We start from the raw sequence: 56477 nt of genomic DNA on the forward strand, positions 1-56477 counted from the left end.
AACCCCGAGGACACCGGCGGCCCGGGCGTGCTGCCCGACGACTTCGACATGGCGGTGCAGGCTGCCGTCGCCGGCTACATCATGGCGCAGATCGTGGTGGCGGTCCTGGGTGTGATGGTGATCAGCGGCGAGTACGCCACCGGGCAGATCCGTTCGACGCTCGCGGCCGTCCCGACCAGGCTCCCCGTGCTGGCGGCCAAGGGCGTCGTGGTGAGCGTGACCGCGTTCCTCACCGGCCTCGTCGGTGTCGGGCTCGGCGCCCTGGTCAGCATCCCGTTGCTGTCCGAGCACGACGTCACGATCGACCTCGCGCGCGAGGGCACGCTGCTGGCGCTGCTCGGCGCGCCGCTGTACCTGGTGGCGGTCGCGTTGTTCGCCCTGGGTGTCGGCACGATCCTGCGGCACACCGCGGGCGGTATCGCCGTCGCGGTCGTGATCTTCTTCGTGATCCCGCTGATCTGGCCGAACCTGTCGCCGGACTTCTTCCAGGAGACCAGCCCGTACCTGCCCTCGCTGGCCGGCGCACGGCTGCTCGAGGGCGAGAGCGCGACGGCGGCTCTCTCACCTTGGCAGGGGTACGGCGTGATGCTCGGCTGGTCAGCGCTGGCGCTGCTGGGCGGGGCCGTGCTCCTGCGTCGGAGGGACGCCTGAGCACACCCAAGCGGCCGGTGCCGGCGGGAGATCTCCCGCCTGCGCCGGCCGTCGGCGTGCCCGCCGTCAGGACCGCACCGTTCACCGCGCTGCAGGCGCGGCGGCTCGGGCCGGTCCGCCGCTGGTTCGCCGAGCACCCCCGTGGCACCGACGTCGTCGTGGTGGCGTGGTTCCTGCTGCCCAGCCTCATCAGCCTCTTCTTCCCGATCCGGTATCCGGGTCTGCACGTGGCGCTCATCGCGCTCACGAGCGCAGCGCTGTGGTTCCGGCGCAGGTACCCGCTGCACGTGCTGGCCTGGACGCTGGTGGCCGCCGCGATCAGCTCCGCCTTCGTCCACAACTCCGGCGGCCACGAGTTCGCCGCAGCCCTGGCGATCTACGCCGTGGCGTCGTTGCGCCCACCCCGCGTGGCCTGGATCGCCGCGATCCTCACCGTTCTCGCGCTGTCCGCGACCGTCTGGTTCACGCTGGACTTCTACGTGGCCGCCGAAGCCGTCGAGGTCGACGTGGGCATGAGCGGCCCACCCGCCACGCGCACGCAGACGCTCGTCGGGGTGCTGTCGTGGATGGTCGTGGTCATCCTCGTGGCCCTGGCCATCGGCACCAGCGTGCGCTCGCGGCGTCTCCACACCCAGGACCTCGTGGACCGGGCCAACCGGCTCGCGCTCGAGCGCGACCAGCGCGAGCAGCTCGCCACCGTCTCGGAACGGGCCAGGATCGCCCGGGAGATGCACGACGTCGTCGCGCACTCGGTCTCGGTGATGGTGGCGCTCGCCGACGGAGCCGGCGCCAGCATGGACAAGCAGCCGGAGCGCACCCGCGCCGCGTTGGCGGAGCTGTCCCGGACCGGGCGGGACGCGCTGAGCGAGATCCGCTCCATCCTCGGCGTCCTCCGGACCGAGGAGAGCGAGGACGTCCCCTTCGACGGCGCCGCCCCGCTCGCGCCGACCGCGGGCGACCTCGACGAGCTCCTCGGTCGGTTCCGCGCGGCCGGGCTCCCGGTCGAACGGGTCGACTCCGGTCCCCCGCTCCCCCAGCAGCCACGCTTCACGCTGACCGTCTACCGCGTGGTCCAGGAGTCGCTCACCAACGTGCTGCGCTACGCCTCGGGCGCGAGCAGCGTGCGGGTCGAGATCAGCCGGGACGACGACGCCGCTACCGTGGTGGTCTCCAACGACGCCGGCACCGGCGCGGTGCAGCCCGGCAGCGGCAGCGGGCTGCTCGGCCTGCGCGAGCGCGTGGGCGCCTTCGGCGGCACGGTCATCGCCGGACCGCACGCCAACGGCTGGCGTGTGCACGCGACCATCCCGATCCCCCCGGAGGCGACATGACGATCTCGCTGCTGCTGGTCGACGACCAGTCGCTGCTGCGGATGGGGTTCCGCATGGTGCTCGAGGCCGAGGACGACCTCGAGGTCGTCGGCGAGGCGGCCGACGGCGCGACCGGCGCGTCGATGGCCACGGCGCTGCGACCCGACGTCGTGCTCATGGACGTGCGGATGCCCGGCAGCAACGGCATCGACGCGACCGCCCAGATCACGGCCACCCTCCCCGAGTGCCGCGTGATCATCCTCACGACGTTCGACCTCGACGAGTACGCCTTCGCCGGTCTCCGCGCGGGCGCCAGCGGGTTCCTGCTCAAGGACACCAAGCCGGCCGAGCTGGTCGAGGCGGTCCGCACCGTGCACCGGGGCGACGCCGTGATCGCCCCGCGCGTGACGAGGCGGATGCTGGAGCTGTTCGGCACCCGGCTGCCCGAGGCGGGCGCGAGCGCGATCACGCCGACCGACGCCCTCGAGGAGGACCTCGCCGAGCTCACACCGCGCGAGCGCGAGGTGCTGCTGGCGCTGGCCGCGGGGCTGTCGAACGCCGAGATCGCTGCCCGTCTGGTGGTGTCCGAGGCGACGATCAAGACACATGTCGGTAAGGTGCTGGGAAAACTGGGGCTGCGGGACCGCGTCCAAGCGGTGATCTTCGCGTACGAGTCCGGGCTCGTCCGTCCCTGATGTTCTGCAGATGGGAGGGCGTGCCATGACCGACGACGTCAAGCAGAGCCCTGTCGGCGTCCGTGATGCCGGGCCGGAGGACGCGGAGTTTCTCCTCGACATGCTGCTCGAGGCGGTGAACTGGACCGGTGAGGAGCGCGTCAGCCGCAAACAGCTGCTGCGCGACCGGCGGCTGGCGCACTACGTCGCGGGCTGGCAGCGCGAGGGTGACCTCGGCGTCATCGCCGTCGACCTGGGCGGACCTGCGGGCTTGCAGATCCCGGTCGGCGCCGCGTGGCTGCGCCGGTTCAACGCCGGCGCCCAGGGATACGGCTACGTGGCCGACGACATCCCCGAGCTGAGCATGGGTGTCGCGCCCGCGCATCGGGGCCGTGGCATCGGCCGCGGGCTGCTGCGCACGATCGCCAGCCGCGCCCAGGATGCCGGGAACCGCGCGATCAGCCTCAGCGTGGAGAAGGACAACCCCGCGGTCGCGCTGTACACGGCGGCGGGCTTCCGCACGGTCGCCGTCGGCGACGAGGACCGGGACGCGCAGACCATGCTGCTCGATCTGCTCACCTGGACGCAGCCCGAGCCACGCCAGTAGCGCCTCAGGACGTCGGGGAGTACACCACGCGCGTCTGGGCGCCGAGCAGCACCTCGAACCGCCCCAGCACCCGCCCGTCGGGGTCGAGCGCGTAGACCACGTGCGCGGAGCCGAGCCGGGCCTGGGGCACCTCGGTGAGCGTGGTGTCACCGGTGGTCGCGGCCGCCAGCACCTCGAGCTGGGTGTCGGTGTTGACGCCGTCGGAGAAGTACCGTGCGGCGTCGAGATCGCCCTCGTGCACGAGGTCCAGGAACCGCTGCGCAGCGCCGGTCGGTGAGGACAGCCCCAGCCCGGAGTCCAACCCCGGTGCCCAGGACGCGACGTCGGCCAGCCGGTCGCCGTCGAGCACCAGCGCGAACGTGACGCTCTCCTCGGCGGTGGGTCCCGCCGTCCGGGAGATGCGGAGCACGACCGCCACGGTCGCGACCGCCCTCCCGTCCTGGCTGCCCACCACCGACGGCTCGGAGGTGACGGCCTCGACCTCGGCGACCTCGCCGCCCTCGCCGCTGGTCACGCCGATCTCGAACGCCGTGGCGGCCGCGAAGTCGCGCGCCCCCTCGCCCAGGTCCAGCGCCTGCGTCAGCTCGGCGACCGCGACGTCCACGGTGGCGCCGTCGGAGACGATCGTCGTGTCCGTTCCCGTGGCGTCCAGCCCGTGCGCGTACACCTCGGTCAGCAGCGTCTGCAGGTCGGCGACCTGCGCGGCGGGGTCGGCGCCACCGGCCGGGGCGTCGTCGAGGGAGCCGACCGGGTCGGCGCTGGCGCAACCGGCGAGCAGCAGGAGCGCCACCGCCGCACCTGCTCGGGCAAGTCGTGTGCTCATCGCTCCCCTACAATCGCCTGGACTCACATCAGCCTAGGTGGCCGCCCCACGCACGCGAGTCACGTCCGGGTCGGCCCCGCCGCCACAGTCGAGCCCGTACCGGAGGTGCCGTGCCAGAGGTGCACCAGGAGCCGGTGAACGCACCGGAGATTCCGGGTTACACCTATGTCCGCCCGATCGGGCACGGCGGGTTCTCCGACGTGTACCTGTACGAGCAGGAGATGCCACGTCGCGAGGTGGCGATCAAGGTGCTGCGCACCGACGACCTCAGCGCGTCCGTCCGGGAGCAGTTCGCCGCCGAGGCCAACCTGATGGCACGGGTGTCCAACCACTCCAACATCGCCGCGATCTACGCGGCCGACGTCGACGACGACGGCCAGCCGTACCTGGTCATGGAGTTCTGCTCGGGCGGCAGCCTCGGCGCGTTCTACCGGCACTACCCGATGTCGGTGAAGGACGTGCTCACCCTCGGCATCAGGCTCTCGGGCGCGCTCGAGGCGGCGCACCGTGCCGGCATCGTGCACCGCGACATCAAGCCCGCCAACATCCTGCTGACCGAGTACGGCGTGCCGGTGCTGTCCGACTTCGGGATCTCGACGATCGACGAGGGGTTCCACGAACCCGCGCGGCCTGCCGGCGACCGCCCCGGGACCGGTGAGAGCTCGGTCGGCATGAGCCTGCCGTGGGCGGCGCCGGAGACGCTCTGGGACCCGCCGGTCTCCGACGCCCGGTCGGACCGGTACTCGCTGACGGCCACGCTCTACTCGCTGCTCGAGGGGCGCTCGCCACACGAGGTCCCCGGCGGTCCGAACACCGCGGCGCACCTGACCGGCCGCATCGCCAGCGGCTTCATCGGCGCCATGAAGCGCCCGGACCTGCCTGCGTCGTTGCGGGACATGCTGCGGCGCGGGCTCTCGCACGACCGGGCCGCCCGGTACGACTCCGCCGCAGACATGGGGCGGGCGCTCCAGGACATCCAGCGCGAGCTCGGCTTCGAGGTCACCCCGCTGGAGGTGCCGCGCGGCAGCGCCCCCGCACGGCCGCCCGAGCCGACCACGCGCGTGCTGCAGAGCCAGCCGATCCAGCTCCCCGAAGGCCACGCGACGCTCGCCCCCGTCGGCGACGGCGGTGCGCAGGTGGCTGCGCCCGTCCAGGAGGGTGGGGCTCACCCGGGCATGTCCGGCACGCACCCCGGCACGGGGGCGCCACCCGCGCACGTCGCCGCAGGCCAGGTGGGGAACGCGGGCTGGTCGGCGAGCCGACCCCACGTCGCGTCGGGTGCGCAGCCGGCGGTGGCGGCTCCCGCCGCACCGAGCACGGCGCCGCGGACCCGACCGAGCTGGAAGCTCGCCTACGTGGGCTTCGTCGTGGTGCTGGTCCTTGCCTGCGTCGTGGTCGCGTCGCTGCTGATCGCCCAGGCGAACGCAGGTCCGAGCTACGACGGGCGGGCGGTCGAGCACCTCGACTGGCGGCTCACGAGCACCGGCGTCTACGAGGTCGAGATCCCCGAGGGGCTCGCGGTCCCGGGCGAGGTCGAGGCACTGACCGTGGCCACGGGCGACGGCGCCACGCTGGAGGGCACCGTCTTCGCCGAGATCTCCACCGACAGCTCCGAGTGGCTCGACGGCGAGACCGTGCTGCTCAACCCGAGGGAGTCGGCGAACCTCGACGGCGCCACGACCCTCGACGCCGAGGAGCTGGCCGCCACGCTCGGGCTCGAGGTCGGCGCCATGCACAGCGGAGACGTCATCCTGGTGGCCGCACCGTACGGGTACTTCTCCAACACCCACCCCGACGTGGGCATCAAGGTCAGCGAGGCCACCCTCGTGATCATCACGATCACCGACGCCTACTGAGTCGGCGGGAGAGACGCCGTGCGCCCGTACCCACCGGTGCTGTACCTGAGCGGTCTCGGACTGGCGCTCGTGGGGCACCTGATCCATCCGCTGTCGCTACCGGACGCGGTCGGGGTGCGGGTGCTCGGTGCGGTGCCGGTCGCCGTCGCGGTGCTGCTCGGCGTGGCCGCCGAGCGCGAGCTCGTCCGGGCGAAGACCCCGGTCCTTCCCTTCCGTGACGCCTCGGCGCTGGTCACCACCGGCCCGTTCCGGCTCACCCGGAACCCGATCTACCTGGCGTTCACGCTGCTCGTGCTGGGCGTCGCGCTGGGCACCGCCAGCTGGTGGCCGGTGATCACGCTGCCGCTCGTGCTGGTGGCGATGACCTGGGTGATCCGCGGCGAGGAGCGCAGTCTCGAGCGTCTCTTCGGGGAGGAGTACCGGCGCTACCGCCACCGCGTGCGACGCTGGCTCTGAGGCCGCCGGCGCCGGTGGCTCAGCCGCTGCGCAGCCGGACGGCCCGCACGGCCCGGTCGTAGAGGTCGGCAAGGTCGGCAGCGCCGTCGGTTCGCGTCCAGGTCTGCCCGGCGATGTCCAGGCATGCGATCGCGCTCGCGACGATCGCATCGGCCGCCGGGTCCTCCTGGTCGTCCGCGTCGATGCCGAGCCGGCGCCGAATGTTCGGGACGAGCATCTCCTGCCACTGCAGGTGCTTCTCGATGCTCCGGGCGCGAAGCGAGGGGGTCTCGTACATCATCCTGGCGATCTTGAGCATCAGCTCGGGTGGTTGCCCGAGCGCGTCGGCCTCCCAGAACACCGTCCGGAGGGCGTCCCACGGAGCGACGGACAGCGGGATCGTCTCGAGGCGTTCGCGCACACGGAGGCCCTGCGCGGCGAGGTCTCCCAGGACGACGTCCTCCTTCGTCCCGAAGTAGCGGAAGAACGAGCGACGCGAGATCCCCGCGGCCGCCGCGATCTGGTCGATGGTGGTCTGCTCGAAGCCCTGCTCGAGGAACAGCGCCATGGCGACCTCGGTGATCTCCGCATAGGCCGCCCGCCGCGACCGGGTCCAGAGGCCGTCAGGAGTGCTCACGGGGGAACGCTACACGCCGTGCCTCGTTGGCACTCGATGCCAGTCTGACATACAGTGCAGCGACCACCCGATCGAAGGAGCCGACATGCCACGCCCGGACTACCCCAGCCAGACCGTCATCATCACGGGCGCCAGCTCCGGCATCGGCGCCTCGTTCGCGCGTGCCCTCGCCGCTCGGGGGGCGAACCTGATCCTGGTCGCGCGCCGCCGCGACCGTCTGGAGGCGCTCGCCTCGGAGCTGGAGCGGGCGCACGGCGTCACGGTGACACCGATCGCCCTCGACCTCACCTCACCCACGGCCGGCGCCGAGCTGAAGGCCGCTGTTCTCGCGGCAGGGTGCACCCCGACGAGCCTGATCAACAACGCGGGCTTCGGCACGTTCGGGGAGTTCCAGGACGAGGATCCAGCCCGGCTCGCGGACGAGATCGCCGTCGATGTCTCCGCCCTGGTCCAGCTCAGCTCGGCCTTTCTGCCCACCCTCGTGGCGGGCGGTGGCTTCCTGATCAACGTCGCCAGCATGGCCGCGTACACGCCGACCCCACGGATGGCCGTCTACGGTGCGGCGAAGGCGTTCGTGCTCAGCTTCACCGAGTCGCTCTGGGCCGAGCTCCGCGGCTCCGGTGTCACCGCGTTCGCGCTCTCGCCCGGTGCGACGAGCACCGAGTTCAACGCCGTCGTCGGCACCGATGACGCCACCGCAGGAGCGCGGATGCGCACACCGGAGCAGGTCGTCGCGACGGCGCTGGCCCACCTCGAGCGCCGCAGCCCGGGACCGAGCGTCATCGACGGCCGCAGCAACCGGGTCGCTGCCCTCGTGGGACGTCTGGCCAGCCGGCGTTCGATCGTCACCCTGATGCACCGACTGACCGGCCCCACCCGCAGGCGCACGGCCACATCGGCACCCGCGTGACCCCTGGTCCGGAGGCGTCTGGCTGAGGAGCCCGGACCCCTGCGTGCCCCCACCGGGGCTCGAACCCGGACTGTGCCGATTTTAAGTCGGCTGCCTCTGCCGATTGGGCTATGGGGGCGCCTGCGAGGGTATCCCCCGACCCGCGGGGCGACACGGTGCCGGGCTCGCGCGGCTGCCGGCGGGACGCGCCCCGGGGTGTGTCGTCGATGTTGCAGTTCGGTCAACATCGACGCAAAGCTCCCAACGTCGCGAGGTGCGCGTCTAGTGTGACGGGGCCGAGTGAGACCCATTCGGAGGCAAAGGAGCATCATGCGACGAACCGCACAATGGGCGGCGTTGGCCGCGGCAGGCGCCCTCATCCTGACCAGCTGCGCCTCGCAACGCGAGAACGACGACCCGACCGGAGACGGCACGGGCACAGGCGACGGGACCGGTGGTGGTGAGGAGGTCACCTTCACGTTCGCAGCATCCGCGGACCCGGTGGCGCTCGACCCCGCGCTCGCCAACGACGGCGAGACCTTCCGCGTCGCCCGGCAGATGTTCGAGGGCCTCGTGGGCACGGTCCCGGGCACCCCCGACCCGGCGCCGCTGCTCGCCGAGAGCTGGGAGGTCAGCGACGACGGCCTGGAGTACACCTTCCAGCTCGTCGAGGGCGTCACCTTCCACGACGGCACCGAGTTCAACGCCGAGGCCGTGTGCTTCAACTTCGAGCGCTGGAACAACTTCACCGGTCTCGCGGCCACCGAGAGCTTGTCCTACTACTGGCTCAAGGTGAACGGTGGCTACGCCGAGGACGGCAACGGGAAGTACGAGTCGTGCGAGGCCCCCGACGCCGCCACCGCCGTGATCCACCTCGCGTCCCCGCTGCCCGAGCTGGTCGCCGCGCTCTCGCTGCCGGCGTTCTCGATGCAGTCCCCCACGGCGCTGCAGGAGTACGACGCCGACAACGTGCAGGGCAACGCCGAGGCACCGGTGCTACCCGAGTACGCCTTGGGGCACCCCACCGGCACCGGGCCGTTCGTGTTCGACTCCTGGTCACCGGGTGAGCAGGTCGTGCTGACGGCGAACCCGGACTACTGGGGCGAGCAGGGTCAGGTCACCCGCGTCGTGTTCCCGATCATCAGCGACTCCACGGCCCGGCGCCAGGCGCTCGAGGCCGGCGACATCGACGGCTACGACCTCGTCGGGCCCGCCGACGTGGTGGCGCTGGAGGAGGCGGGTTACGAGATCGTCAACCGTGACGCCTTCAACATCCTCTACCTGGGCATGAACCAGGCGGTGCCCGAGCTGGCCGACATCCGGGTGCGGCAGGCGATCGCCCACGCGGTGGACCGCGAGGCGCTGGTGGCGGCAACGCTGCCGGAGGGGACCGAGGTCGCGACGAACTTCGTGCCGTCCTCGGTGGTGGGCTACAACGAGGACGTCCAGACCTACGAGTACGACCCGGCCGAGGCCCAGTCGCTGCTGGCGGAGGCGGGCTTCACCGAGGACAACCCGCTCACGCTGGACTTCAGCTATCCGACCAACGTCTCGCGCCCGTACATGCCGACGCCGGAGCAGGTGTTCGAGCGTGTCGCCGCCGACCTCGAGGAGGTCGGGATCATGGTCGAGGCCACCCCGCTCCCCTGGTCGCCGGACTACCTGGACCGGATCCAGGGCACGACCGACCACGGGCTGCACCTGCTGGGGTGGACCGGCGACTACAACGACACCTACAACTTCATCGGTGTCTTCTTCGCACAGCCGGGCATGGAGTGGGGTTTCGACAACCCCGAGATCTTCCAGCTGATCAACGACGCCCGCGTGCTGCCGGACCTCGAGGAGCAGACCACGGCCTACGAGGAGGCCAACGCGGCGCTGCTGGAGTTCCTGCCCGGTCTGCCGATCGCGCACCCGGTCCCGTCGCTGGCGTTCCGCGAGGGCATCGTCTACCCGGCCTCGCCGGTGCAGGACGAGGTCTACAACATGGTGGAGATGCCGGAGGAGTGACCTGACGGTCGGTCCTGAGAAGTCCACTCACGTCCTCGGCCGACGTCGCCCCGATCGGGTGACGTCGGCCGGTGACGGCCGATCCGGGGGTAGCCGTGCTCCGACTCATCGCGCGCCGTCTGGCGCTCCTGATCCCGACTCTGTTCGGGCTCAGCATCCTGCTGTTCCTCTGGGTGCGGGCGCTGCCCGGCGGGCCGGCGCGGGCGCTCCTCGGTGAGCGTGCGACCGACGCCGCCATCGCCGAGATCAACGAGCTCTACGGCTTCAACCGACCCCTGCACGAGCAGTACGCCCGCTACCTGGGGCAGCTGCTGCAGGGCAACTTCGGGACCTCGCTCACCACCCGCCGACCGGTGCTGGAGGAGTTCAGCAACCGGTTCCCGGCCACGCTCGAGCTGACGATCTGGGCGATCCTCATCGCCATCGTGCTCGGGATCGGGCTGGGATACCTGGCCGCCCGCAAGCACGGATCGGTCCTCGACAGCCTGGCCGTGGTGGTCTCGCTGCTCGGCGTGACGGTGCCGGTGTTCTTCCTCGCGTTCATCCTCAAGTACGTGTTCGCCGTGAGGTTGGGGTGGTTCGCGAGTACCGGGAGGCAGTCGAGCGACATCGACGCCACGCACTACACGAACCTCTACGTGCTCGACGGCGTCCTCACCGGCGAGCTCGACGCCGCCTGGGACGCGATCCTGCACCTCGCCCTGCCGGCGATCGCGCTGGCTTCGATCCCCCTGGCGATCATCGCCCGCATGACACGCGCGTCCGTGATCGAGGTGCAGACCTCGGACTACGTGCGGACCGCGATCGCGAAGGGCCTGCGCCCGACCCGGGTCCGCAACCGCGTGCTGCTGCGCAACGCGCTGCTGCCGGTCTCGACGACGATCGGCCTGCAGGTCGGCCTGCTGCTCTCCGGCGCGGTGCTCACCGAGACCGTGTTCTCCTTCCCCGGCATCGGCGGCTTCCTGGCGAGTGCGATCTACAGCGCCGACTACCCCGTGCTGCAGGGCTTCATCATCATCATCGCGGTCGTGTACGCGCTGGTGAACCTCGCCGTCGACATCTCGTACGGCCTCATCGACCCGCGGCTGAGGACACGATGACCTCCACCCTGCCGGCGGCGGAGCCGCCCAGCGAGCCCGGCGCTCCCCCCGAGCCCGGCGGCGCCGACGGCGCGCGCTCGGCGAAGGACTCCCAGCACGACGGCGCCAGCCTCTGGCAGCAGGCGCTGCGCCGGATGCGACGCAACCCGATCGCGATCGTCGGCGCGGTGATCGTGGCCGCCTTCGTCCTCGTTGCCGTGCTGGCGCCGTGGATCGCGCCGTACCCGGCGCAGGCCACGCCGGGGCGCGACCTCATCCGGCCCACGCTGATCCCCGGACCGTCGGCGGAGTTCCCGCTGGGCCTCGACCGGTTCGGCAGCGACGTGCTGAGCCAGCTGATCTGGGGCGCCCGCGCCTCTCTGATCATCGGCGTGGTCTCGACCCTGCTCGGGCTGTTCGGCGGCGTCGCGCTCGGCTTGCTCGCGGGCGCCTTCAGCGGGTGGGTCGACACCCTCGCCATGCGGCTCGTCGACCTGATGCTGGCGATCCCGTCGCTGCTGCTGGCGGTCTCGATCGCCGCGATCGCCGGCCAGAACAACTCCTCGATCATCATCGCGATCGGCGTGGTGCAGATCCCGATCTTCGCGCGGCTGCTGCGCGGCTCGATGCTGCAGCAGCGGAACCAGGACTACGTGCTGGCCGCGCGATCGCTGGGACTGACCCGCGGCACCGTGACGATGTCGCACGTGCTCCCCAACTCGCTGGGTCCGGTGATCGTGCAGGCCACCCTGGTGCTCGCGACCGCGGTCATCGAGGCGGCAGCGCTGTCCTTCCTCGGGCTGGGCGGTGGCCGCCCCACCGAGGCCGAGTGGGGGCGGATGCTCACCGGTGCGCAGGCCGAGCTCGCGCTCGCACCGCAGCTGGCGATCCTCCCGGGTCTGTGCATCTCGATCACCGCGCTGGGCTTCACGTTGCTGGGCGAGTCGCTCCGAGAAGCGCTCGACCCCCGGATGAGGAGACGGCGATGAACGCGGACGTCCCGGAGGCACCCATCGGTGGCGGCACCGAGAGCACACCGGGCACTGCCGCGCTGCTCCAGGTCCGCGACCTCGAGGTCACGTTCACGACCGACGCCGGGCCGACGGTCGCGGTCAGCGGCGTCAGCTTCGACATCCACCGCGGGCAGACGGTCGCCGTGGTGGGCGAGTCCGGCTCCGGCAAGTCCACCATCGCCGCCGCCGTGCTGGGGCTGCTGCCCGGCAACGGCCGGGTGACGGCGGGCACGGTGACGCTGCGCGAGCAGCGGCTGGACACCATGTCCGCGCGGCGGCTGCAGCCGCTGCGCGGGACGGTGCTCGGCCTCGTGCCGCAGGACCCCATGACCAACCTCAACCCGACGGCCACGATCGGCCGGCAGCTGATCGAGACGCTCGAGGACACCGGGACCGCCTCCGGCGCGCAGGCCCGCGAGGCCGCGACGGAGCTGCTCACCGAGGCAGGGATCGGGCAGGCGCAGGAGCGGCTGCGCGCCTACCCGCACCAGTTCTCCGGCGGCATGCGTCAGCGCACGCTGATCGCGATCGGGCTCTCGGCCTCACCCGAGCTGCTGGTCGCCGACGAACCGACCTCGGCTCTCGACGTCACGGTCCAGAAGGTCGTGCTCGACAGGATGGAGGCGCTGACGGCGGCGCGCGGCACCGCCGTCATGCTCATCACGCACGACCTGGGGCTGGCCGCCGAGCGGGCCTCCCACGTCCTCGTGATGTATCGAGGCAGGCTCGTGGAGTCCGGGCCCGCGCTGGAGCTGCTCACCCACCCCCGTCACGAGTACACGAAGCGGCTGCTCGCCGCCGCACCCTCGTTGGCCTCCCGCCGGATCCAGATCGCCAAGCAGGCCGGAGCCGAGGGTGCTGTCGAGGGCGCTGACCTGCTCTCGGCCACCGACGGGCGCGACCAGCACGTCACCGACGCCGGGGCGGCCCCGCTGATCCGGGTCCAGAACCTGCGCAAGGTGTTCCCGGGCGCGCAACGCGGGCTGTTCGGCCGCGAGCCCGATGTCGTCGCGGTCGACGACGTCAGCTTCGACATGCACCGCGGCAGCACGGTCGCCATCGTCGGGGAGTCGGGGTCCGGCAAATCGACCGTCGCTCGGATGCTGCTGCAGCTGCTGGAGCCGACGTCCGGTCAGGTGCTGCTGGAGGGCGAGCCGGTGCAGGCGCGCAGCCAGCGCGAGGAGATCGCGTTCCGGCGCCGCGTGCAACCGGTGTTCCAGGACCCCTACTCCTCGCTCGACCCGCTGTTCACGGTGTTCCGCACCATCGAGGAGCCGCTGCGGGCGCACCCCTTCGGCTCTCCCAAGGAGCGCGCCGCGCGGGTGTACGAGCTGCTGGACCAGGTGGCGCTGCCGCAGTCGATGGCGCGGCGCTACCCGGCCGAGCTCTCGGGCGGGCAGCGGCAACGGGTCGCGATCGCGCGGGCGCTGGCGCTGCAGCCCGAGATCGTGGTGTGCGACGAGGCGGTCTCGGCTCTCGACGTCATCGTGCAGTCCCAGATCCTGCACCTGCTCGCCGATCTGCAGGAGCGCCTCGGGCTCACCTACCTGTTCATCTCGCACGATCTCGCCGTGGTGCGGCAGATCGCCGACCACACGTGCGTGATGGAGCAGGGACGGATCGTGGAGCAGGGCCCCACCGACGTCGTGTTCGACTCCCCTGCCGAGGCCTACACGCAGCGACTGCTCGCGGCGATCCCGGGCCGCGACCTGGAGCTCGCGGTCCCCGGGAGCTGAGGTCAGCGCCTGACGGTCGGGAGCGGCGGGCCGCCGCCTGCGGCTGCCGTGAACTCGGCGCGCGGCGAGGAGAACGCCCCCAGGGCGACCATCTCGCGGCGGAACAGCAGCGCCGTCGTCCAGTCGAGGACGATCCGGACCTTGCGGTTCAGGGTCGGCATGGCCCACATGTGGTACGTCCGGTGCATGAACCAGGCGAGCGGGCCGCGGAGCTTGATCCCGAAGGTCTGCGCGACACCCTTGTAGAGGCCGAGCGAGGCCACGGTGCCCAGGTTCGCGTGCTTGTAGTCGGTCAGCGGCTGGTGGGTGATGAGCCGCGCGAGGTTCTGCCCGAGGTGTCGGCCCTGGCGCACGGCGTGCTGCGCGGTCGGGGCGCACGTGGCTCCCGGCTCGCCGGTGAGGTCCGGCACCGCCGCGCAGTCCCCGGCAGCCCAGGCGCCCTCGACGACGTTGCCCTCGGCGTCGACGACCTGCAGCGCCGCGTTCGTGCGCACGCGGCCGCGCTCGTCGAGCGGGAGGTCGGTGCTGCCGAGCGCGGGGCTGGCCTTGACACCGGCGGTCCACACCAGGGTGTCGCTCTCGAACCGGTCGCCGTCGGAGGTCTCGATGTGACCGTCCACGCACGACTCCAGCAGCGTGTTGAGCTTGAGCTCGATGCCGCGGCTGCGGAGCTGCTCGATCGCGTAGCCGCCGAGCTCCTCGCCGACCTCCGGCAGGATGCGCCCCATCGCCTCGACGAGCACGAAGCGCATGTCTTCGGGGCGGATCGAGTCGAAGTCTCGGCACGCGGTGCGGGCCATGTCCTCGACCTCACCGAGCGCCTCGATGCCGGCGAACCCGCCACCGACGAAGGTGAAGGTGAGCAGGCGCCGGCGCAGGGCCGGGTCCCACGTGGAGCTGGCGGCCTCCATCTTGCCGAGCACAGTGTTGCGCAGCGCGATCGCTTCCTCGATCTGCTTGAAGCCCATGCCCTGCTCAGCGAGCCCGGGGATCGGGAGGGTGCGGGCGACCGAGCCGAGGGAGGTGATGACGTGGTCGTAGGAGACCGAGTAGGAGTCCCCCTCCAGCGGCGCCACCTCGGCGACCCGGTTGGCGTGGTCGAGCCGGGTGACGCGACCGGACAGGATCGTGCAGCCGCGCAGGGTGCGCCGCAGCGGCACCACCACGTGTCGCGGCTCGAGGTTGCCCGCGGCCGCCTCGGGCAGGAACGGCTGGTAGGTCATGTAGGAGCGCGGGTCGACGACGACGATCGCGGCCTCGCGGCGCCCGAGGCGCTTACGGAGCGACAGGGCGGCGTACAGGCCGACGTAACCGCCGCCGAGCACCAGGATGCGGGGAACCTTCCGGGCCTTGTTCACGCCTCAATTTTAGTGGGATTCCGCGCTTGCGTAATGTGTCTTTGGACACCCGATCAGGTGCTGCGCGCCGTGATCAGGACGTCGTCGAGCATCGCCTCGGTCAACCGGCCCGTGAAGGTGTTCTGCTGCGAGACGTGATAGCTGCCGATGACCGCGACGCGGCGCTGGTCCGGCGTCACCACCGGGACCTGCACACCGTGACCGAAGGCCGGGCGCGGGCGCGGCACCGCCCAGCCGAGCGCGGCGAGAGCCGCGAAGGTCGCCTGCCAGGCGATGCCGCCCAGTGCGAGAACCGCCGTGACCGACGGCGTCGCGAGCGTGATCTCGCGGCGCAGCCAGTGTGCGCAGGTGCTCCGCTCGGTCGGGAGCGGCTTGTTGTCCGGGGGTGCGCACCGGACGGCGGCGACGATCCGCACGCCGGACAGCTGCAGCCCGTCGCCCGCGTGCACCGAGGTCGGCTGGTTGGCGTACCCGGTGCGGTGCAGCGCGGCGAACAGCCAGTCCCCGGAGCGGTCGCCGGTGAAGATGCGGCCGGTGCGGTTGGCGCCGTGCGCTGCCGGCGCCAGGCCCACGATCAGCAGCCGCGGCTGCTCCTCGCCGAAACCTGGCGCGGGTCGGCCCCAGTAGGGCTGGTCGGCGAACGCACGCCGCTTGGTCGTGGCGACCTCCTCGCGCCAGGAGACCAGCCGCGGGCACGCCTCGCACACGCTGCTGCGGGCGTCGATCTGGTGCAGGTCGGTGGCGGACGCTGCGAGCGTCGCGACCTGCCGCTCGCTCCGCGCGACGGGCGTGCTCGCGTCGGCAGGGTCACCCGGCCACCCGCTCCCCGGCGGCACCGGTGACGCGAACGGCACACCCGTGATCGGGTGCCGCAACGTCGACGGCACGGATCGCACTGTCATCTGGCCACGCTACCCCGGGCAGAACTCGTCGCACGTGGCACGAAGCTGCCCGAGCAACCGGTTGCCGTGCCGATCAGCGACCACTCGTGCCCACCCGCACCTGCTCGATGACGTGACGGATCCTCGTGATGGCCTCGTCCGGGGCGCCGGCGACCGCGGCTATCGCCGAGCCGACCGCCTCGGCGAAACCGGCCGGGGCGCCGGGCTGCCTCGCCGCAACGGCGATCAGACCCTTCTCGTTGGTGACCCAGCGACCCGCACGGGCGCAGATCGCGTGGGCCACCAGCAGCACCGCCCGCGAGAGCAGCAGCGCCAGGTAGGCGATGTCGCCCCGGCGCGCGACCTTGGCGGCGCCGCCGACCAGGAACTGTGCCTCCGCCAGCCCCTCCAGGAGCGTGGCTGCCAGGGCCGGCGGGTAGATCTGGTACGTGTCGTGGCGTGCGGTCAGCTCCCCGGTGGGGTCGGCGAGCACCCGGCTGAGCGCGACCTCACCCGGGTAGGCGAGGTCGGGGACGCCGAGCGGGTGCCCGGTCTGCATGTGGAAGGCGTTCTCGCCCGCGCTGACCCGCCGCCAGCACTCCTCGACGCGGTCGAGATCGCGATAGAGGAGATCCACAGGGGCGCCGTCGATGCGGAGCCAGGCTCCGCCGTCGACCCACGGACCCCAGCCGCCGTGCGCGGTGACCTCCGCGTCCGGCCCGGCGATCTCGCGAGCGAGGGCACCGAGCGCGTCGACGTCGATCGCGTGGCGGTAGTAGAGCCCGAGATCGGTGTCGGACTCGGCGGTTCCCTCGCCCCGGCCCCGGCTGCCGCCCAGCATGACGCCCACGATCCCCGGCACCTCGGTGAGCCGGGCAGCCAGGGAGTGGAGGGCGTCGTCGCCGAGGTGCACCTCGGGAGGCTATCGAGGCGGGATCGGAGTGTGTAACCTGAATGTTCACCACGAGCCGTTCGCATGGCCAACCGGACGTGGGAGTCGACCAGCTTCAACCATGCACCGGCAACGACGCACGGGTGGAGGGAGGCGGTCATGAGCGCTCGCACCGAGGTCGAGCTCGCCGCCACGGTCAACGGTCAGGTACGGGCCATGGACGCCGTGACCGGCGCGACGAACGCCCTGGACTGGCTGCGCGCCCAGGGTCTCACCGGAGCCAAGGAGGGCTGCGCCGAGGGCGAGTGCGGCGCCTGCGCCGTGCTGGTGGCCCGCCCCGACGAGCAGGGCGGGACCCGGTGGACCGCGATCAACGCCTGCCTGATCCCGGCGGCCTCGCTCGACGGCGCCGAGGTCGTCACCTCCGAGGGGCTGGGAACCCCGGGCGAGCTGCACCCGGCGCAGCGCGAGATGGCGGTGCGCGGGGGCTCCCAGTGCGGCTACTGCACACCGGGGTTCGTGTGCTCGATGGCGGCCGAGTACTACCGACCGGACCGGCGCGCGTGCGACCCCGGCCCCGAGCGCGGCCCGAACGGCTTCGACGTGCACGCGATGGCGGGGAACCTGTGCCGGTGCACGGGCTACCGGCCGATCCAGGACGCGGCGTTCGCGCTCGGCGAGGTGCCGGACGACGACCCGCTCGCTGCTCGGCTGTCCCGGCCCGCCCCTGCCCCCCGCGCCACAGTGCTCGACGGCGAGACCGCCTTCGTGAGGCCGGCTCACCTGAGCGACGCGCTGGCAGCGCTGGCCGAGACCGAGGGCGCCGTCGCCCTCGCAGGCTCGACCGACTGGGGCGTCGAGGCCAACCTGCGCCACCGCCGGGTGCCGCTGCTGGTCGCGCTCGACCATCTCCCCGAGCTGCGGACGTTCGAGGTCACCCCCGAACGGATCGAGATCGGCGCCGCGCTGACCCTCTCGGAGATCGAGCGCGCGCTCGCCGGCTCGGTCCCGTTGCTCGAGGAGATGCTCGGCCAGTTCGCCTCACGGCTGATCCGCAACAGCGCCACGCTCGGCGGCAACCTCGGCACCGGCTCCCCCATCGGCGACGCCGCGCCGGCCCTCCTGGCCCTCGGCGCGAGCCTCGTGCTCACCTCGGTGCGCGGCGACCGGGAGATCCCGATCGCGGACTACTTCACCGGCTATCGGCAGAGCGTGCGGGAGCCCGACGAGCTGATCCGGTCCGTGCGGATCCCGCTGCCGCTGCTGCCGCGCTCCAGCTTCCTCAAGATCGCCAAGCGGCGCTTCGACGACATCTCCTCGGTCGCGGTGGCGATCGCTGCGGACCTCGACGACGGCGTGGTGCGCGAGGTCAGGATCGGGCTGGGCGGCGTCGCTGCGACCCCGCTGCGGGCGGTCGCAGCGGAGGACGCGCTGCGTGGGAGGCCCTGGGACCTGGGCACCGTCGCCGCCGCGGCCACGGTGCTGGCGTCCGAGGGCACCCCGATCGACGACCACCGCGCGAGCGCCCGCTACCGCGCCGCGATGCTCGAGCAGAGCCTGCTGCGGTTCCACGCGAGCACGACCGAGGGGGTGGCCTCATGAGCACTGAGGGCAACGCGCTGGCCGACCGGCCGCGCTCATCGGTGGTCGGCATCGAGGTCCCGCACGAGTCGGCCGCGCTGCACGTCACGGGAGCGGCGCTCTACACCGACGATCTGGTGGGCCGCACCCCGGGGGTGCTGCACGCCTGGCCGGTCCAGGTGAACCACGCACACGCGAGGATCACGTCGATCAGCGTGGATGCTGCGCTGGCGGTCCCGGGTGTGGTCCGGGTGCTGACCCGCGCCGACGTGCCCGGCATCAACGACGCGGGCGTGAAGGAGGACGAGCCGCTCTTCCCGGACGAGGTCTGCTACGTCGGCCACGCGGTCGCGTGGGTGCTCGGCGAGAGCCTCGAGGCCGCGCGGCTGGGTGCTGAGGCCGTGGAGGTCGCGATCGAGCCGTTGCCGGCGATCGTCACGATCGAGGAGGCGGTCGAGGCGGCCTCGTTCCAGGGCACACCACGCACGATCTCCCGGGGCGACGTCGAGACGGGTCTGAGCACGGCACGCCATCGGTTCGGCGGTGAGCTCCAGATCGGTGGGCAGGAGCACTTCTACCTGGAGACCCAGGCAGCGCTGGCGGAGGTGGACGAAGCCGGTCAGGTGTTCGTGCAGTCGAGCACCCAGCACCCCAGCGAGACCCAGGAGATCGTCGCGCACGTGCTGGGTCTGCGCAGCCACGAGGTCACGGTGCAGTGCCTGCGCATGGGGGGCGGGTTCGGCGGCAAGGAGGCGCAGCCGCACGGTCTGGCCGCCGTCGCGGCTCTGGGGGCGGTGCTGACCGGGCGGCCGGTGCGGTTGCGCCTGACCCGGTCCCAGGACATGACCATGACGGGCAAGCGCCACCCCTTCCACGCCTCGTGGGAGGTCGGGTTCGACGACGACGCGAGGATCGTCGCCCTGCGCACCACGCTCACGGCCGACGGCGGCTGGAGCCTCGACCTGTCCGAGCCCGTTCTCGCGCGCGCCCTGTGCCATGTCGACAACGCCTACTGGATCCCGAACATCGAGCTGCACGGCCGCATCGTCAAGACCAACAAGACCTCGCAGACGGCGTTCCGCGGCTTCGGTGGCCCGCAGGGCATGGCGGTCCTCGAGGACATCCTCGGACGCGTGGCGCCGGCGCTGGGCGTGCCGGCCGACGAGCTCCGCCGCCGCAACTTCTACCGCGACGGCCAGAGCACCCCGTACGGGCAACCGGTACGCCACGCGGAGCGCATCACCCAGATCTGGGACCGTGCCCGCGAGACCAGCACCTTCGAGCAGCGAGCCGCCGGCATCGAGGCCTTCAACTCGGCGCATCCGCACCGCAAGCGTGGCATCGCGATCACGCCCGTCAAGTTCGGGATCTCCTTCAACCTGACGGCCTTCAACCAGGCCGGCGCGCTCGTGCTGGTCTACAAGGACGGCTCGGTGCTGATCAACCACGGCGGCACCGAGATGGGGCAGGGCCTGCACACCAAGATGCTGCAGGTGGCGGCGACCGCGCTCGGGGTGCCGCTCGATCTGGTGCGGCTGGCACCGACCCGCACCGACAAGGTGCCGAACACGTCCGCCACCGCGGCCAGCTCGGGCACGGACCTGAACGGCGGCGCCGTGCAGGATGCGTGTCGCCAGATCGTGGACCGGCTGCGTGAGGTCGCGGCGCCTCTGCTCGGGGTCGCACCGCACGACGTGGTGCTCGCCGACGGTCGTGTCAGCGCTGCCGGGGGCGGTGCGGAGCTGTCCTGGTACGAGGTGGTCGCCGAGGCGTACATGGAGCGTGTGTCGCTCTCCGCCGCGGGCTACTACCGCACCGAGGGTCTGCACTGGGATGCCGTGCGGATGCAGGGGTCCCCCTTCAAGTACTTCGCCTACGGGGTGGCGGTCACCGAGGTCGACGTCGACGGGTTCACCGGGGCGTACCGCACGCTGCGGACCGACATCGTCCACGACGTCGGCGACTCGTTGTCCCCGTTGATCGACCGTGGCCAGGTCGAGGGCGGCTTCGTGCAGGGTGCCGGCTGGCTGACCCTGGAGGACCTGCGCTGGGACGCCTCCGACGGACCGGCACGCGGCAGGCTCGCCACCCAGGCGGCCAGCACCTACAAGCTGCCCTCGTTCGGCGAGATGCCCGAGACCTTCCGCGTCGAGTTCCTCGAGCGGGCTCGCGAGAGCGGCGTGATCTACGGCAGCAAGGCCGTGGGTGAGCCGCCGCTGATGCTGGCCTTCAGCGTCCGTGAGGCGATCCGGCAGGCGTGCGCAGCCTTCGGCCCGGTCGGCCACAGCGTCGAGCTGGCGCTGCCCTCCACGCCGGAGGCGGTGTTCTGGGCGCTCACCGCGGCGCGGCAGGCTCAGGCGGCCGGGCGACCGGCGCCCCGCGCCGAGCCAGAAGCACACGCCGCCGGCAGCAACGGCCTGCTCGACGGTGTCCCCGCGACCCCCGTGCCCGCGGAGGGCTGAGCGATGCACTGGGTGGCCGCGGCAGCACGGCTGCACGCCGAGCTCGAGCCCTACGCACTCGTCACGCTGGTCGAGGTGCGCGGGCACGCACCGCGCGAGGCCGGCGCCAAGATGGTCGTCTCGGCCGCGGGTGCCTGGGGCAGCATCGGCGGCGGCAACATGGAGATCACGGCGGTGCGGCGAGCGCGAGCGATGCTGGCCGCGGGCGAGCGCGCACCGGAGCTCATCGAGCTCGGGCTCACCGAGCACGCGCCCTCCGAGCACGGCCGGCAGTGCTGCGGCGGTCAGGTGCGGGTGCTCGTGGAGCCGATCGGGTCGCGGCCGTCGGTGGTGCTGTTCGGGCTCGGTCACGTGGGCACCGAGCTCGCCCGCATCGTGTCGCGTCTCGACGTCTCGCTCCACCTGGTCGACTCGCGCCCCGACATCCTCACCGACGCCCAGCGCGCCGATCTCCGTGCCGGCGCGGCGACCGTGCACATCCACCACCCGCCGGCCCCCGAGACCGTGCTGACCGCGCCAGGCCTCGTGCCCAGCTCGGCCCACGTGCTCGTGCTCACCCACGACCACGCCGAGGACGTCGCCATCTGCGACGCCGCGCTGCGCCGACCGCTGGGCTCGATCGGGCTCATCGGCTCCCGTGCCAAGTGGGCACGGTTCCGCGTGCGGCTGCACGAGGTCGGCCACGACGACGCCGCGCTGGAGCGGATCACCTGCCCGATCGGGGTCCCCGACATCGCGGGCAAGCACCCCGCCGTCATCGCCGTCAGCGCGGCCGCCGACCTGCTGCGCGTGCTGCAGAAGAACGAACCGGGGTGGCCCGCGTGATCCACCCGGCCCCGGCGCCCCCGACCCACCTCCCGTACCCGGCTCCGGCCGCACCCCCACGACGAGATCGCACCTGCGGCGCGAGATCGCACGCCCGGGGGTGCGATCTCGCGCCGCAGGTCCGATCTCGTGGCCGCCGGCCGGCGGGAGCGGCCGCGTGAGCGCGACGCTGTACCGGGCGCGCGCGCTCGACGTGCCCGACGGCCCGCTCGGCGGCGCGGTTCTGCGCTCGGACGAGGACCTCGCGCTGCTCGTGCGCGACGGCGTCATCGAGGCCCGCGGCGGGTGGGCCGAGGTGAGCCGGCTGCCCGCGTCGCGCGAGGCCGCCACGGTGGACCTGCGTGACGGCGTGCTGCTGCCCGGGTTCGTCGACACCCACGTGCACTTCCCCCAGGTCCGGGTCATCGGAGGGCTCGGCAAGCCGCTGCTCGACTGGCTGCAGACCTGCGCGCTCCCCGAGGAGGCCCGCATGATCGACCGCGGGTACGCGCACGAGGTCGCCGCCGACCTGCTGTCGGGTCTCGCCTCCTCGGGCACCACCTCGGCGCTGGTGTTCGGCGCCCACGACGCGGACGCCGTCGACGTCCTGTTCACCGCAGCGGAGGCCAGCGGGCTGCGGATCACCGCCGGTCTGGTGACCGGTGACCGGCTGCTGCGCGAGGAGCTGCACACCGACCCCGAGACCGCGTTCCGCCAGGGTCTGGACCTGGCCTCGCGCTGGCACGGGCGGGGCCGCCTGCGGTACGCGGTGACGCCGCGCTTCAGCCTCGCCGCGAGCGATGCGATGCTGGCGAGCAGCCGGGCGCTGCTCGACGCCGTCGAGGGCAGCCTCTTCACGACCCACATCAACGAGAACGGGCACGAGATCGCCGCGGTCGCCGAGCTGTTCCCCGGCTCCCGGGACTATCTCGACACCTACGAGCGCCACGGGCTCGTGACGCCTCGCTCGGTGCTCGCCCACAACGTGCACCCCACGACCGCCGAGCTCGCCCGGCTGGCTGCCACCGGCGCGAGCGTGGCGCACTGCCCCACGTCGAACGCCTCGCTCGGGTCGGGGCTGTTCCCGATGCGCGAGCACGTCGAGGCGGGCGTGCGGGTGGCGCTGGGGTCGGACGTGGGTGGCGGGAGCGGGTTCTGCCTGCTCAAGGAGATGCTGCAGGCGTACTTCGCGCAGCAGCTGCTCGGCCCTGCCGGCCTGCCGCTGAGCCCGGCCGACCTGCTGCACCTGGCCACCACGGCCGGCGCGCAGGCGCTCGGGCTCGATCAGGTGGGCCACCTCGGCGAGGGCATGGCGTTCGACGCCGTGCTGATCAGGCCACCCGTCGGATCGACCCTGGACACCGTGCTGCGGCACGCCGAGGACGCCCTCGACGCGCTCGCGAAGATCATCGTCCTCGGCACCCCGGCGGACATCGCGTCGGTCTGGGTGGGCGGTCAGGTGGTCAACGGCTGCACGCCGACCCCGTTCACCCCTAAGGTGCCGCTGACGACCTCGCCCTGAGGCGACCCCCCGCACCCATCGACCAGGAGCACCATGGCCAGCAGCGAGACCACCGAGCCGACCGACGAGCGAGCCGAACCAGCCCGGCCCAGCTCCGCCGTCGACAGGTTCTTCGAGATCACGCGGCACGGTTCGACCGTGCCCCGAGAGCTCCGCGCGGGTCTGACCACGTTCCTGGCGATGAGCTACATCATCTTCGTCAACCCGAGCGTGCTCGGGAACGCCATCGTCATCGACGGCGTGGACAACGTCTTCACCCAGCTGGTCATCGTCACCTGCATCGCCGCCGCCTTCGGCTCGCTCGTGATGGGTCTGATCGCCCGCTACCCGTTCGCCCAGGCCCCCGGCATGGGCCTGAACGCGTTCTTCGCGTTCACGGTCGTCATCGGCATGGGCTACACCTGGCAGCAGGCGCTCGCCGCCGTGTTCATCTCCGGTGTGCTGTTCGTGGTGCTGAGCGTCATCGGCGCCCGCAAGGCCATCGTGCAGGCGCTGCCGATGTCCCTCAAGCTTGCGATCACGGCCGGCATCGGCGCCTTCCTGGCGCTGATCGGCATGCAGAACGCCGGCATCGTCGTCAACGACGACGCCACGCTGGTCAGGATCGGCGACTTCGGCAACCCCACCGTGTGGCTCGCGCTGATCGGTCTCGTGCTCACCGCCATCCTCATGAAGCTCAAGGTCACCGGCGCCATCCTGTGGGGCATCCTCGCCACCACGGCGGTCGCGATCATCTTCCGACTGGCCGTCTACGTCGGTGCCGATGGCTCGCCGGCCCCGTTCGGCGGGTTCAGCGACGGCATCCTCGCACTCCCGTTCTGGCCGGGTGACCTCGCCTTCCAGATGGACTTCGCCGGCCTGTTCAACCCGGCGCACCTCGACGTCAGTGCCGGGTTCCTGGTGACGTCGGCGATCACGGTCATCCTCACCTTCTTCGTGGTCGACTTCTTCGACGCCACCGGCACCCTGACCGGGCTCGCGCACCGCGCCGGCTTCGTCGACGACAAGGGCGAGATGCCCCGCGCCAAGACGCTGTTCTCGATGGACGGTCTCGCGGCGATCTTCGGCGCCACGATGGGCACCTCGACCACGACGGCGTACGTCGAGTCGGCCGCCGGTGTCGAGGAGGGCGGTCGCAGCGGCCTGACGGCGGTCACCACCGGTGGTCTGTTCGTGCTCGCGATGTTCTTCTGGCCGCTGGTCGGCGCGGTCCCCAGCGCCGCGACGTCACCGGCGCTGATCCTCGTGGGCGCGCTGATGATGGAGGGCGTCAAGGGCATCGACTGGAAGGACGTGGGCGACAGCGTGCCCGCCTTCCTCACGATCGTCGCGATGCCGTTCACCTACTCGATCGCGAACGGCGTCTCGTTCGGCATCATCGCCTACGCCCTGATCAAGGTGTTCACCGGCCGGTTCAAGGAGAGCAGCTGGCTGCTCTACGTGGTCGCGGCGCTCCTGATCGCGCGCTACATCTGGCTCGAGTAACCCGCTTCACCACGATTCCGTTCGCGCCGGGCAGTCAGCCGTCCCGCCGTGCCACGGAGAGCGCGATGCCGTCGAGGATGTCGTGCTCGCTCGTGGTCACGGTGGTGACGCCCGAGGAGGCGACGACGCGGCGGATCACCTCCGCCCAGACGAGCGCGCCGGCGCCGATGACGTCCACGCGCCCCGGGTGCATGTACGGCAGCGCGGCGCGTTCGCTGCGCTCCCTGCCGAGCAGGTCGTCGCAGGCGGCGAGCACGTCGTCGACGGCGAGCCGGGCGCCGTCGATCCGCTCGGGTCGGTAGCGGTCGAGCTCGAGGGCGTGCGCCGTCACGGTCGTGACCGAGCCCGCCACCCCGACGAGGGTGCCCACCCGGTCGAGCGGCACGATCGCCGCGGCGCGCTCGAGCGCCTCCCGGATGTCGGCACGGGCGGCCTCGACCTCCGCGGCGGTGGGCGGGTCCGAGGCCAGGTGACGCTCGGTCATGCGCACGCAGCCGACGTCGAGCGAGATCGAGGCCTCCGGGGTCGGTGCCGGCCCGCCCGGCTCCCCCAGCACGAGCTCGGTGGAGCCACCGCCGATGTCGACCACCAGGGCGGGGCCCGGATCGTCCGCGGCGAGCACGCGGACGGCGCCCGCGAAGCTCAGCGCCGCCTCCTCGGTCCCGGAGATCACCTCGGGCGGCACCCCGAGCCGCTCGGTGACTCCGTCGATGAACACGTCCCGGTTCCGGGCGTCGCGGGTGGCCGAGGTCGCGACGAACCGCACCGCCTCGACGCCGTGCTCGCGGCACAGCGCCGCATACCGCTCGGTCGCGTCGAGGGTGCGCAGCAGCGCCTCGGGCGCGAGCTCACCCGTCCGGTCGACGCCCTGGCCCAGCCGGACCACCTCCATGAGGCGCGTCACGTCGGTGAGGTCCGCTCCGCCGTCGGGACGCCTCTCGACGTCCGCGATCAGGAGCCGGATGGAGTTGGTACCGCAGTCGATCCCTGCCACTCGAGTCACCGTCACACCCTGCCATGACTCGAGATGCGCACCGCACGCGTGCGCGGATCCGTGCCGAGACGGTCAGCAGGTGCAGCGGTCGGGGCGCCAGGTCTCGCGGATGCGCTCGAGCGCCTCGTCGCCGATCGGGTTGATGCCCGGTCCCACCGCGAGGGCGTGACCGACCAGCACGTGCAGGCACTTCACCCGGTCGGGCATGCCCCCCGCGCTGATGCCCTCGATCTCGGCCACCTCGCCCAGTTCCGCCCGGCGGCGCAGGTAGTCCTCGTGGGCGGCCCGGTGCGCTGCGGCGAGCTCGGGGTCCTCGGCGAGCCGCGCCGTCATCTCCCGCATCGCGCCGCCGGCCTCGAGCGTGCTCACGGCCGCGACGGCGGGCGGGCACGTGAGGTAGAACGTCGTGGGGAACGGGGTGCCGTCGGGCAGCCGCGGCGCGGTGCGGACCACGGTCGGGCGGCCGCACACGCAGCGCGCCGCGACCGAGACGACGCCGCGCGGCTCCCGTCCCAGCTGCTCGGCGACGACCGCGAGATCACGCTCGGTGACCTCCTCGGCAGGCGTCGCCATCAGTCGTCGACCTCGCCGGCGACCTGCACCGAGTCCCACACCGTCAGGTACCAGGGCCCGGTACGTGGCATCGTCACCGGCCCGGGATCCTCGGTGTCGACGGGCTCCTCACCCGTGATCGTCTCGGGGTCGACGACGACGTAGGGCGTCTCCCCCGGCATCACGAAACCGAGCCGGTCGCGCGCCTGGGCCTGCACGTAGGCCTCGTCGTCCCAGCGATCGATCGCGGCCTGCAGCCCAGCCGTGCGCTCCTCGGTGGCAGCGATCGCGTCGTTGAGCTCGCGCAGCTGCTCCTGCTGCGCCACGTACGCGCGCAGCGTCGGCGCCAGCAGCACGAACGCCACCAGGATGACCACGAACAGCATCACCGCCCGGACCGTCACCTGCCTCGGCTCGTCGGCGCGCTCGACGACGGCACGCGCCGGCGTGGTGACCCTGCGTGGGGTGGTGCTCGGCTTGCGTACCGGCTTGCTCGGGGCCGCCGATCCACGCGCGGGGCGGGAGGTCGCGCGGACCGTCCTGGCGGGCTTGCGTGCGGTAGCCGTCGACGCCGCCGTGCGGGCGGCGCTCGCGCGCGGCGCGACAGGACGACGGGAGCTCACCGCTCCAGTTTCTCTCACGCCGGCGCCGAACCCGGGCAGGCAGGGCGTCGCGCGTCGCGGGCACACCTGCCCACGCCGGCACCCACCGCCCCCGGATCACGTCGCGGTGACGTCGAGCGCGCAGCCCGGGACCTTCGCCCCAGGAACCGGGCCCCTCGTCGACCTACGCTCGCGGACGTGACCCCTCGACCCGTCCACCTGCTGCTCTCCTCGATCGCCGCGCTCGCCCTGCTGAGCGGCTGCGTCGCCCCGCTCGGACCCGCGACCCCGGCTCCTGCCCCGGACGAGGTCGCGGCCGCGAGCGCGACCGCGGACATGGGCGTGCCCGAGCTGGCGGCGCTGCCGGTGCACGAGCTGGTGCACCTGCTGGAGTCCGCGCCGCTGGATGCACGGCCCGAGGTCATGGCGTCCGTGCGACCGCGCGAGGTGCTGCTCGCTGACATCGACGGCGCTCGGCAGGTGTCGGTGCCTGTACCCGCGGGAGAGTTCTACCTCTCGATCGCCCCCTACCGCGAGCACACCCACGAGTGCTACTTCCACAGCCTGACCACCTGCACCGGGGAGCTGGGCGAGACACCGGTGCAGATCAGGATCGTCGACACGACCACCGGGCAGGTGCTGGTCGACGAGACCCGGACCACCTATGCCAACGGCTACGTCGACGTCTGGCTGCCCACCGACATCACCGCGGACGTCACGATCGTCTCCGACGGCCGCACCGGCACCGCCCGGATCCGCACCGGACCGGACGACCTGACCTGCCTGACGAGCCTGCAGCTGATCTGAGAGCCGCCGCCACCGAGGCCCGCGGCACCACGACCCGTCCTGGGCTGCGACCGGCCATGGTGGTGCTCACCGGTCGCAGCACCAGGACGAACGAAGCAGAGCCCGCGAGGTGGTCACCTCGCGGGCTCTGCTGTGCCGGGTCGGGGTCACCTCACCGGCGTGCGGCGGCGACCCCCTCGATCAGACGGAGGGGCTCCAGCGCGGGAACGCCGTCGAACCGGCGTACACGCCCGAGCTGTCGAGCTCGTCCTCGATCCGCAGCAGCTGGTTGTACTTGTTGATCCGCTCGCCGCGGGCCGGGGCACCGGTCTTGATCTGGCCGGCGTTGACCGCGACCGACAGGTCGGCGATCGTGGTGTCCTCGGTCTCCCCCGAGCGGTGCGAGACCATCGCGGTGAAGCCGTTGCGCTGGGCGAGCGAGACGGCGTCGAGGGTCTCGGTCAGCGACCCGATCTGGTTGACCTTGACCAGCAGCGAGTTCGCGGCCTTGAGCTCGATGCCCTTGGCGAGACGCTCCGGGTTGGTGACGAACAGGTCGTCGCCCACGATCTGCACCTTGTCGCCGACCTGGCCGACCAGCTCGCTCCAGCTGTCCCACTCGTCCTCCGACAGCGGGTCCTCGATCGAGACCAGCGGGTAGTCCGCCACCAGCTGGGAGTAGTAGGCGATCATCTCGGTCGGGGTCTTGGAGCCCCCCTCGAACGCGTACGCGCCGTCGGCGAAGAACTCGGTGGCGGCGACGTCGAGCGCGAGCGCGATGTCGGTGCCGGCGGCGAAGCCGGCCCGCTCGATCGCCTCGAGGATGAGGTCGAGCGCGGCGCGGTTGCTGTCGAGGTTGGGCGCGAAGCCACCCTCGTCGCCCAGACCGGTGGCGAGCCCGCGCTCCTTGAGCACCGACTTGAGGTTGTGGTAGACCTCGGCGCCCCAGCGGAGCGCCTCCTTGAACGTGCCCGCACCGATCGGCGCGACCATGAACTCCTGGACGTCGACGTTGGAGTCGGCGTGGCTGCCGCCGTTGAGGATGTTCATCATCGGCACCGGGAGCATGTGCGCGTTCGGGCCGCCGACGTAGCGGAACAGCGACAGGTCGGCGCTCTCGGCGCTGGCGCGGGCGGCGGCCAGCGAGACCCCGAGGATCGCGTTGGCGCCGAGCTTGGCCTTGTTCGGCGTGCCGTCGAGCTCGATGAGCGTGGCGTCGAGGTGACGCTGGTCGGCGGCGTCGAGCCCGAGGATCGCCGGGGCGATCACCTCGGTGACGGCGGCGACGGCCTCGCTCACGCCCTTGCCGAGGTAGCGGGCCTTGTCGCCGTCACGGCGCTCGACGGCCTCGAAAGCACCGGTGGACGCGCCCGACGGCACGGCGGCGCGGGCGAACGACCCGTCCTCCAGCGCGAGCTCGACCTCCACGGTGGGGTTGCCTCGGGAGTCAAGAATCTCCCGGGCGCCGACGGCCTCGATCGTGGCCATGTGCGACTCCTTCTCAGATGGGTGTCAGGGATGAAAGATCTGGGTCCGCAAGCCACCCTAGACCCGCCGCCTGGGTGGGTCCGCGGTGGTGTTCGTCACCCGGTGAGGTGACGTGCGCAGGCGTCGCCTCAGGCGCCGACGCCGAGCTCCTCGCGCTTGGTCCCGAGCATCGGCTGCCACTCCTTGACCGCGATGATCTCGACGTCGGCGCAGGTCATGTAGGGGTCGGAGTCGAGGTACTGCTGCACACGCTCGATGGTGGCGTCGAAGAGCAGCGCGCCTCCGGAGGCGTCCTCGAACGGGCCGCCGAGCAGCAGGATGCCCTCGTCGACGAGGCCCTGCAGGAGCTCGCGGTGCCGGGGGCGCAGCGGCAGCCGAACGTCGTCGCCGTGGAACACGGTCTGGATGAGGATCATGCCTCGACCTTATCCAGGCACCTCATGCGCGGCTGGACCGTTCCAGATCGCGGGTGGCGGCGCGCAACGCCGCCTCGGCGTCGACGCCCTGGGCGTCGGCCTCGATGACCAGGGCGAGCAGCGCCGCCCCGAGGCGAGCGCCGCCGTCGGCGCTGTCCTGGGAGGGTGGCCTCGACGGCGTTCCCGCCTTGCGAAGTCGGCTCACGACCTTCTGGGCGCGGGCCAGCGCGGGGAGCGAGGCAGGGAGGTCGTCGAGCGGGTGCGCGCGACGCTTCTCGTCGGCCTTGATCGTCTCCCACTGGGCGTTGACCTCGTCCGGGGTCGTGGCCGCACCATCGGCGAACACGTGCGGGTGGCGGCGGGTGAGCTTCGCGACGAGCCCGCGGGCGACGTCGTCGATGTCGAAGCCATGGGAGGCACAGGAGGCATCTCCGTCCGAACGCTCGCTGGCCACGCGGGCGTGGAACAAGACCTGAAGCAGCAGGTCACCCAGCTCCTCGGCGAGCGCGTCGAGATCACCGGACTCGGCCGCCTCGGCGACCTCGTGCGCCTCCTCGATCGCGTAGGGCGCGAGCGAGGCGTGCGTCTGCTCGGCGTCCCAGGGGCAGCCGCCGGGAGACCGCAGCCGGTCCATGACCGCCACGGCGTCGAGCAGCGCCGCCCCGACGGGCTGCGGCTGCTCGGGCTGGGCGCTCACGCGGCGTCGGGCGCCGGCTGCTCGATCCACTCGAAGGCCTGCGGCGTGATCGCTTGGCCGTCCCAGCTCCCGTAGCGCGGGCTCACCTCGATGTCGAGGCCCGCGATGCGCTCGTCGAGCTCGGCGAACAGGTCGGCGGCGTCGGGGGCGGTCTGCATGCCCGAGCTCGCGACCAGGCTGCGGACGACGAGCAGGGTGGCGGCGCTGGGCTCGATGGGGTCGAAACCCTGCTCGCCGGCGATCCGGTCGAGCACGCCGGCAGCGTCCGTGGCGGAGACGCCGAAGCCGGCGCCGCTCGCGACGTCGAGGATCTCCTCGGCCCTGACCAGCTCGGCGATCGCCTGCGCGGGTGTCACCGGTCCGACGTGGAGGGAGAGCTCCTCGACGACCGTCGCCACCTCGTCCTCACCGATCACATGACCATCGACCGTCGCGGCGGTGCCGGGGGCGGGCGCGCAGCCCGCGATCAGGGCACCGGCGAGGGCGAGCCCGGCGAACGGTGCGAGGAGACGACGCGCGAGAGAGCGAACTGATCGAGCCACCCGCCCATCGTAGGGCCCACCCCCACCACCCGCTCTCACCCCGAGGCTGACCCCGGCCGCTCGACCTTTCTCGAGCCAGGCTTGCGGTTCGGGTGCCGATGACACTAAGGTCTGGTGATAGTTCAGGTCGAATCAACCTTAAGGACCGATGATGCGGGCATCGCCGGAGATCGCGGTCTCGACCGTGATCTTCGCGCTGCGCCACGACGAGCCGCACGCCGCCGGGGCGCCCACGCTGTCGCTCCCCCTCGTGTTCCGTACCCGCGAGCCCTACGACGGGCTCTGGGCGCTGCCGGGCGGGCCGCTCGGCGACGAGACCCTCGAGGACGCGGCGCGACGCACCCTCGCGGCGACGACCGGTCTGGCACCCGCCTACCTCGAGCAGATGTACACGTTCGGCAACCCCGACCGCTCGCCCGACGACCGGCGCGTGGTCTCGATCGTCTACTGGGCGCTGGTGCGCGCCGACGAGGTCGCGCACGCACGACCGCAGCAGAACGTGCGCTGGCTTCCCGCCGACGACCTGCCGAACCTCGCGTTCGACCACAACCTGGTCGTCGAGTACGCGCTCTGGCGGCTGCGCAACAAGGTCTCCTACGGCCGGATCGCGCACGCCCTCCTCGGCGAGACCTTCACGCTGCGCGAGCTGCGGGAGGTCCACGAGATCGTCGGGCAGAAGCGGCTCGACCCCGCCAACTTCCGCCGCCAGGTCGAGTCCGACGGCGCCGTCGTCCCCACGGACCAGATGCGCACCGGCGGCGCCCACAGGCCCGCGCGGCTGTACCGCTACAACACCGAGATGGAACCGGTCGACCTCGGTCCCATCGCCCGCTCGGGCGCCACCACCGCGCCCACGAGGAGCACACCCTGAGCACCCACAGAGCTCGTCTCCTTCGCCTCCGCTCCCCCGAACAACTCTGCGAGGACCCCGCATGAGCACCACAGCCTCGGTCGACCTGCGCATCCGCAGCATCGACGCCGGCCGCGCGCCCGGCAGCACCTGCTCCACCGAGCTCGGCAGCGGGCCCTGGGAGCTCGACTCCCGGGCGCCCGGCTACGGCCCCGGCGCCTCGCAGGCCGACCGCCTCCCGCTGGGGTCGCCGCGGCAGGGCAGCCTCCCGCAGCGGTACCGCGACGCCTCCCCCGAGGAGCTCGACGCCTGGATCCGCACCGCGCGCAGCGCGCTGGCGGACAGCGTGGTCATCCTCGGCCACTTCTACCAGCGCGAGGAGGTGGTGGCGTACGCGGACTACGTGGGCGACTCCTACCAGCTCGCCCAGGCCACCAAGGCGCACCCGGACGCCTCGACGATCGTGTTCTGCGGTGTGCACTTCATGGCCGAGACCGCGGACATGCTGTCCGGCCCGGAGCAGCGTGTGATCCTGCCGAACCTCGCCGCCGGCTGCTCGATGGCCGACATGGCGAACAGCGACCAGGTCGAGGAGTGCTGGGAGCAGCTGACCGAGCTGTACGGCACCGAGCCCGACGAGTCCGGCCGGGTACCCGTGATCCCGGTGACCTACATGAACTCCTCCGCCGCGCTGAAGGCCTTCTGCGGGCGCAACGGCGGCATCGTGTGCACGTCCTCGAACGCCTCGACCGTGCTGGCGTGGGCGTTCGAGCGTGGTCAGCGCGTGCTGTTCTTCCCCGACCAGCACCTGGGCCGCAACACCGCCAAGGCGATGGGGATCCCGCTCGAGCAGATGCCCACGTGGAACCCGAACAAGCCGCTCGGGGGCAACGAGGAGGGCGCATTGCAGGAGGCCAAGGTGCTGCTGTGGCACGGGTTCTGCTCGGTGCACAAGCGGTTCACGGTCGACCAGATCGCCCGGGCCCGCGCCGAGCACCCCGGCGTGCGCGTGATCGTGCACCCGGAGTGCCCGATGCCCGTGGTCGACGCTGCCGACGAGTCGGGGTCCACCGACTACATCCGCCGCGCGATCGAAGGCGCGACCGAGCCCACCACGTTCGCGATCGGCACCGAGATCAACCTCGTGCAGCGGCTCGCGGCCGAGAACCCGCAGCACACGATCTTCTGCCTCGACCCGGTCGTGTGCCCGTGCTCGACGATGTACCGGATCCACCCGGGCTACCTCGCCTGGGTCCTCGAAGGACTCGTCGCGGGCGAGACGCTCAACCAGATCTCGGTGCCGCAGGATGTGACCACCCACGCACGGATCGCCCTCGAGCGGATGCTCGAGGCCAGGCCCGCGCCCTCGCAGGGAGCCGCGCGATGACCCGGGTGCTCGTGATCGGGTCCGGCATCGCCGGGCTGTCGCTCGCGCTGGACGCCGCGGACGCCGGTCACGAGGTGCTGGTGGTCACCAAGGGCGAGCTCGGACACTCCAACACCCGCTACGCCCAGGGCGGGGTCGCGGCAGCGGTCTTCAGCGACGACTCGGTCGAGTCCCACATCTCCGACACGCTCGCCGCCGGCGCCGGGCTGTGCGACCCCGAAGCCGTGCGCGTGCTGTGCGCCGAGGGCCCGGACCGCATCCACGAGCTGATCGCCCTCGGCGTCGCGTTCGACATGCACGACGGCGAGCTCTCGCACGGTCTGGAGGCCGCCCACTCCTACCCCCGCGTGCTGCACGCCGGCGGTGACGCGACCGGCGCCGTCATCGAGGCAGCCCTCGTCGCGCGGCTGCGCGAGCGCCGGGTCACCATCCACGAGCACGCGTTTCTGCTGTCGCTGCTCACCGAGAGCGGCCCGGGCAGCCGGGTGGTCGGCGCCGATGTCGAGCTCGACGGCGGCGCTCGCGTCCGTCTCGACGCCGACGCCGTGGTCCTCGCCACCGGGGGCGCGGGCCAGCTCTACCCGTACACCTCGAACCCGCCCGCGGCCACGGGCGACGGCGTCGCGTGCGCCGCGCGGATCGGCGCGAGGATCGCCGACGTGGAGCTGTACCAGTTCCACCCCACCACGCTGGCGCGTGCGGGCAACTTCCTGGTCTCGGAGGCCGTCCGCGGCGAGGGCGCGGTGCTCCGCAACGCCGAGGGCGACCGGTTCATGACCGAGGTCGACGGCGCCGAGCTCGCTCCTCGCGACGTGGTGGCACGTGCGGTGTTCGCCGAGATGACCCAGCAGGGCGGCCTGCCGGTCACGCTCGACGCCACGGCGCTGGGTGCCGACTTCCTCGCCGAGCGCTTCCCCAGCATCGACGCCGCAGTGCGCGCCGCCGGGCTGGACTGGGCGCAGGAGCCGGTGCCGATCACGCCGGCGGCGCACTACTGGATGGGCGGGATCGCGACCGACCTGCACGGCCGCACCAGCGTGCCCGGGCTGTTCGCGATCGGCGAGTGCGCCCGCACCGGCGTGCACGGCGCCAACCGGCTCGCCTCCAACTCGCTGCTCGAGGGCGCGGTCTTCGGGCACCGCGCCGCCCTGGCCCTCGCCGACCGCGAGCCCTGGCCCGCCACCCCCCACCCCTCCGATTTCAACGCACTTTCGACATCCGTGGGACGAGAAGGTCTCACCACCCGAGACGATGTCGAAAGTGCGTTGAAATCGGGATTGGGGGTGAGCCGGGCGGCGATCCAGCAGGTGATGTGGGACGCCGTCGGGCTGGTTCGCGACGGCGAGAAGCTCGCCGACGCGGTCGAGACGCTCTCGGGGTGGCTGGCCGCGGCGCCGCAGCCCACCGACCGCGCCTCGCACGAGGACGCGAACCTGCTGCTGATCGCGCATGCCTGCGCGCAGGCGGCGCTGGCTCGGACCACCTCGGTCGGAGCCCACTTCCGGAGCGACGACCCCGCCACCGCGTCGGCGTCGCCCGTTCTGCTGTCCGTCTGAAGAGAGGCACGAGCAATGACCGAGACGACCGTGGTGACCTCCGAGCGCGTGGTGCACGCGCCGGCCGAGGTGATCTTCGAGCTGATCGCCGACCCGGCGCGGCAGCCCGAGTGGGACGGCAACGACAACCTCGCCGTGGCCGAGCAGGGCCAGCGGGTGCGAGCCGTCGGCGACGTGTTCACCGTGACGCTGACCAAGGGCACCCCGCGCCCGAACCGCGTGGTCGCCTTCGAGGAGGGCCGCGTCATCGCGTGGCGCCCCGCGCCCACCGGCGAGCCCGAGCCGGGTCACGAGTGGCGCTGGGAGCTCGAGCCGGTCGAGGGCGGCACGCTCGTGCGGCACGTCTACGACTGGACCAACCTCACCGACGCCAAGCGGTTCGACAAGGCCCGCTCCACCACGAGCGAGCACCTCGCCGCCTCGATCACCCGCCTCGCTGCCCTCGCGGAGGCGGGCGCGTGACCCAGCTCCTCCCAGCCGTCGTCGACGAGATCGTTGCTCGCGCACTGCACGAGGACGCCCCCTGGGGTGACGTCACCTGCGCGGCTCTCGTGCCGCCGTCGGCCACCTCGACGGCGGAGCTCACCGCCCGCGAGGGCGGCACCTTCGCCGGTGGTGCCGCCGTCGAGGCGGCGTTCCGGCTCACGGACGCGAGCATCGCGGTGGACCTGCTGGTCGCCGAGGGCGAGGCGTTCGAGGCGGGCACCGTGCTCGCGCGCGTGGACGGCCCGGCCGCCGGCGTGCTGCAGGCTGAGCGCATCGCGCTGAACTTCGCGCAGCGGCTCAGCGGGATCGCCACGGCCACCGCGGCGTACGTGGCGGCGGTCGCGGGCACCGGGGTGCGGGTGGTCGACACCCGCAAGACCACGCCGGGGCTGCGAGCGCTCGAGCGGCACGCGGTCCGCGCGGGCGGCGGCCACAACCACCGTTACAGCCTCTCGGACGCGGTCATGGTCAAGGACAACCACCTGGCGGTGCTGCTCGCGGCCGGTGCCGACCTCACCGAGACGCTGCGGGCGGTCCGGGACCGGATCCCGCACACCACGCGCGTGGAGGTGGAGGTCGACCGCATCGACCAGATCGAGCCGGTGCTCGCCGCCGGGGTGGACGTGATCATGCTCGACAACTTCACGCTCGAGCAGCTGCGCGAGGCGGCCGCGCTGATCGACGGCCGCGCGATCGTCGAGGCCAGCGGCAACGTGCGGCTCGAGACCGTGGCAGCCATCGCGGCCACGGGCGTGGACGTGATCAGCGTGGGCGCGCTGACGCACAGCATCCGGTCCCTCGACCTGGGGCTGGACATCGAGGTGCGGTGAGCCTCTACCTGGATGCGGCGGCCACCACGCCCGTGCGCCGCGAGGCGCTCGAGGCGATGTGGCCCTACCTGACCGGTGACTTCGGCAACCCCTCCAGCACCCACGAGCTCGGCGAACGGGCGGCGGCCGGGCTGGCCGACGCGCGCGCACGCGTCGCCGCCGTGCTGGGCTGTCGCGCCAGCGAGGTCACGTTCACCTCGGGCGGCACCGAGGGCGCGAACCTCGCGATCAAGGGCCTCGCGCTCGGCCGGCCCCGCGGGCGGCGCGTGATCACCTCCCCCATCGAGCACGAGGCGGTGCTGGCCTCGGCCGAGCACCTCGTGCGGTGGCACGGGTTCGAGAGCTCGCGGGTCGCCGTCGAGCACGACGGGCGGGTGAGCGCCGCTGCTCTCGAGGCGGCGCTGACCGACGACACCACGCTGGTGAGCATCGGCTATGCGAACAACGAGATCGGCACGGTCCAGGACGTCGCGGCGCTGTCCGCAGTCGCCCGCGGGCGCGGGGCCCTGGTGCACACCGACGCCGTGCAGGCGGCGGGGTGGCTCCCGCTCGACGTCGCCGCGCTGGCCGTCGACGCCCTCAGCATCTCCGGCCACAAGGTCGGCGCCCCGAAGGGCATCGGTGCCGTGTTCCTCAGAGGTAGGCACGCCGTCGTGCCCCTGATCGACGGCGGCGGCCAGGAGCGCGAACGGCGTTCCGGCACCGAGAACGTGGCCGGTGCGGTCGCGCTCGCGACGGCCCTCGAGCTCGCCGAGCGCGAGCGCGCCGAGGCCGCGGAGCGGGTGGGTGCGCTGCGGGAGGGTCTCGTCTCGCGCGTGCTCGCCGAGGTCCCGACGGCGCAGCTCACGGGGTCGGCGACCTCGCGGTCGCCGGGCCACGCCTCGTTCTGCTTCCCCGGCACCAGCGGCGAGGCGGTGCTCCTGGAGCTGGAGCGCCGCGGCGTGCTCGTGTCCTCGGGCTCCGCCTGCGCCGCCGGCCGGGACGAGCCCTCCCACGTGCTGCTGGCGCTGGGCATCGACGCCGAGGTCGCCGGGACCGCGGTGCGGCTGACGCTGCCGACCTCGGTCACCGCCGCTGAGGCAGCGCGGGCCGCTGCTGCGATCGTCGATGCGGTGGCCGCGGTCCGGGCCTGAGGAGCGTGCCAGGATCGGTGGCCATGGGACCTGATCTCCGCCGGCTGCTGGCCGAGCTTCACGAGGAGGGGCGGCGCCACGACGCCGCCGAGCCCGAGCACCGGCGGCGGCGCCGCAACCTGGAGCCCGATGCTGCCGAGTGGCTGTGGTGGCACGTGCAGGCCGTCGCCGCCGGCCGGGTCGTGGAGATCGGCACGTCCAACGGGTACTCGACCATCTGGCTGGCCGACGCCGTCGCCGCGACCAACGGTGTGCTGACCTCGGTCGACGTCGACGCAGCCGCCCAGGACGTCGCCGCCGCCCACCTGCTCCGGGCAGAGCTGACCGCTGAGCTCGTCACAGCCGATGGTGGCGCGTGGCTGTCGACGTGCTCACCGGGCTCGGTGGACGTGCTGTTCCTCGACTCCGACCGCAGCCGTTACCCGGCCTGGTGGCCGGCGGTGCAGGCAGCGCTGCGTCCCGGTGGTTCGCTCGTGATCGACAACGCGATCTCGCACGCGGAGGAGGTCCAACCGTTCGCCGACCTGCTGCGGGCGGCACCTGGCTGGGTGACCGCCCTCTCGCCGCTCGGCAAGGGCCAGCTGCTCGCCGTCGCGCCCAGCTGATCGGGCCTGACCGCAGGTCCAGGTAATTCGCTGGTGCGGTCGTCGTAGTGTGGTGACGCCTGCCGGCGCGACCTGCCGCAGGTGTCCGAACGAGCGAGGAGTGGCGATGACAGGCATCGCAGGGAGCGGGGTGGCCGCGCAGGCCTGCTCAGCGCTACCCGCCCCGCTCGCCCTCGGCAGGCCCTGACGTCAGGTGCAGGTCGGTGGGCGGGCCAGCGCTGCCCACCATCACCTGCACGCAAGGACGACATCATGACCCCGCTCACCGACGCGCAGATCCGCGCGTCCTTCATCAACGCCAGCCGCCGCGAGGTGGCGAACGCCAATCTCCCCGATCTCGCCGAGATCCGCTGGGACCGCCTCGACTACCTCGGGTGGCGCGACCGCAAGGCCCCGCTCGTCGCCTACGTGGTGATCGAGCTCGACGAGGGGCCGACCGGCATCGTGCTCCGCGCTGCCGACCGAGGCACCGGCCCACGCCGGCGAGCGATGTGCACCTGGTGCGAGGACGTCGTCGAGACCGAGGACGTCGGTCTGTTCACCGCACGACGCGGCGGGCCCGCCGGCCGCAAGGGTGACAGCATCGGCACCCTGCTCTGCGGCGAGTTCCGGTGCTCGGCGAACGTGCGTCGCACACCCACGGCCGCCGAGGCCGGTTCGGACATCGACGAGGTCCGCGAGCTGATCGTCGCCGACCGCATCGACGGCCTGCGCCGACGCTCGACCACCTTCGTCAGCGAGGTCGCGCGCACCCGCTGACGCTCGGGTCGGTTCCGATCGGGTCGCTCCCGGTCGGAACCGGCCACCCGCCGGACCCCGCGACGCTAGGTTGGCAGCGGCGGCAGCGCGGTGGCTCGGCGACCGCGCTTCGGGGGAAGGGACAGCGATGACAGCATCCGCACCACCGGTCAGGCTCAACGCGCGTGTCATCGGCATCTGCATCGCCGCCGCGCTCGGCGGGTTCCTGTTCGGCTTCGACACGGCGGTGATCAACGGCGCCGTCGACGCCCTGACCGAGGAGTTCGCGCTCAGCGCCGGGCTGTCCGGTTTCGCGGTGTCCTCGGCGCTGCTCGGCTGCGTCGCCGGCGCCTGGTTCGCCGGCGGGCTGGCGAACAGGTTCGGCCGCATCCCCGTGATGCTGATCGCCGCCACGCTGTTCCTCGTCTCGGCGATCGGCTCCGGGCTCGCGTTCGGTGTGATCGACCTGATCGTCTGGCGCGTCGTCGGCGGCTTCGGTGTCGGCGCCGCCTCAGTGATCGCACCCGCCTACATCGCCGAGGTCTCGCCGGCACGCGTGCGCGGGCGGCTCGGCTCCCTGCAGCAGCTGGCGATCGTCACGGGCATCTTCGTGGCGCTGCTCTCGGACGCGTGGCTCGCCAGCTCGGCCGGCGGCGCGGCCAACGAGCTGTGGCTGGGCCGTGAGGCGTGGCGGTGGATGTTCATGGCCGAGGCGGTGCCCGCGGTCGTCTACGGGCTGATGGCGCTGCGGCTGCCCGAGTCGCCGCGCTTCCTCGTGGCGCGCGGCGACCTCGACAAGGCGTCCCAGGTGCTGCTCGACTTCACCGGCGAGCTGGACGTCAACCTCAAGATCCAGCAGATCAAGGAGTCGCTGGGCGAGGAGCGCAAGCAGAAGCTGTCCGACCTGAAGGGTCGGGCGCTCGGGCTCAGACCGGTGGTGTGGCTGGGGATCCTGCTCTCGGTGTTCCAGCAGTTCGTCGGGATCAACGTGATCTTCTACTACTCGACGACGCTGTGGCGCTCGGTCGGTGTCGAGGAGTCCGACGCGCTCACCATCACCGTGATCACCTCGGTCACCAACATCGTGGTCACCGTGGTGGCGATCATGCTGGTGGACCGCGTCGGCCGCCGCCCGATGCTGCTCGCCGGCTCGGCGGGCATGGTGGCCTCGCTCGGGATGATGGCGCTCGCGTTCTCCAACGCCGAGCTCGTCACCGGGGCCGACGGCACCTCGACGGCGGAGCTCGCGGCTCCGTGGTCCACGGTCGCGCTGGTCTGTGCGAACGTGTTCGTGGTCGCCTTCGGCGTCAGCTGGGGACCGCTGGTGTGGGTGCTGCTCGGCGAGATGTTCCCGAACTCGATACGCGCCTGGGCGCTCGCGGTCGCCGCCGCGGCGCAGTGGGTCGCGAACTTCGCGATCTCGACCACGTTCCCGGTGTTCGCCGAGATCGGGCTGCCCTTCGCCTACGGCTTCTACGCGGTCTTCGCGCTGCTGAGCTTCGTGTTCGTGCTCACCAAGATCCCCGAGACCAAGGGCAAGGAGCTCGAGGACATGGACGACGAGATGGCCGTGCAGCGCCGCACCAAGCGCCCGCGGCCAGCCGAACGGTAGACCGGCCGACCGACGACGCGGCCGACCAACCGCCGTGGTGCGGCGGCTGCTCAGACCCCGGCGGGGACCGGGACCGGCGTCAGCACGTTGTCGATGACCTCGCGGACCCACGCCATCAGCGGCTCGCCGGTCAGCGGCTGACCGCCGACCTTCGCGGTCGTCGGTGCCGGGATCAGCACGGTGCGCACACCGGGCTTGAGCACGCTCCCCGGGTACAGCCGCTTGAGCCGCACCTGGCGGGAGTCGGCCAGCTCGACCGGGCCGAACCGCACGTACTTGCCCTGCTGGGTGATCTCCGCGAGCGAGACGGCGCGCGCCGCGACCCGCAGCCGGGCGACCTCGAACAGCCGCTGCACGGGCTCGGGCGGGCTGCCGTACCGGTCGTCGAGCTCCTCGGCGACGGCGTCGATCGCGGCGTCGTCGGCCGCCGCCGACAGCTTCGCGTAGGCCTCCAGCCGGAGCCGCTCGTGCTCGATGTAGGCCTCCGGGATGTGGGCGTCGACCGGCAGCTCGATGCGCAGCTCGGGCAGCTCCTCGGACTTCTCGCCCCGGTATCCCGCCACGGCGTCCGCCACCATCCGCACGTACAGGTCGAACCCGACGCCCGCGATGTGCCCGGACTGCTCGCCGCCGAGCAGGTTCCCCGCGCCGCGGATCTCCAGGTCCTTCATGGCGACCTGGATGCCGGCGCCGAGGTCGGTGTGGGCGGCGATCGTCTGCAACCGGTCGTGCGCCGTCTCGGTCAGCGGCTTCTCCGGTGGGTACAGGAAGTAGGAGTAGGCACGCTCCCGGCCACGCCCGACGCGGCCGCGCAGCTGGTGCAGCTGTGAGAGACCGAGCACCTCGGCGCGCTCCACGATCAGCGTGTTCGCGTTGGAGATGTCGAGCCCGGTCTCCACGATCGTGGTGCAGACCAGGACGTCGAACCGCTTCTCCCAGAAGTCGACGATGACCCGCTCCAGCTGATGCTCGCCCATCTTGCCGTGGGCCACCTCGACCCGGGCGTCCGGCACCAGCTCCCGGATCCGTGCCGCCGCACGGTCGATCGACTCGACCCGGTTGTGCACGTAGAAGACCTGACCCTCGCGCAGCAGCTCGCGCCGGATCGCGGCCGCGATCTGCTTCTCCGAGTACGGCCCGACGAAGGTCAGCACCGGGTGCCGCTCCTCCGGCGGCGTGGCGAGCGTGGACATCTCTCGGATCCCGGTGACCGCCATCTCGAGCGTCCTGGGGATCGGGGTCGCGCTCATCGACAGCACGTCGACGTTGGTGCGCAGCTGCTTCAGCGTCTCCTTGTGCTCGACGCCGAAACGCTGCTCCTCGTCGACGACGACCAGCCCGAGGTCCTTGAACCGCACCTCGCCGGTGATGAGGCGGTGCGTCCCGATGACCACGTCGACCGAGCCCTGCGCGACGCCGTCGCGAACAGCCTGGGCCTCCTTGTCGCTCTGGAACCGGGACAGACCCTTGACGACGACGGGGAACCCCGCATACCGCTCGCTGAAGGTGTCGAGGTGCTGCTGGACGAGGAGCGTGGTCGGCACGAGCACGGCCACCTGCTTGCCGTCCTGCACGGCCTTGAACGCCGCCCTGATCGCGATCTCGGTCTTGCCGTAGCCGACGTCGCCGCAGATCAGGCGGTCCATCGGCACCGACTTCTGCATGTCGGCCTTGACCTCGTCGATCGTGACGAGCTGGTCCGGGGTCTCGACGAACGCGAACGCGTCCTCGAGCTCGGCCTGCCACGGGGTGTCGGGCCCGAACGCGTAGCCCTGCGTGGCCATCCGCGCCGCGTAGAGCCGGATCAGCTCGGCCGCGATCTCCTTGACCGCCTTCCGGGCGCGGCCCTTGGTCTTGGCCCAGTCCGAGCCGCCCATGCGGTTGAGCGAGGGCGCCTCGCCGCCGGTGTACTTGGTGACCTGGTCGAGCGACTCGGTCGGGACGAACAGCCGGTCCCCCGGCTGCCCGCGCTTCGACGCGGCGTACTCGATGACCAGGTACTCACGGCTGGCCGCCGCGGCACCGGTGCCGACCGTGCGCTGCACGAGCTCGATGAACCGGCCGACGCCGTGCTGCTCGTGCACCACGAAGTCGCCCGCCTTGAGGGCGAGCGGGTCGACGACGTTGCGGCGCCGGGCGGGCAGGCTTCGCATGTCGCGGGTCGAGGTCCCGGCACGGCCGGTGAGGTCGGCCTCGGTGAGCAGCGCGAGGTGCAGCGGTTCGGAGACGAACCCCTTCCCCACGCTCGCGGTCGTGACCAGCACGATGCCGGCCGGTGGCTGCGCGGGGTCCTCACCGTCCCGGGCATCGGCGCCGGCGGCCGCCACCGACGCCACCAGGCGCGCGGGCACGTCGGCGGCGAGCAGCTGCTCGACCATCCGCTTGGCCGGACCGGCACCCTCGGTCACGAGGGTGAGCCGCCAGCCGGCGGAGGTCAGCTCACGCAGATCGGCGACCGCCTGCTCGATGTCGCCGCGGTACCCCTCGACGTCGCGGCTCGCGATCGAGATCGACGGGGCGTCGCCGTCAGCATCGGCCCAGTCGACCGCGTCTCCCGCGGCCTGAGCCAGCTCCGCGAGCTCGGTGTCGGTCTCGAACGCGCCGAGGGTCCACCAGCCCAGCCCGCGGCGAGCGGCGACGTCGCGGGTGGAGCCGAGGGTGGCGAACGAGGCCAGCGACAGGTCCAGCGGGGTCTGTGCACCGGCAGCGGCCGACGTCCAGGCCGCCTCGAGGAACTCCTGCGTGGTCGCGACGAGGTCGTGCGCGCGGCGGCGCAGCCGCTCGGGGTCGTCGAGGACGAGCAGCGCGTTCTCGGGCACCAGGTCCAGCACCGGGACCATGTCGTCCACGAGCGCCGGGGCGAGCGACTCCATGCCGTCGACGGCGATGCCCTCGGCGAGCTTGTCGAGCATGTCGGCGGCGCCGGGCAGCTGGGCGACCAGCGCCGCGGCGCGCGCCCGCACCGCGTCCGTGAGGAGGACCTCCCGGCACGGAGGTGCCCACACGCCGTCGTCGGAGATCTCGAGCGAACGCTGGTCGGCGGCGGAGAACCACCGGATCTCGCTGACCTCGTCGCCCCAGAACTCGATGCGCTGCGGGTGGTCCTCGGTGGGTGCGAACACGTCGAGCAGACCACCACGGACGGCGAACTCACCGCGTCGGGTGACCATGTCCACGCGCGTGTACGCCGCATCGACCAGCCCGACGATCACGTCCTCCATCGCGACCTCGTCACCGGTGCGCAGCGCCACCGGTTCCAGGTCTCCCAGCCCTGCCACGACGGGCTGCAGCAGCGCCCGCACCGGCATCACGAGCACGCGGATCGGCCGCGTCGAACCGCCGGCGCCGCCGGCGCTCGCGGAGTCGCCTCCCGCATCGGGGTGCGCGAGCCGGCGCAGCACCGCGATCCTGCGGGCCACGGTGTCGCTGCGAGGCGAGAGCCGCTCGTGGGGCAGCGTCTCCCAGGAGGGGAAGACGGCCACGTCGTCGGCCGGGAGGTAGGCGCGCACGGCCTGCGCCCTCTCCTCGGCCTCCCGCCCGGTCGCGGTGACGACGACGAGCGGGCGCCCCCCTCGTTCTGCGAGGTCGGCGAGGATCGCGGGCCTGACTCCGACCGATGCCGAGATGTCGAGCGCACCGCGAGCCGGGACCGCCTCGATCAGCTCGGACATGCCGGGATCGCGCCGGAGCGCGGGCAGCAGGGCAGTCAGTGTGGAGGGCGTCTGGGGCATCGATCTTCTTTCAGGCAGCACCAATGGCCCGCGTCCACGGATCAGGGGGTGATCCGGAACGGGCGGGTTAGCCCCCAGTCTAGATCGAGATCCCCCCGAGCACGCCTGCCGCAGGCGCTCATCCGCCGCGATCGGCGACTTACGTTGCTTCCTGGGCCGGTGGGACGAAACAAGATCGGGGGGCCTGTCATGGGTAGCACAGACACGGGTGGCCAGAACTCGCGCAGCAGGGGCAGTCACAAGCAGGCGGTGTCGGAGCTCGACATCGTCGGCGGCGAGGAGATCCCGCCGCGCGGCGGCCGGCCGAGTCGCGGCCGGCAGGCGGTCGCGATCATGGTCGGGGTCCTCGTCGTGGTGGTCGGCGGCATCGCCGGCGTGCTCGGGATGCTGCAGCACCGCATCACGAGCCACCTCGAGTACATCGACGACCCGTTCGACACCCTGACCAACCGCCCGATCGAGGATGCTCCCGCCTCGGGTGAGCTCGCACCGCTCAACGTGCTGCTGCTCGGCTCGGACAGCCGGATCTCCGCCGGCGACCCCGGCCAGTGGGAGTACGGCGCGCAGCGCACCGACGCGATCATGCTCGTGCACATCTCGGGCGACCGCGAGTCGGTGCAGGTGATGTCGATCCCGCGCGACTCGTGGGTCCCGATCCCCGGCCACGGCACCAACAAGATCAACGCGGCCTACTCCTTCGGCGGGCCGCCGCTGATGATCGAGACGGTCGAGCAGCTCACCGGGGTGCGGATCGACCACTTCGCGATCGCCGACTTCGAGTCCTTCGCGGCGCTCACCGACTCCCTCGGTGGCGTCGAGATCAACGTCGGCACCGCGTTCGTGGGTCACGGCGTGCGGCTCGAGGCAGGTCCGCAGGTCCTCACGGGTGAGCAGGCGCTGGCCTACGTCCGCGAGCGGTACGAGCTGCCTGGTGGCGACTTCGACCGCGTCAAGCGCCAGCAGAACTGGATCCGAGCGATCCTGCGCAGCACGTTCGAGCGCGACGTGCTCACCGACCCGTTCGCCCTGACCTCGCTGCTCGAGACCGCGGCGTCCGCCGTCATGGTCGACGAGAACCTCTCCGTCGGCACGATGCGCAGCCTGGCGCTGAGCATGCGCGACGTCCGGCCGGGCGACCTGACGTTCCTCACGGTCCCGCTCGACGGCACCGGCTGGAGCGAGGACGGTCAGTCGATCGTGCTCCTGGACCAGGAACCGTTCGACGCGCTCATGGATGCCGTCGCCACCGACACCGTCGCCGACCACATCCGCGACAACCCCGGCCTCGACCTGCTGGGCGGCTCGGGCGACGTCCGCTGATCGGCCCCGCGCTGACCCTGCACGACAGGGTCAGCGCGGGTGTCAGCGCGGGGCGTGCAGCCGGTCCTGCGCGAGCACGAGACCGTTCTCGACGACGTCCCTGACGCCGTCGGCCGCCTCCTCGAGGGTGACCGCGAGGTCCTCGCGCTCGGACACCGCGAAGTCGCGGAGCACGAACTCGGCGGGGTCCTGCCTACCCGGCGGTCGGCCGATGCCGACGCGCAACCGGAGGTAGTCCTTGCTGCCGAGGGCAGCGCTGACGGACTTCAGCCCGTTGTGGCCGCCCTCGCCGCCGCCGCGCTTGAGGCGCAGCGTCGCGGGGGGCAGGTCGAGCTCGTCGTGGATCACGAGCAGCCGCTCCAGCGGGACGTCGTAGAACCGGACGAGCGCCGCGACCGGGCCGCCCGAGAGGTTCATGTACGTGCTCGGCTTGGCGAGCACCACCCGCGGGCCGGGTGCGCCGGAGGGGAGCACACCCAGCCTGCCGTCGAGCACCTGGGCGCGCGCCTTGTGGGTCACGAACCCGCCCGGGATCTCCCGGGCCAGCACGTCGAGCACCATCTGACCGACGTTGTGGCGGTTCCCCGCGTACGTCGGGCCCGGGTTGCCGAGCCCGACGACGAGATAGGTGCCGTCAGCCATGAGAGAACCAGGGTGCAGGTCGGGTCAGGACGCGGAGCTGTCAGCCTCGGCGTCGTCGTCGGTGGCGGCCTCGCCGGCCTCACCAGCGGCAGCGCCGGCCTCAGCAGCGGTCTCGTCGGCCTCGAGGTCCTCGGCCGAGGCGCGCGGGACGCTGATGACGACCACGGCGGTCTCCGGGTCGGTCTCGAGCTCGACACCCTCGGGCAGCACCACGTCGGAGGCGCGGACGGAGTCGCCCTCGACCAGGCCCTCGATGCTCGCGTTCAGGCCCTCCGGGATCGTGAGCGCGTCGGCGCGGACCGACAGGGTCTGCGACTCGACGGTGTGGATCGTGCCGGGCGCGGACTCGCCCTCGACGTGCACCGGGATGTCGACGACGACCTTCTCACCGCGGCGGATGAGCACGAGGTCGAGGTGCTCGATGGTGCGCTTGACGGCGTCACGCTGGACGTCCTTGGTCAGCGCGAGCTCGGTGCGGCCGTCGAACTCCAGGGTCAGCAGCGCGTTGGCGTTGCCCTTGAGCGCCAGGAACGTGTCGTGGCTCGGGACCGAGAGGTGGATCGGGTCGGCGCCGTGGCCGTACAGGACCACGGGGATCAGCCCGGCACGGCGGGTGCGGCGGGCAGCGCCCTTGCCGAACTCGGTGCGCAGGGTTGCCGCCAGCTTCTTGGTGTCAGCCATGGGAGTGCTCTTTCGTCGAGAGGAGGTCGGATGCTCCTCGACGTGGGACGCCGGGCGGACAGCGCCCGAGAGCGCTCCGCCACGTCGATCACGGACTGTCGGTCACGACCGTTCTGCAGATCCTGAGCTACGACCTGTGGCCTGTGGCCGTCCGACGTCCCTCGCCGAGGCAACGCCGTCCAGCATACCCGACCCTCGATGCCCACGGACCGACCTCGCCGGCGTTCGTGTACCATTTGGTACATGGCTGGCGTCCTCCAGATCACCGCCCTGTACGCCCCGCTCGCCCGGGTCACGGCTCGCCGACATCGAGCGCCTGACTGCTCCCCCGGCCACCGCCCCGGTGGCCCTGCGACGAGGCGCGGTCCGGAGCGCGTGGCGGACGTCACGAACGCGCGGGTGCGCTCATGAGGACCGTCGACCTGCCCGCCGGCCCCCTCGCCTACGAGGACTCCGATGGAGACGGTCCGGTGCTGCTGCTGCTGCACGGCGTGATGATGGACGCCACGGTCTGGGACCGGGTGCTCCCGCTGCTGCCGAGCGACGTGCGGTGCGTGCGACCGGTGCTGCCGCTGGGCAGCCATCGGATCCCGCTGCGCCGAGCCGAGATGGCCACCCACCACGGCGCGGCGAGGATGGTGGGCGACCTCATGGAGGTGCTCGACCTGCGCGACGTCACGCTCGTGCTCAACGACTGGGGCGGTGCGCAGCTGCTGCTCGCCGAGCGGCCCGAACGCGTGACGCGGGCGGCCCTCGTCGCGTGCGAGGCGTTCGAGAACTTCCCGCCAGGTGTACCCGGCAGGATGATCGCTGCGAGCGCGGCGATACCGGGCGCGATGCTGCTGACCGCACACCTGCAGCGCTTCCAGTGGTTCCAGCGCGCGCCCGGTGCGTGGGGTTGGATGCTGAAGCACCCCGTGCCGCGGGCGGTCATGGATCGCTGGTTCGAGCCCGCGCGCGTCTACCCCGCCGTCCGCCGGGACCTCCGCACCTTCGCGGCATCGACGCCGTCGCGCACGGAGCTGAACGCCCTGACGGAGCGGCTGCGCCACGTCGACATCCCCGTGCTCGTCGCCTGGGCGATCGAGGACCGACTGATGCCACGCGAGCACGGTGCTGCGCTCGCCGAGCTGCTGCCCCAGGGCTACCTCGTGGAGATCGCGGACAGCTATACGGTGGTGCCGTTGGACCAGCCGGCCCTGCTCGCCGGCGCTCTGATCGGCCTCCTCGAGCGCGAGAGGGAGGAGACGGCATGACCGATGCCGACGTCGTGGTGGTGGGCTCCGGCCCGACCGGGCTGCTGCTCGCGGGAGACCTCGCGGAAGCGGGGCTGCAGGTCCGGGTCCTGGAGAAGCGCACCGAACGCTCCAACCTCACCCGGGCGTTCGCCGTGCACGCCCGCACGCTCGAGCACCTGCAGGTGCGCGGCCTCGCCGAGGCGCTGGTCGCCACCGGCCACCCTGTCGACGGCCTGCAGCTGTTCGGCTCGGTGACGTTGCGGCTGACCGGCCTCGACAGCCCGTTCCCCTTCCTGCTCATCACGCCGCAGCTCCACGTCGAGCGGTTGCTCCTCGAGCGCGCGCTCGGTCACGGCGTCCAGATCGTGCAGGGCGCCGAGGTCACCGGGGTGGATCAGGACGCCGACGGCGTGCGGGTCACGAGCAGCGACGGCGCGGGCGCGAGGACCACCGTGACGGCGGCGCCCTTCGCCGTCGGCACCGACGGCTACCGCTCCGCCGTGCGGGACGCCCTCGGCCTGGACTTCCCCGGCCGGTCGGCGATCCGGTCGCTGATGCTGGCCGACGTGCGGCTGACCGACCCACCGGCCGACCTGCTCACGGTCCGCGGCAACAGCCACGGCTTCGTGTTCGTGGTCCCGTTCGGCGACGGCTGGCACCGCGTCATCGCCCGCGACGCCCGACGCGAGGTCGATGTCGAGGATCCGCTCGATCTCGAGGAGGTCCGGGGCGTGGTGCAGCGGGTGCTCGGCAGCGACCTCGGGATGGCGCAGGCGCGCTGGACCTCCCGCTTCCACAGCGACGAGCGCCAGGTGTCGCGGTATCGCGTCGGCCGTGTGCTGCTCGCCGGAGACGCGGCGCACGTGCACTCGCCCGCGGGCGGCATGGGCATGAACACCGGCCTGCAGGATGCGGCGAACCTGTCGTGGAAGCTCGCCGCGGTGGTCGAGGGTCGCGCCGAGGAGGGGGTGCTCGACACCTACCACGACGAGCGGCACGCCGTCGGGACGCAGGTGCTGCGCACGAGCGGCGCACTGATCCGCGCGGCGATGCGACGGCACCCGCTCACCCGGACGCTGCGCGATGTGGCGTTCCGCGCGGTGCTCGCGCTGCCGCCGGCCGGCCAAGCACTGAGCGGACGGGTCAGTGGGATCGCGCTGCGCTATCCCGCGCCGGCCGGCGCGCACGCCTCGGTCGGCCGGCGCGCGGTCGACGGCGGGATCGGGCTGGGCATCGAGGGCGGCCGGTTCGCGCTCGCGGGACCCGAGCCGCTGCTCGCGCGCCACCGCCCGACCCGGCTCCTCGCGACCAGCGCGGCGCAGGAACCCGCCCAGCTGGTCCGACCCGACGGCTACATCGCCTGGGCCCGCGATCCCGGTGACCCGAGCGATGCCGGGCTGTCGCAGGCGCTGCGGCGGTGGGGTGCGCTCACCTCGGGCGCGTGACGTTCGCCTCGAGGAACTCCATGACGGTCGCGTCGGCACGCTGACGATCGCCACCCAGTGCGAGGTCGAACAGCACACCCCGGCTGAGGGCGAGCGCCGCGTGCGCGATCGCCTCGGCCCGCTCCCGCGGTTGCCCGGCACGCACGTGGTAGTCGGTGAGCCTCTCGTGCCAGGCCTCGATCCACCGACGCAGCGACGAGGCCCACTCGTGACCGTGCATGGCGGCGGCGGCCAGCTCGAAGAAGAGCGGCCCGAACGTGGGCGCCTCGTCGGCGAGCCGCTTCCAGAACTCCCGGCCCGCCTCGAGCGGGTCGCGGCCGTCCTCGAGCATCTCCGCGAGGTACCGCTCCTGCGACGCCCAGGTCGCATCGACCACGGCGGCCAGCAAGCCCTCGCGGGAGCCGAAGTGGTACAGCAGCATCCGGTGGCTGCTGCCCACGCCGGCGGCCACGGTGCGCAGGCTGGTGTCGCCGACGCCGTTCTGGGCGAACCAGTCGACGACCCGGCTCAGCAGCTCGGCGCGCGCACTCACGACCGCCGATCGTACGTGCGGCGCGGCGGCCACCGCTCCGGTGGCCATCTCGCTCATGTACCATATGGTACATGCCGGACGTGCCCGATCGCGAGCCCACCGTGACCACCAGCTCCTTCCAGGTCGACGTCGACGGCGACGCCGTCACGGCGACCCGCTACCGCACCGGCGCCGCCACCGCTCCCCAGCCGACCGTGCTGCTGTGCACCGGGTTCGGCGGGACCCAGGACACGCCCGCCGTGGTCGCGGCGGCCCAGCGGTTCGCGACCGCGGGCATGACGGCTGTGACGTTCGACTACCGCACCTTCGGAGTCAGCTCAGGTCAGCCGCGTCAGGTCGTCTCGGTGAAGCGTCAGCTGCACGACATCCGGACCGTTCTCCGACGGCTGCGCCTCGACCCGGCCCTGGACGCGGACCGGATCGCCCTGTGGGGCACGTCGCTCGGCGGCGGGCACGTGCTCGCCGTCGCCGCGTCGGAGCCGGTCGCGGCCGTCGTCGCCCAGATGCCGTTCAACGGCTTCCCCCGCCGGGTCGAGGGCCGCTCGTTGGCCGGCTCCTTCGCCGTCCTCGGCGCCGCGTTCCGCGATGCCGCCCGAGGTGCGCTCGGCCGGCCGCCGCTGTACATCCCGGCCGTCGGCGCGGTGGGCGAGCTCGCGGTGATGGTGGGCGACGAGGCCGGCGACGCCGTCGCCGGGCTGGCCAGCGCCACCTGGCGCAACGAGGTCGCGCCGCGCGGCATCCTCGAGATGATGCGGTACCGCCCCGGCCGCCTGGTCTCCCGCATCGAGGCCCCGCTGCTGGTCACGGTGGCCGACCGCGATGCCGAGACCGTGGGCGAGACCACCCGCCACCTCGCCGACGAGGCGCCGGACGGGCGACTCCTCGGCTACGACACCACGCACTTCGGGATCTACCGGCCCGACATGCGCGAGCGGGTGCTGGCCGACCAGGCGCAGTTCCTGCGCGAGCGCCTCGGGATACGGACGGCGTGACCGGCCGCGGACCTCAGTCCGCGAGATCCCAGGTCACGGTCACCGAGGCGGTGACCGACTGCTGACCGGGCTCGATCGGCATCGCCTGTGCCTTGTCCATCGCCGCGAAGGCCATCCTGGGCGTCGGGCTGCCGCCTGCCGCACCGTCGACGATCGTGGTGACCCGGCCCAGCGCACGTCCCGCGCGAGCGGCGTAGGCCGTGGCGATCTCCCGGGCGTCGTCGAAGGCGGCATCACGGGCCTGGGCGAGCGCCGCCGCCGTGTCGGAGACAGCGAAGTCCAACGAGTCCATCGTGGCGTCGGCACCGGCGGCCGCGAGCGCCGCGTGCACCAGGTCCCCGGCGGCGGCCATCTCGTGCAGCCGCACGTGCAGCCCGAGCCGCACGTGCATCACGGTGGCCTGCACCTGACCGTCGTTGCCGGCGCGGTCCTCGCGCCAGATCGTGCTGCCGGTCGATCGGATGCCGCTGCGCTGGACGCCGCCCTCGAGGAGCACCTCCCGCATCCGGGCCAACGAGTCCTCGGCGGAACGCAAAGCCGTCGAGAGCTCCTCGGAGCGCACGTCCACGCCCAGCGCCGCGAGCACGATGTCGGGGGTGACGTCGACCGAGGCCGACCCTGTGACCGTGACGCCGTGACTACCCATCGTGCTCCTCGATCCGGTCAGGAGTTCCCGTCGAACAGGCTGGTGACCGATCCGTCGTCGAACACCTCGCGGATCGCGCGACCGATCAGCGGTGCGATCGAGAGCACCTTGAGGTTCGGGAAGCGCTTCTCGGCGGGGATCGGCAGTGTGTCGGTCACCACGACCTCGCGTGCGCCGCAGGCCTGCAGCCTGCTGGCGGCTGGGTCGGACAGAACGCCGTGGGTCGCCACCACGGTCACCGAGCTCGCGCCCTCGGCCAGCAGCACCTTGACCGCCTCGGCGATCGTGCCACCGGTGTCGATGAGGTCGTCCACCAGGACGCACTCGCGACCCTCGACCTCACCCACGACCCGGTTGGCCTTGGCCTGGTTGGGCCGGGAGATGTCGCGGGTCTTGTGCACGAACGCCAGCGGGCAGCCGCCGAGCTTCGCGGCCCACTGCTCGGCCACGCGGATGCGGCCGGCATCGGGAGAGACCACCGTGACGTTGTTGAGGTCGACGCGGCCGCGGACGTAGTCGACGAGGATCGGCATCGCCCACAGGTGGTCGACGGGGCCGTCGAAGAAGCCCTGCGTCTGGGCGGCGTGCAGGTCGACGCTCATCAGCCGGTTCGCACCGGCGGTCTTGAACATGTCTGCCATCAGGCGGGCCGAGATCGGCTCCCGGCCGCGGTGCTTCTTGTCCTGCCGCGCGTAGCCGTAGAAGGGCAGCACCGCCGTGATCGAGTTGACCGAGGCCCGCTTGAGGGCGTCGACCATCAGCAGCTGCTCCATGATCCACTGGTTGATCGGTGCGGTGTGCGACTGCAGCACGAAGGCCTCGGCACCGCGGACGCTCTCGGCGAACCGCACATAGATCTCACCGTTGGCGAAGTCGTACGCCGTGGTGGGGAGGACCTCGATGCCGAGCTCGGAGGCCACGTCCTGCGCCAGCTGCGGGTGCGCCCTCCCGCTGACGAGGACGAGCCGCTTCTCGCCGAGGTTGGTGATGCCTGTGGTCACTCGTCGACTCCGTGCTGCTCGGTCGGCGGCTCCGCGGCGGCGGCCGCCTGCGCCGCCGGGCTGTCGGGGAACCTGCTGGTGACCCAGCCGTCGATGTTGCGCTGGGTACCGCTGGTCACGGCCAGCGCACCGGGAGGCACGTCGCGACGCAGCACCGCGCCGGCGCCGGTGTAGGCCCCGTCACCGACCTGCACGGGCGCGACCAGCATGGTGTCGCCGCCGATCTTGACGTGGGACCCGATCGTGGTGCGGTGCTTCTGGCTGCCGTCGTAGTTCAGCGTGACGGTGGCGGCACCGATGTTGGTGTGCTCGCCGATCGTGGCGTCGCCGATGTAGGACAGGTGCGGGACCTTGGAGCCGGCACCGATCTCGGCGTTCTTGGTCTCGACGTAGGCGCCGATCTTGCCCCGCTCGCCGAGCACCGTGCCCGGTCGCAGGAACGAGAACGGACCGACCGTGGCGTTCGGGCCGATCACCGCGAGGGTGCCGTGCGTGCGGGTGACCGTGGCGCCCTCCCCCACCTCGACGTCGGTCAGGGTGGTGTCGGGACCGATGACCGCCCCACCCGCGACGACGGTCGCGCCGTGGAGCTGGGTCCCGGGAAGGAGGGTGACGTCCGGAGCCAGCTCGACGTCGACGTCGACCCAGGTGGTGGCGGGGTCGATCACCGTGACGCCGTCGAGCATCCACTGGTGGACGGTGCGCCGGTTCAGCTCGGCACCGAGCAGGGCGAGCTGGGATCGGTCGTTGACGCCCTCCACGAGGATCGAGTCCTCGGCGATGATCGCCGCCACCCGCTTGCCGGACTCCCGCGCGAGCGCGAGCACGTCGGTCAGGTAGACCTCGCCCTGGGCGTTGTCGCGGCCCACCGAGCCGAGGCCCTCGCGCAGCGCCGCGGCGTCGAAGACGTAGATCGAGGCGTTGATCTCGCGGATCGCGCGCTGCTCCGCGGTGGCGTCCTTCTCCTCGACGATCGCGGCGACGCCGCCGTCGGCGTCGCGGACGATCCGCCCGTACCCGCTCGGCTCGTCCACCTCGGTCGAGAGCGCGGTGACCGCGTTCCCGTCGGCCTCGTGCGCCTCGAGCAACGCCACGAGCGTCCCGGTGTCGAGCAGCGGCACGTCGCCGGCCAGCACCACCACCGCTCCCTCCACGGGGCGGTCGGTGGCCGCGTCGAGCGCGTCGAGCGCGCACTGCACGGCCCGGCCGGTGCCGGGGACGTCGTCCTGGTCGGCGATCACCACGCCGGGGTCGACCTCGGCGATGTGGGCCACGACCGCGTCACGCTCGTGGCGGACGACGGTCACCAGGTGGTCGGGGGCCAGGCCACGGGCGGTCGCCAGCACGTGCCCGACGAGCGTCCGACCGCCGATGCGGTGCAGCACCTTCGGCGTGGTGGATCTCATCCGGGTACCGGCGCCCGCGGCGAGCACGATGACGGCTGCGGGGCTTGTCACCGGGCCACTGTAGCCCGGCGACCACACCCGCGAGGACGGCGAGCGGCCTGGCGCTCGCTCGCCGTCCGCGCCGCCGGGCTACCCGGCTGCGACGTCGAGGACCCAGGTGACGCCGAAGCCGTCGGTGAGCATCCCGAAGCCCGGGCTCCATGCCGAAGCGGCGAGCGGCTCGATGACCGTGCCCCCGGCGCTGAGCTTGTCCCAGTAACCCAGGACCTCCTCGAGCGACTCGCCACGCACGGCGACGAAGAACGGCTGGTCGGTCCGCGTGCTCCCGTTCTCGCGGCGCGTCGTCCCTGCGTGCTCGGCGGAACCGCCGAGCACGCCCGGGATGTCGTAGGCCATCACGCGGAACCCGTCAGCGCTCTCGACCTGGCCGAAGACGACGCGGTCGGCACCGGGGGCGTGCTCCGGCATGCCGAGGTCGCCGTAGGTGGTGACCGCGAGGCGGCCACCGAACACCGACTGGTAGAAGCCGAGCGCGGCGCGGGCGTCGCCCCGGAAGTTGAGATGGGTGGTGGTCGTGATGCTCATGTCTGCTCCTGCTCGATGATCGCCGGGCGTCCCCCGGCACATCCCACTCTCGCCGTCGTATAGGTCAGGAATGGTCCTCGACCGCCGTAGCCTCGATCCATGACGGCGACCACCTCGCGGCTGCTCACGCTGCTGTCCCTGCTCCAGACGCGGCGGGACTGGCCCGGCTCGCTGCTCGCGGAGCGTCTGGACATCAGCCGGCGCACGGTGCGCCGTGACGTCGATCGGCTCCGCGAGATGGGCTACAGCATCCGGGCGACGATGGGACCGGAGGGCGGGTACCGCCTCGACGCCGGCACCGATCTCCCCCCGCTGCTCTTCGACGACGACCAGGTCATCGCGCTGGCGATCGCCCTGCAGGGAGCCACGACGTCCGGCGCCGGGATCGAGGAGGCGTCGATCCGCGCGCTCACCACCGTGCGGCAGGTTCTCCCCTCGCGGCTCCGCCACCGCCTCGATGCCCTCTCGGTCACCGCGATCGCTGGCCGCCCGGGGAGCGGGGCACCGACGTCGGTCTCGCCCGAGGTGCTGCTCTCCCTCTCCGCGGCCGTCCGCGCCCGCGAGGTGCTGCGCTTCGACCACGCCTCTCGGTCCGGCTCGGGTGCCGACGACGCCAGACCCGCGAGGCGTGTCGAACCGCACCACCTGATCACCTCGCAGGGCCGCTGGTACCTGCTCGCGTGGGATCTGGAGCGCGAGGACTGGCGCCTGTTCGGTGCGGACCGGATCGCGCCCCGCACGCCGACGGGACCTCGCTTCACACCGCGGGAGGTGCCCGGCGGCGACGTCCATGCGTTCGTCTCGGCCCGGTTCAAGGGTTCCGACGTCGATGCCTGGCCGTGTCGCGGCACCGTGATCCTGGGGCTTCCTGCCCGCGAGGTGCTGCCGTTCGCGGGCGACGGCACGGTTCTCGAGCTCGGACCGCAGCGATGCAGTCTCGAGGCCGGCTCCTGGTCCTGGGGCGCCCTCGCAGCCTCGTTCGGTCGGTTCGAGACCACGATGGAGGTCGTCGGACCACCCGAGCTCGCCGCCGCCTTCGGGGTGCTCGCGCACCGGTACGCGGCCGCGAGCACCGCACCGCCTGCCTGATCGCGACCGCCCCGCACCGGCGGCCCGGCGCTCCGCCTCCAGGATTCGAACCTGGACTGCACGGCACCAAAGGCCGGCGTGCTGCCGTTACACCAAGGCGGATCGCAGGTCTGTAGTCTGCCAGGAACCGCCAGGACCAACGTGTCGAGGATGAGCGGCGGCGACCCTGCCGACGATCAGCCCCGCTCGGCTGCCGGCGGCTGCGGGTCGTCCACACGGCGGAGCAGGTCGAAGAACGTGTTGCCCAGCACCACGGTGTACCGGCCGTCCTCGACCAGCAACCGGTGCAGCTCGGCGATCTCCGCCGGCCCCTGGTTCCACGCCAGGATGCCCGCCGAGACGAACCAGGGCCGGGTGCCGTCCCAGTCGGCGATGTAGTCGTCGAGGGCGGCCTTGTACTCGGCGCCGTCACCGGGCGCGTTGAGGTGTCCGACCACCGGCAGCGGCCCACCGGCGATGACCCCTCCGCCCTCCCACGACTGGAAGATGCCACGCAGCTCGGTGTTGCGGCGGTAGGACTCCAGCACCGTGCCGCCGATCGGGATCCAGCCCTCGTCGTCGCGGTTGTTGTACGCATAGACCAGATCGAGCCCGGTCTCCTTCAGGTACCGACCGGTCAGCGCCGTGTACGCGTCGAGGTCGGCCTCCGGCCACGACCCGCCGTAGGTGTAGCCGGCTCCCGAGGGTCCGCAGATCAGCAGGTCGTTCTCGGTCGCGGTCTGCTGGTAGTAGCGGTAGATCGACGGCGCCGCGTCCGCGAGCACCGGGCTGATCGTCCAGTTCGTGGGGGCCTCACCCCGCGCGGGGTCGTCCCACAGCGTGCGCATGTACCGCTGGCAGTACTGGAGGTTGTCCCCCTCGCCCACGGTCATCGTGACGTACACGGTGTTCTCGAGACTGCGCCGCGACACCCGCGGGGGCCGCGAGTCGATCCGAGCAGGGACGCCGCCGAGCACGCTGCCGTTGGCGAAGTAGTCCGCCGGCAGCACCTCCACGCTCTGGGTGGCCGCGAGGTCGACCCCGCCCCACTCGCCGGCGACGTCGTTGGAGAACCAGCCGAGGTAGGGCGTCGTCGCGCGGGTGTCCGCCATGATCTCGGTCAGCAGCTCTCCCTCCTCCCCGTTGGGGTCGAGCCACACGACCATCGCCTGGGTCGCGACGACGTAGTCGCGGAAGATCGTGAACGGCTC

General features: G+C 72.2%; 52 protein-coding genes and 2 tRNA genes (2 of these 54 only partly in view). 31 read left to right on the forward strand and 23 right to left on the reverse strand.

Features of this window, described 5'->3' with window-relative positions; translation table 11 throughout:
• The 4 genes in view from GPA04_RS17000 to GPA04_RS17015 are tightly spaced (at most 25 nt apart) and all read left to right on the forward strand, a layout consistent with a single transcriptional unit that may run on beyond the window.
• Positions 1-651, forward strand: the 3' portion of a protein-coding gene (locus tag GPA04_RS17000) for an ABC-2 transporter permease (RefSeq protein WP_156225398.1). Its footprint begins 192 nt before the window's first position; 651 of the gene's 843 nt are visible here — the last part of the coding sequence; the start codon falls outside the window, past its left edge; its stop codon occupies positions 649-651.
• Between the two features lie 17 nt (positions 652-668).
• On the forward strand, positions 669-1982 hold the full coding sequence (locus tag GPA04_RS17005) for a sensor histidine kinase (protein ID WP_156225399.1): 1314 nt from the start codon (positions 669-671) through the stop codon (positions 1980-1982).
• On the forward strand, positions 1979-2656 hold the full coding sequence (locus tag GPA04_RS17010; RefSeq protein ID WP_156225400.1) for a response regulator: 678 nt from the start codon (positions 1979-1981) through the stop codon (positions 2654-2656). The genes GPA04_RS17005 and GPA04_RS17010 overlap by 4 nt, the downstream gene beginning before the upstream one ends.
• A 25-nt stretch (positions 2657-2681) precedes the next feature.
• Positions 2682-3242, forward strand: a complete 561-nt coding sequence (locus tag GPA04_RS17015; protein ID WP_156225401.1) for a GNAT family N-acetyltransferase — start codon at positions 2682-2684, stop codon at positions 3240-3242.
• Positions 3243-3246: 4 nt separating this feature from the next.
• Here GPA04_RS17015 and GPA04_RS17020 read toward each other — a convergent pair whose 3' ends face one another.
• On the reverse strand, positions 3247-4065 hold the full coding sequence (locus tag GPA04_RS17020; RefSeq protein WP_156225402.1) for a hypothetical protein: 819 nt from the start codon (positions 4063-4065) through the stop codon (positions 3247-3249).
• Positions 4066-4175: 110 nt separating this feature from the next.
• Between GPA04_RS17020 and GPA04_RS17025 the strand changes: the two genes are divergently transcribed.
• A complete protein-coding gene (locus tag GPA04_RS17025; protein ID WP_162458651.1) occupies positions 4176-5921 on the forward strand; it encodes a serine/threonine-protein kinase in 1746 nt (581 codons plus the stop codon).
• Positions 5922-5939: 18 nt separating this feature from the next.
• Entirely contained in the window at positions 5940-6377 is a 438-nt protein-coding gene (locus GPA04_RS17030) for a methyltransferase family protein (protein WP_156225404.1), read from the forward strand.
• A gap of 19 nt (positions 6378-6396) precedes the next feature.
• Here GPA04_RS17030 and GPA04_RS17035 read toward each other — a convergent pair whose 3' ends face one another.
• Positions 6397-6993 carry a TetR/AcrR family transcriptional regulator gene (locus tag GPA04_RS17035; protein ID WP_206674265.1) on the reverse strand — a complete coding sequence of 199 codons (597 nt, stop codon included), beginning with the start codon at positions 6991-6993 and terminating at the stop codon, positions 6397-6399.
• Positions 6994-7078: 85 nt separating this feature from the next.
• Here GPA04_RS17035 and GPA04_RS17040 point away from each other — a divergent pair, with 85 nt between their 5' ends.
• Positions 7079-7903 (forward strand): SDR family NAD(P)-dependent oxidoreductase, encoded by an 825-nt coding sequence (locus GPA04_RS17040; protein ID WP_156225405.1) that lies wholly within the window; start codon positions 7079-7081, stop codon positions 7901-7903.
• Positions 7904-7947: 44 nt separating this feature from the next.
• Here GPA04_RS17040 and GPA04_RS17045 read toward each other — a convergent pair.
• A tRNA-Leu gene (locus GPA04_RS17045) sits at positions 7948-8021 on the reverse strand.
• A 191-nt stretch (positions 8022-8212) separates the two neighbouring features.
• Here GPA04_RS17045 and GPA04_RS17050 point away from each other — a divergent pair.
• From GPA04_RS17050 to GPA04_RS17065, 4 genes are all read left to right on the forward strand, one after another.
• The gene (locus GPA04_RS17050) at positions 8213-9892 is read left to right on the forward strand and encodes an ABC transporter substrate-binding protein (RefSeq protein ID WP_156225406.1); all 1680 of its coding nucleotides are present in this window, start codon (positions 8213-8215) and stop codon (positions 9890-9892) included.
• Positions 9893-9987: 95 nt separating this feature from the next.
• On the forward strand, positions 9988-10992 hold the full coding sequence (locus tag GPA04_RS17055) for an ABC transporter permease (protein ID WP_156225481.1): 1005 nt from the start codon (positions 9988-9990) through the stop codon (positions 10990-10992).
• Positions 10989-11960: an ABC transporter permease gene (locus GPA04_RS17060; protein ID WP_156225407.1), complete on the forward strand. Its 972-nt coding sequence runs from the start codon at positions 10989-10991 to the stop codon at positions 11958-11960. The genes GPA04_RS17055 and GPA04_RS17060 overlap by 4 nt, the downstream gene beginning before the upstream one ends.
• Positions 11957-13720 carry a dipeptide ABC transporter ATP-binding protein gene (locus GPA04_RS17065; RefSeq protein WP_156225408.1) on the forward strand — a complete coding sequence of 588 codons (1764 nt, stop codon included), beginning with the start codon at positions 11957-11959 and terminating at the stop codon, positions 13718-13720. The genes GPA04_RS17060 and GPA04_RS17065 overlap by 4 nt, the downstream gene beginning before the upstream one ends.
• 2 nt (positions 13721-13722) lie before the next feature.
• On the opposite strand, the gene GPA04_RS17070 is transcribed toward GPA04_RS17065, so the two are convergent.
• The 3 genes from GPA04_RS17070 to GPA04_RS17080 form a co-directional block, all read right to left on the reverse strand.
• Positions 13723-15078: an NAD(P)/FAD-dependent oxidoreductase gene (locus GPA04_RS17070; protein ID WP_241680874.1), complete on the reverse strand. Its 1356-nt coding sequence runs from the start codon at positions 15076-15078 to the stop codon at positions 13723-13725.
• A gap of 53 nt (positions 15079-15131) precedes the next feature.
• Positions 15132-15980, reverse strand: coding sequence for a uracil-DNA glycosylase (locus GPA04_RS17075; protein WP_156225409.1), 849 nt, complete (start codon positions 15978-15980; stop codon positions 15132-15134).
• A gap of 73 nt (positions 15981-16053) precedes the next feature.
• The gene (locus tag GPA04_RS17080; protein WP_206674266.1) at positions 16054-16872 is read right to left on the reverse strand and encodes a nucleotidyltransferase domain-containing protein; all 819 of its coding nucleotides are present in this window, start codon (positions 16870-16872) and stop codon (positions 16054-16056) included.
• A 138-nt stretch (positions 16873-17010) separates the two neighbouring features.
• On the opposite strand from GPA04_RS17080, the gene GPA04_RS17085 reads away from it, so the two are divergent.
• From GPA04_RS17085 to GPA04_RS17105, 5 genes are all read left to right on the forward strand, one after another.
• Entirely contained in the window at positions 17011-18453 is a 1443-nt protein-coding gene (locus tag GPA04_RS17085) for a xanthine dehydrogenase small subunit (protein ID WP_156225410.1), read from the forward strand.
• Positions 18450-20894: a xanthine dehydrogenase molybdopterin binding subunit gene (xdhB, locus tag GPA04_RS17090; protein ID WP_156225411.1), complete on the forward strand. Its 2445-nt coding sequence runs from the start codon at positions 18450-18452 to the stop codon at positions 20892-20894. Before GPA04_RS17085 ends, xdhB begins: the two co-directional genes overlap by 4 nt.
• A gap of 3 nt (positions 20895-20897) precedes the next feature.
• Positions 20898-21719, forward strand: a complete 822-nt coding sequence (gene xdhC, locus GPA04_RS17095) for a xanthine dehydrogenase accessory protein XdhC (protein ID WP_156225412.1) — start codon at positions 20898-20900, stop codon at positions 21717-21719.
• Between the two features lie 157 nt (positions 21720-21876).
• Positions 21877-23220, forward strand: coding sequence for a guanine deaminase (gene guaD, locus GPA04_RS17100; RefSeq protein ID WP_156225413.1), 1344 nt, complete (start codon positions 21877-21879; stop codon positions 23218-23220).
• 33 nt (positions 23221-23253) lie between these two features.
• On the forward strand, positions 23254-24705 hold the full coding sequence (locus tag GPA04_RS17105; protein WP_156225414.1) for an NCS2 family permease: 1452 nt from the start codon (positions 23254-23256) through the stop codon (positions 24703-24705).
• Positions 24706-24739: 34 nt separating this feature from the next.
• Here GPA04_RS17105 and GPA04_RS17110 read toward each other — a convergent pair whose 3' ends face one another.
• From GPA04_RS17110 to GPA04_RS17120, 3 genes are all read right to left on the reverse strand, one after another.
• Positions 24740-25708: a Ppx/GppA phosphatase family protein gene (locus tag GPA04_RS17110; RefSeq protein ID WP_156225415.1), complete on the reverse strand. Its 969-nt coding sequence runs from the start codon at positions 25706-25708 to the stop codon at positions 24740-24742.
• A gap of 63 nt (positions 25709-25771) precedes the next feature.
• Positions 25772-26272, reverse strand: coding sequence for a DUF501 domain-containing protein (locus GPA04_RS17115; RefSeq protein WP_156225416.1), 501 nt, complete (start codon positions 26270-26272; stop codon positions 25772-25774).
• Positions 26272-26874 carry an FtsB family cell division protein gene (locus GPA04_RS17120; RefSeq protein ID WP_156225417.1) on the reverse strand — a complete coding sequence of 201 codons (603 nt, stop codon included), beginning with the start codon at positions 26872-26874 and terminating at the stop codon, positions 26272-26274. Before GPA04_RS17120 ends, GPA04_RS17115 begins: the two co-directional genes overlap by 1 nt.
• Positions 26875-27051: 177 nt before the next feature.
• Here GPA04_RS17120 and GPA04_RS17125 point away from each other — a divergent pair, with 177 nt between their 5' ends.
• Positions 27052-27660 carry a CueP family metal-binding protein gene (locus GPA04_RS17125; protein ID WP_156225418.1) on the forward strand — a complete coding sequence of 203 codons (609 nt, stop codon included), beginning with the start codon at positions 27052-27054 and terminating at the stop codon, positions 27658-27660.
• Between the two features lie 180 nt (positions 27661-27840).
• Here the strand turns inward: GPA04_RS17125 and eno are convergent, their stop codons facing one another.
• From eno to GPA04_RS17145, 4 genes are all read right to left on the reverse strand, one after another.
• Positions 27841-29127 carry a phosphopyruvate hydratase gene (gene eno / locus GPA04_RS17130; RefSeq protein ID WP_156225419.1) on the reverse strand — a complete coding sequence of 429 codons (1287 nt, stop codon included), beginning with the start codon at positions 29125-29127 and terminating at the stop codon, positions 27841-27843.
• A 128-nt stretch (positions 29128-29255) separates the two neighbouring features.
• A complete protein-coding gene (locus GPA04_RS17135) occupies positions 29256-29543 on the reverse strand; it encodes a YciI family protein (protein WP_156225420.1) in 288 nt (95 codons plus the stop codon).
• A 22-nt stretch (positions 29544-29565) separates the two neighbouring features.
• Positions 29566-30240: a nucleoside triphosphate pyrophosphohydrolase gene (locus tag GPA04_RS17140; protein ID WP_241680875.1), complete on the reverse strand. Its 675-nt coding sequence runs from the start codon at positions 30238-30240 to the stop codon at positions 29566-29568.
• On the reverse strand, positions 30237-30782 hold the full coding sequence (locus GPA04_RS17145) for a hypothetical protein (protein ID WP_156225421.1): 546 nt from the start codon (positions 30780-30782) through the stop codon (positions 30237-30239). The genes GPA04_RS17140 and GPA04_RS17145 overlap by 4 nt, the downstream gene beginning before the upstream one ends.
• Positions 30783-30933: 151 nt before the next feature.
• Between GPA04_RS17145 and GPA04_RS17150 the strand changes: the two genes are divergently transcribed.
• From GPA04_RS17150 to GPA04_RS17190, 9 genes are all read left to right on the forward strand, one after another.
• Complete coding sequence (locus tag GPA04_RS17150) at positions 30934-31653, forward strand: NUDIX hydrolase (protein WP_156225422.1); 720 nt, start codon at positions 30934-30936, stop codon at positions 31651-31653.
• Positions 31654-31714: 61 nt separating this feature from the next.
• Entirely contained in the window at positions 31715-33019 is a 1305-nt protein-coding gene (gene nadA / locus GPA04_RS17155) for a quinolinate synthase NadA (protein WP_156225423.1), read from the forward strand.
• On the forward strand, positions 33016-34575 hold the full coding sequence (gene nadB, locus GPA04_RS17160; RefSeq protein WP_156225424.1) for an L-aspartate oxidase: 1560 nt from the start codon (positions 33016-33018) through the stop codon (positions 34573-34575). Before nadA ends, nadB begins: the two co-directional genes overlap by 4 nt.
• A 15-nt stretch (positions 34576-34590) precedes the next feature.
• Positions 34591-35037, forward strand: coding sequence for an SRPBCC family protein (locus tag GPA04_RS17165; protein ID WP_156225425.1), 447 nt, complete (start codon positions 34591-34593; stop codon positions 35035-35037).
• The gene (nadC, locus tag GPA04_RS17170; protein ID WP_156225426.1) at positions 35034-35891 is read left to right on the forward strand and encodes a carboxylating nicotinate-nucleotide diphosphorylase; all 858 of its coding nucleotides are present in this window, start codon (positions 35034-35036) and stop codon (positions 35889-35891) included. Before GPA04_RS17165 ends, nadC begins: the two co-directional genes overlap by 4 nt.
• Positions 35888-37024, forward strand: a complete 1137-nt coding sequence (locus GPA04_RS17175) for a cysteine desulfurase family protein (RefSeq protein ID WP_156225427.1) — start codon at positions 35888-35890, stop codon at positions 37022-37024. Before nadC ends, GPA04_RS17175 begins: the two co-directional genes overlap by 4 nt.
• Positions 37025-37047: 23 nt before the next feature.
• The gene (locus tag GPA04_RS17180) at positions 37048-37629 is read left to right on the forward strand and encodes an O-methyltransferase (protein WP_156225428.1); all 582 of its coding nucleotides are present in this window, start codon (positions 37048-37050) and stop codon (positions 37627-37629) included.
• Positions 37630-37881: 252 nt separating this feature from the next.
• Entirely contained in the window at positions 37882-38388 is a 507-nt protein-coding gene (locus tag GPA04_RS17185; RefSeq protein ID WP_156225429.1) for an FBP domain-containing protein, read from the forward strand.
• Positions 38389-38515: 127 nt separating this feature from the next.
• A complete protein-coding gene (locus tag GPA04_RS17190) occupies positions 38516-39979 on the forward strand; it encodes a sugar porter family MFS transporter (protein WP_156225430.1) in 1464 nt (487 codons plus the stop codon).
• Between the two features lie 50 nt (positions 39980-40029).
• Here the strand turns inward: GPA04_RS17190 and mfd are convergent, their stop codons facing one another.
• Entirely contained in the window at positions 40030-43710 is a 3681-nt protein-coding gene (gene mfd / locus GPA04_RS17195; protein ID WP_156225431.1) for a transcription-repair coupling factor, read from the reverse strand.
• Between the two features lie 189 nt (positions 43711-43899).
• Between mfd and GPA04_RS17200 the strand changes: the two genes are divergently transcribed.
• Positions 43900-45030 carry an LCP family protein gene (locus GPA04_RS17200; protein ID WP_241680876.1) on the forward strand — a complete coding sequence of 377 codons (1131 nt, stop codon included), beginning with the start codon at positions 43900-43902 and terminating at the stop codon, positions 45028-45030.
• Positions 45031-45072: 42 nt separating this feature from the next.
• Here the strand turns inward: GPA04_RS17200 and pth are convergent, their stop codons facing one another.
• Both pth and GPA04_RS17210 read right to left on the reverse strand, forming a co-directional pair.
• Complete coding sequence (pth, locus tag GPA04_RS17205) at positions 45073-45672, reverse strand: aminoacyl-tRNA hydrolase (protein WP_156225432.1); 600 nt, start codon at positions 45670-45672, stop codon at positions 45073-45075.
• A gap of 24 nt (positions 45673-45696) precedes the next feature.
• A complete protein-coding gene (locus tag GPA04_RS17210; RefSeq protein WP_156225433.1) occupies positions 45697-46353 on the reverse strand; it encodes a 50S ribosomal protein L25/general stress protein Ctc in 657 nt (218 codons plus the stop codon).
• Positions 46354-46760: 407 nt separating this feature from the next.
• Here GPA04_RS17210 and GPA04_RS17215 point away from each other — a divergent pair, with 407 nt between their 5' ends.
• Together GPA04_RS17215 and GPA04_RS17220 are read left to right on the forward strand one after the other, a co-directional pair.
• Positions 46761-47609: an alpha/beta fold hydrolase gene (locus GPA04_RS17215; protein WP_156225434.1), complete on the forward strand. Its 849-nt coding sequence runs from the start codon at positions 46761-46763 to the stop codon at positions 47607-47609.
• On the forward strand, positions 47606-49036 hold the full coding sequence (locus tag GPA04_RS17220; protein ID WP_156225435.1) for an FAD-dependent monooxygenase: 1431 nt from the start codon (positions 47606-47608) through the stop codon (positions 49034-49036). The genes GPA04_RS17215 and GPA04_RS17220 overlap by 4 nt, the downstream gene beginning before the upstream one ends.
• On the opposite strand, the gene GPA04_RS17225 is transcribed toward GPA04_RS17220, so the two are convergent.
• Positions 49020-49625, reverse strand: coding sequence for a TetR/AcrR family transcriptional regulator (locus GPA04_RS17225; protein ID WP_156225436.1), 606 nt, complete (start codon positions 49623-49625; stop codon positions 49020-49022). The two genes, GPA04_RS17220 and GPA04_RS17225, sit on opposite strands and share 17 nt — an antisense overlap.
• Positions 49626-49639: 14 nt before the next feature.
• On the opposite strand from GPA04_RS17225, the gene GPA04_RS17230 reads away from it, so the two are divergent.
• Positions 49640-50560 carry an alpha/beta hydrolase gene (locus tag GPA04_RS17230; RefSeq protein WP_156225437.1) on the forward strand — a complete coding sequence of 307 codons (921 nt, stop codon included), beginning with the start codon at positions 49640-49642 and terminating at the stop codon, positions 50558-50560.
• Between the two features lie 13 nt (positions 50561-50573).
• Here the strand turns inward: GPA04_RS17230 and GPA04_RS17235 are convergent, their stop codons facing one another.
• The 4 genes from GPA04_RS17235 to GPA04_RS17250 all read right to left on the reverse strand — a co-directional run bounded on the left by GPA04_RS17235 (position 50574) and on the right by GPA04_RS17250 (position 54198).
• The gene (locus tag GPA04_RS17235) at positions 50574-51206 is read right to left on the reverse strand and encodes an SIMPL domain-containing protein (protein WP_156225438.1); all 633 of its coding nucleotides are present in this window, start codon (positions 51204-51206) and stop codon (positions 50574-50576) included.
• A gap of 17 nt (positions 51207-51223) precedes the next feature.
• The gene (locus tag GPA04_RS17240; RefSeq protein ID WP_156225439.1) at positions 51224-52207 is read right to left on the reverse strand and encodes a ribose-phosphate diphosphokinase; all 984 of its coding nucleotides are present in this window, start codon (positions 52205-52207) and stop codon (positions 51224-51226) included.
• Entirely contained in the window at positions 52204-53664 is a 1461-nt protein-coding gene (gene glmU / locus GPA04_RS17245; RefSeq protein ID WP_156225440.1) for a bifunctional UDP-N-acetylglucosamine diphosphorylase/glucosamine-1-phosphate N-acetyltransferase GlmU, read from the reverse strand. The genes GPA04_RS17240 and glmU overlap by 4 nt, the downstream gene beginning before the upstream one ends.
• 78 nt (positions 53665-53742) lie before the next feature.
• Positions 53743-54198, reverse strand: a complete 456-nt coding sequence (locus GPA04_RS17250; RefSeq protein WP_156225441.1) for a VOC family protein — start codon at positions 54196-54198, stop codon at positions 53743-53745.
• Positions 54199-54297: 99 nt separating this feature from the next.
• On the opposite strand from GPA04_RS17250, the gene GPA04_RS17255 reads away from it, so the two are divergent.
• Positions 54298-55287, forward strand: a complete 990-nt coding sequence (locus GPA04_RS17255) for a helix-turn-helix transcriptional regulator (protein ID WP_156225442.1) — start codon at positions 54298-54300, stop codon at positions 55285-55287.
• A 30-nt stretch (positions 55288-55317) separates the two neighbouring features.
• Here GPA04_RS17255 and GPA04_RS17260 read toward each other — a convergent pair.
• Both GPA04_RS17260 and GPA04_RS17265 read right to left on the reverse strand, forming a co-directional pair.
• Positions 55318-55389: transfer RNA gene (locus tag GPA04_RS17260), tRNA-Gln, on the reverse strand.
• Positions 55390-55463: 74 nt separating this feature from the next.
• Positions 55464-56477, reverse strand: partial view of a GxGYxYP domain-containing protein gene (locus GPA04_RS17265; protein WP_156225443.1) — the end only. It continues 1038 nt past the right edge of the window; only the last 1014 of its 2052 coding nucleotides appear in the window; its start codon lies beyond the right edge, outside the window; it ends in the stop codon at positions 55464-55466.

It is taken from the genome of Pseudactinotalea suaedae, assembly GCF_009733815.1.
Taxonomy (GTDB): Bacteria; Actinomycetota; Actinomycetes; order Actinomycetales; family Beutenbergiaceae; genus Pseudactinotalea; species Pseudactinotalea suaedae.

Excerpts from the sequence above, each read along its gene's own strand:
- GPA04_RS17060 (WP_156225407.1), top strand. The coding sequence starts at position 10,989 with ATGACCTCCACCCTGCCGGCGGCGGAGCCGCCCAGCGAGCCCGGCGCT.
- GPA04_RS17185 (WP_156225429.1), top strand. The coding sequence starts at position 37,882 with ATGACCCCGCTCACCGACGCGCAGATCCGCGCGTCCTTCATCAACGCC.
- GPA04_RS17085 (WP_156225410.1), top strand. The coding sequence starts at position 17,011 with ATGAGCGCTCGCACCGAGGTCGAGCTCGCCGCCACGGTCAACGGTCAG.
- GPA04_RS17255 (WP_156225442.1), top strand. The coding sequence starts at position 54,298 with ATGACGGCGACCACCTCGCGGCTGCTCACGCTGCTGTCCCTGCTCCAG.
- GPA04_RS17200 (WP_241680876.1), top strand. The coding sequence starts at position 43,900 with ATGGGTAGCACAGACACGGGTGGCCAGAACTCGCGCAGCAGGGGCAGT.
- GPA04_RS17065 (WP_156225408.1), top strand. The coding sequence starts at position 11,957 with ATGAACGCGGACGTCCCGGAGGCACCCATCGGTGGCGGCACCGAGAGC.
- GPA04_RS17230 (WP_156225437.1), top strand. The coding sequence starts at position 49,640 with ATGCCGGACGTGCCCGATCGCGAGCCCACCGTGACCACCAGCTCCTTC.
- nadA (WP_156225423.1), top strand. The coding sequence starts at position 31,715 with ATGAGCACCACAGCCTCGGTCGACCTGCGCATCCGCAGCATCGACGCC.
- GPA04_RS17150 (WP_156225422.1), top strand. The coding sequence starts at position 30,934 with ATGCGGGCATCGCCGGAGATCGCGGTCTCGACCGTGATCTTCGCGCTG.
- GPA04_RS17165 (WP_156225425.1), top strand. The coding sequence starts at position 34,591 with ATGACCGAGACGACCGTGGTGACCTCCGAGCGCGTGGTGCACGCGCCG.
- pth (WP_156225432.1), bottom strand. The coding sequence starts at position 45,672 with ATGGCTGACGGCACCTATCTCGTCGTCGGGCTCGGCAACCCGGGCCCG.
- GPA04_RS17250 (WP_156225441.1), bottom strand. The coding sequence starts at position 54,198 with ATGAGCATCACGACCACCACCCATCTCAACTTCCGGGGCGACGCCCGC.
- GPA04_RS17235 (WP_156225438.1), bottom strand. The coding sequence starts at position 51,206 with ATGGGTAGTCACGGCGTCACGGTCACAGGGTCGGCCTCGGTCGACGTC.
- GPA04_RS17215 (WP_156225434.1), top strand. The coding sequence starts at position 46,761 with ATGAGGACCGTCGACCTGCCCGCCGGCCCCCTCGCCTACGAGGACTCC.
- GPA04_RS17050 (WP_156225406.1), top strand. The coding sequence starts at position 8,213 with ATGCGACGAACCGCACAATGGGCGGCGTTGGCCGCGGCAGGCGCCCTC.
- GPA04_RS17210 (WP_156225433.1), bottom strand. The coding sequence starts at position 46,353 with ATGGCTGACACCAAGAAGCTGGCGGCAACCCTGCGCACCGAGTTCGGC.
- xdhB (WP_156225411.1), top strand. The coding sequence starts at position 18,450 with ATGAGCACTGAGGGCAACGCGCTGGCCGACCGGCCGCGCTCATCGGTG.
- nadB (WP_156225424.1), top strand. The coding sequence starts at position 33,016 with ATGACCCGGGTGCTCGTGATCGGGTCCGGCATCGCCGGGCTGTCGCTC.
- GPA04_RS17180 (WP_156225428.1), top strand. The coding sequence starts at position 37,048 with ATGGGACCTGATCTCCGCCGGCTGCTGGCCGAGCTTCACGAGGAGGGG.
- GPA04_RS17135 (WP_156225420.1), bottom strand. The coding sequence starts at position 29,543 with ATGATCCTCATCCAGACCGTGTTCCACGGCGACGACGTTCGGCTGCCG.
- GPA04_RS17115 (WP_156225416.1), bottom strand. The coding sequence starts at position 26,272 with ATGGCGACGCCTGCCGAGGAGGTCACCGAGCGTGATCTCGCGGTCGTC.
- GPA04_RS17220 (WP_156225435.1), top strand. The coding sequence starts at position 47,606 with ATGACCGATGCCGACGTCGTGGTGGTGGGCTCCGGCCCGACCGGGCTG.
- GPA04_RS17075 (WP_156225409.1), bottom strand. The coding sequence starts at position 15,980 with ATGACAGTGCGATCCGTGCCGTCGACGTTGCGGCACCCGATCACGGGT.
- eno (WP_156225419.1), bottom strand. The coding sequence starts at position 29,127 with ATGGCCACGATCGAGGCCGTCGGCGCCCGGGAGATTCTTGACTCCCGA.
- GPA04_RS17190 (WP_156225430.1), top strand. The coding sequence starts at position 38,516 with ATGACAGCATCCGCACCACCGGTCAGGCTCAACGCGCGTGTCATCGGC.
- mfd (WP_156225431.1), bottom strand. The coding sequence starts at position 43,710 with ATGCCCCAGACGCCCTCCACACTGACTGCCCTGCTGCCCGCGCTCCGG.
- xdhC (WP_156225412.1), top strand. The coding sequence starts at position 20,898 with ATGCACTGGGTGGCCGCGGCAGCACGGCTGCACGCCGAGCTCGAGCCC.
- GPA04_RS17010 (WP_156225400.1), top strand. The coding sequence starts at position 1,979 with ATGACGATCTCGCTGCTGCTGGTCGACGACCAGTCGCTGCTGCGGATG.
- GPA04_RS17015 (WP_156225401.1), top strand. The coding sequence starts at position 2,682 with ATGACCGACGACGTCAAGCAGAGCCCTGTCGGCGTCCGTGATGCCGGG.
- GPA04_RS17105 (WP_156225414.1), top strand. The coding sequence starts at position 23,254 with ATGGCCAGCAGCGAGACCACCGAGCCGACCGACGAGCGAGCCGAACCA.
- GPA04_RS17020 (WP_156225402.1), bottom strand. The coding sequence starts at position 4,065 with ATGAGCACACGACTTGCCCGAGCAGGTGCGGCGGTGGCGCTCCTGCTG.
- GPA04_RS17040 (WP_156225405.1), top strand. The coding sequence starts at position 7,079 with ATGCCACGCCCGGACTACCCCAGCCAGACCGTCATCATCACGGGCGCC.
- GPA04_RS17225 (WP_156225436.1), bottom strand. The coding sequence starts at position 49,625 with ATGAGCGAGATGGCCACCGGAGCGGTGGCCGCCGCGCCGCACGTACGA.